The following is a 57,671-nucleotide window of genomic DNA, read 5'->3' on the forward strand; positions in this document are numbered from 1 at the left end:
AATTGGATTGTCATTGGTTGGTAAATTAGCACCAAAACGTTTTGCTTCTTTATTATATGGAGTGTTCTTTATCTCAAATGCTGCTGGTTATGCTTTAGCGGGTTCGTTAGGAGCAATTATTCCAGCAACAGGTGATAAATTTCAAAAGGCAGAAACAATTGGAGTAAATCTTCAAGATGTGTTGGACAAGAAAGTTACGTTAACAGCAGAGCAAGTAGCTTTATTTGAGAAAGAACAATTACCGATGGAGTATACATCATTTGCTGGTTTTGAAATCCATAATTTATATGAATTTTTCATGGTATTCGTTGTTTTGTGTGGAATTGCGGCAGTTATTTTAGCAGTTTTATCACCAAAATTGAAAAAAATGATGAATGGTATTAGCTAATTGTCAATAAAAATATTTTTTATATCTTTCAAACCTACAAGAAACCCTTGTAGGTTTGTTTTTTTAATACAATAAATTATGTGGAAAAGTCATCCTAAAGCATTGCCTTACTTGTTTTTATCTGAAATGTGGGAGCGTTTCGGTTACTATTTAATGATTGGTATTTTTACCTTATATCTTAAAGATGTCGAAGCTGGATTCGCTATGACTGAGAAAGAAGCATCCGATTTATACGGAACTTTTATCGCTTTGGTATTCTTAACGCCTTTCATTGGAGGTTTAGTTGCTGATAGATATTGGGGTTATAAAAAATCCATCGTTATTGGAGGAATCATGATGGGAGCCGGTTATTTCATGATGGGAATTCATGACATTACGATGCTTTACATTGCCATGACATTAGTTATCGTGGGTAACGGTTTTTTCAAACCAAATATCTCAACTCTTTTAGGTAATTTCTATACCGAAGATAAATTCAAAGACAAAAAAGACGAAGGTTACAACATTTTCTACATGGGAATTAACGTTGGAGCGTTTATTTGTAACTTCTTTGGAGCGGCTTTACAGATTTTATTAGGTTGGCAATATGCTTTCATGGCAGCTGGAGTTGGAATGTTTGTAGGTGTTATCGTTTTCTTACTAGGAACAAAACATTATGGCGATAAAACAGAAAAAAAAGGAGTACAAGCTGGCGACATGCCTTTCTGGAAAATTGTAATGTTTATTTTAGTTCCATCTGCTGTTTTTGGAGTAATTGGTTGGTTAATCAAAGGAGTAACTTCGGAAGCAAATCCAAACGGTTATATTTTTGGTTCGGATAGTACAGATGCTTTTATTTTCGCTTGTATTCCCGTAATTTTCTTCTACGGAAGTTTATATTTTAAAGCGAAAGTAGAAGACAAAAGACCAATCGGTGCTTTGTTAACTATTTTTGCTGTTGTAATTTTATTTTGGGCTGTTTTCAAATTGAATGGTTCAGCCCTAACAACTTGGGCAGATCGTTATACAGATAGAGAAATCACAGGAACCACTCAAACGGTTTTTAATGGATTAAAATTAGCTAAAGAAGTAGAATACAAAAAAGATACCGTTGAATTATACGATTCAAGTTTCCGAATTCAAAAAGTAGATGGCGAAGTTCAAAAAACAGTGGATTATCCGGTTTACTTTAGAAACGTAGCCAAAGATAAATTACCTGAAGAAGGTTCGAAAGTATTGCTTTGGGCAACCAATTTAAGTCAGTCAATCAATCCTGGTTGGGTAATTATTTTAACGCCATTAGTTGTTGCTTTCTTCACGTTTTTAAGAAGCAGAAAGAAAGAGCCTTCAACACCAACTAAAATCGCATTCGGTTTATTAATTTCAGCTTTATCTGTTTTAGTAATGATTGCCGCCGTAAATATGGGAGCAAACGGAACAGAAAAAGTAAGTGTTTGGTGGTTAGTTGCCAATTACGGGGTTATCACAATCGGAGAATTGTTCTTGAGTCCGATGGGATTGTCTGTAGTTTCCAAATTAAGTCCAACGAATATTACTTCTTTAATGATGGGTGGTTGGTTTTTATCTACTTCTATCGGAAATAAATTAAGTGGGGTTTTAGCAAGTCTTTGGGATACCTATGATAACAAACAAGACTTCTTTTGGGTTAACTTCGGATTATTAATGTTTGCAACTATGTTGATGTTTGTTTTATTGAAACAATTAAACAAAGTAATGCAAGAAAAAGGTATTCACTAAGATGCAAACAATAGAACAAATTCAGGATTTTAAAGGAAAATATCCAAAACAACTTTGGTATTTATTCTTCAGCGAAATGTGGGAGCGTTTCTGTTTTTACGGAATGCGAGGAATGCTTTACTTTTATATGGTGCATCATTTATTGATGGACAAAGAAACTGCAAATCTTCAATACGGAGCAACTCAAGCATGGGTGTATGCTTTTACTTTTATAGGAGGATTGTTTGCGGATAAAATTTTTGGATTTAGAAAATCCTTATTTTGGGGAGGAATATTAATGATTGTAGGGAGCTTAATTTTAGCAATAGACCCGAAATCAATGTTTTTTGTAGGAGTGAGTTTTACCATTGTAGGAACAGGTTTTTTTAAGCCTAATATTTCATCGATGGTTGGAAAGCTTTACAAAGAAGGTGATTCTAGAACTGATGCTGGATTTTCATTGTTTTATGCGGGTGTTAATCTAGGAGCTTTAATCGGAGGTTATGTTTGTATAGCAGTTGGAAAAAGAGAAATGTTATCTTCTATAATACCTGAAGGTTTGGAATGGAATGTTGCTTTTGGATTAGCAGCTGTAGTTATGGTTATTAGTTTATTAACCTTTACACAAACGCAAAAAAGTTTAGGAAATATTGGTTTATCACCATTACAGCATATTGAATCTGGTAAAAGAAAAATTTATGAGTGGTCTACTTATTTAGGTTCTATTTTGATTATTCCAATTATAATCGTTATGGTTTCTAATACAGAATATACAGATTATTTTATGTATACTATTGGTCCATTTTCATTGTTATATTTAGCCTATGAAATGCGAGGTTTCTCAATTGCTGAAAACAAAAAATTAATTGCAGCAGTAATTTTTATGTTGTTTTCAATTGTTTTTTGGGCATTTTTTGAACAAAGTGGTGGCTCTTTAAGTGATTTTGCTGCTGAGAATTTAAACAATACAGTTTTAGGAATTCCTTTAGATCCTAATGGAGTAAACAACTCCGCTAACTCCTTTTTTGTAATTGCTTTCGCAGCATTAGTAGGTATGGTTTGGCTTTGGATGGCAAAGAAAAAGATAGAGCCAAATACAATTATTAAATTTGGTTTAGCATTCTTGTTCCTAGCAGGAGGTTTTTGGGTATTTTATTACACTAAGTTTTTTGCAGGACCAGATGGGAAAACTTCTTTGGATTTATTTACTCTTGGATGGTTTGTAATTACTTTTGGTGAATTATGTTTATCACCAATTGGAATGAGTGCCATGACTAAATTATCACCACAAAAAACACAAGCGGTTATTATGGGAATGTGGTTTTTAGCAAGTGCCTATGGTCAATATTTTGCGGGATTATTAGGAGCAAATATTGCAAGTGCTTCTAAAAATATGACCAACTTAGAAAAGTTAAATACTTATGCTGATGGTTACCAACAATTAGCCATTTATGCTTTAGTAGCTGGAGTGGTTCTAATAGCTATTTCACCATTAGTTAAAAAATTAATGCAAGAAGTTAAGTAATAGCTTTTTTTGGCATCTAATTTGCTTAATTTTGTTTTATAAATTTACAATATGAAAAAGATTTTACTAATAGCGTTTTTAACTTTGACGAGTATGTCAATCCAAGCGCAAGAAGAGTTAACATGGCATACAGATATGTCAAAAGCAACTGATATTTCTATAAAAGAGAATAAACCAATGTTTTTGTTTTTTACGGGTTCTGATTGGTGTGGTTGGTGTATTCGTTTACAAAAAGAAGTTTTCAAAACCCCAGAATTTATCAAATGGGCAAAAGATAATGTGGTTTTAGTAGAATTAGATTTTCCTAGAAAAAACGAACAAACGGATGCTGTAAAAATGCAAAATGCGCAGCTACAGCAACAATTACAAGTTAGAGGTTATCCAACGGTTTGGTTTGTAAGTGCTGCTAAAACCGCTGAAGCTAAAGTGAATTTAACAGCTTTAGGAAGTACAGGTTATGTGGCCGGAGGTCCAAAAGTTTGGATTGACGGAGCAAATCAGATTATTCAGAAAAAATAAGAATTATTTCAATCTATAGAATCCCTTTTCGGCAATAGCATGGAAAGGGATTTTTTCTTTTCCACAAGTGGCTTCCCAACGTTTAATGGTGTTTTTGTAATTGCTTTTATCCGCAATAATTTCTCTAGGGTGCATTTCTTGTATCAATCGCGATAAATTGATTTTGGGATTTTGAGTTAAAACTATGATTTCAGGTCGAATTGAAGTTTTGTAAATTCCCAAGCTATCAATCACCAAAATTCTTTTATTTCGGAATGAAATTGCATTTTGCATAGGGAAAATTCGTAATGAATCGGAAAACGTTCCTCGAGTGTAATGATTTAAAGTAGTGTTGTGATTTTCCGGAATATCAGTAAATGCAATAACACTATTTTGATTTTTGATTCCGATTAAAGTCGATTTTTCATTAAAAACTATCAATTCACTTCCTTGATTTTCGTTCCATTTTACACTAATATAACTCAATTGGAAAAGTAAAACGGTTGCTAAAATATATTTTATGTTTTTAACTTTTGTGTGATACATCCAATAAATAAAGGCAATAATGACTAAATACATCGAAAATGTCAACCAACCCGAAAACGAAATATTCGTGATAATTCCGCTTTTAAATTGGGCAATCCAATGAATATAATCATTCATGAATTGAATACTGAATTCTAGAATTTTCCCCAAGAAAACCGCAACGGAAGGTAGTACATAATTTAGCGGTAAAATCACAATTCCAGTAATTAAAACCAAACTCGAAAGTGGAATTATGACTAAATTCGCTAATAAAAATAACAAAGGCAATTGATTAAAATAATACAAACTCAAAGGTAAAACGCCAATTTGCGCTGCCAAGGAAACCAAAACCGTATCAGTAAAATAAATTGCAATTTTATTTTCGGAAAAATAGAATTTTTTATAAAAAGGTTGAAACAAAACGATTGATAAAACGGCTGCATAACTCAATTGAAATCCAATATCGAAAATAGCATTTGGTTTTACTAATAAAATCAAAAAAGCAGTAATGGCCAATGCGTTATAAATCGCTTTCGGCTGATTGAAATAGTTGCCAATACTAATAAAACTAAACAATGTCACGGCTCTAGTTACCGAAGCCGGCAAACCCGTAAGTAAAGCAAATAACCATAAAATCGCTAAGACGATTAGTAATTGAATTTCCGCTCCAAAACGAACTCTTTTTAGTGGTTTTAACAAGAACACAATAAAAAAGTAAATGATGGAAATATGCAATCCGGAAATCGCTAAAATATGAATCACACCGGCATTAGAATAATCGGCAATCGTTTCTTTGTCCAATTCTAATCGTTGCCCTAAAATTAAGGCGTCAATTATGGCTTTGGTTTTGGGTTCAAAATGGTGAATATCGAAACTTTGGCTGAGATTGTTTCTTAAATTTTCAATGTAATAATCTGAAGTTTTATGTCTTTGAATGACTTTAATTTGATTTTCTTGTGTGTAAATTTGATGGAATACGTTTTGCTTTTCTAAATATTTCGAATAATCAAATTGGTACGGATTGAAAGCTTTTGGAATTGGATAAACGGTGTTGTTCAACCAAATTTCATCTCCAGAATGTAAGATCTCAATATTTGATTTTGGAACATAAAGCAATAGTTTTCCAGAAGCAATCGAATCATTAAAGTGCGAAAGTGAAATAAAATATTTATAGTATTTCTCATTTGGTTTTAAAGTTGTGCTAACGATGGCTCTAATGGAATTCGTTTCTTCAAATGATTTTTTAGAGTAATGATGTTTCGAATTTAAATCAGAATGAATATAAAAATTCATCATACCTAAAGTAAAAGCGAGTAGGTAAGTGGTGATGCCAAAAAGAGTATTTTGAAGCAAAGCTTTTTTGCTTTTCCAAAAGAGGAAGCTAAAAATTCCCAAGTAAGAAAATAGTAAAATTACAAGTGTTTGAAAACTCCACTGCAAGTGAAATTCTGCAATAATTCCTATCGCAAAACTAATGGTAATGGTGAGTAAAGGAAACTTAAATACTTTCAATCACTTTTGTTTTTGAAGTTAGTATTTAGTTTTAAGGAGTTGGGACTTCTTAATCCCAAAAATATAAAAAAATCGTTAAGTTTGTAATAAATCGATAAGAATATTCTTTATTTTTTGAAAGAATTTAGAATTAGTTCCGCAGTCTTTTTACTCGCGCCTTCGCCTCCTAATTTCTGTTTTAAATCGGCATAATTGTTCAATAAAATGTTGCGACTTTCTGAATTTAGAATTTTATTCAATTCTAATTTTAAATTCTTCGTGTTCAATTCATCTTGAATTAATTCTTTAACCACTTCTTTGTCCATGATTAAATTCACCAATGAAATGTACTTTAAAGTGATGATGCGCTTTGCAATTTGGTATGAAACCCAACTTCCTTTATAACAAACCACTTCAGGAACATTAAACAATGCAGTTTCTAAAGTAGCCGTTCCAGAAGTAACCAAAGCTGCGTGCGAATGACTTAATAAATCATAAGTTTTATTCGAAATAAATTTAACGTTTTCATTCGTTAAAAACGTTTTGTAAAACTCATATTCCTGACTTGGAGCGCCAGCAATTACAAATTGATAATCCGGAAAATCTTTTACAACTGAAAGCATAATCGAAAGCATTTTAGCAATTTCTTGCTTGCGACTTCCTGGTAATAATGCGATAATTGGTTTGTCTGATAAATGATTGTCTTTTCTAAAAATTTCATCTGTGACTTCCGTTCTACTTGCAATAGCATCAATTAATGGATGTCCAACAAAATGTACAGGGAAATTGTGTTTTTTCTCGTAAAAATCTTTCTCAAACGGAAGAATCACATACATATAATCTACATCACGTTTGATAGCTTTGATGCGATTTTCTTTCCAAGCCCAAATTTGAGGCGAAATATAGTAATGTGTTGGGATATTTCGCTCTTTTGCCCAAGTAGCAATACGCATATTAAATCCAGGGTAGTCAATGAAAATTATAGCATCTGGTTGAAACGCTTCAATGTCTTTTTTGCAGATTTTGATGTTGTTCAAAATCGTTTTTAAGTTCATAACGACTTCAATAAAACCCATAAAAGCCAATTCACGGTAGTGTTTTACTAAAGTTCCGCCTACGTTTTGCATTAAATCGCCACCCCAAAAACGAATTTCGGCAGTTGGGTCTTTTTCATACAAAGCTTTCATCAAATTTGAACCGTGTAAATCGCCCGAAGCTTCTCCGGCTATGATATAATATTTCATTTTTAGTCCTCTAAATTTATAATTCCCAAGAATTTAATTGTTGTATCGCATGATGTGCCGTTAAATCAAATTGCACCGGTACAATCGAAATATAACCATTTTCTAAAGCCCATTCATCGGTATCAGTTCCTTTATCTAAATTGACAAATTTTCCGGTTAACCAATAATATTCTTTTCCTTGTGGATTGGTTCTCTTGTCAAATTCCTCTTGCCACATGGCTTTCGCTTGACGACAAATTTTTACTCCTTTGATATCTTCTTTGCTTAATTTTGGGAAATTAACGTTTAAAATTACCCCTTCTGGTAAACCATTTTTTAAAACTTCTGATGCTATTTGTTTTATATGACTTTTGATGGGTTCAAAATCGGCATCCCAACTATAATCTAACAACGAAAATCCGATAGCGGGAATTCCTTCGATTCCAGCCTCAACTGCAGCACTCATCGTTCCCGAATATATCACGTTAATAGAAGAATTGGAACCATGATTAATTCCTGAAACGCATAAATCGGGTTTTCTTTTTAGAATTTCATTCACCGCAATTTTTACACAATCTACGGGAGTTCCGCTACAACTGTATTCTTGTTCAAGGTCTTTGTCTAAATGTACTTTTTCTAATTTTAAAGTGTTGTTTATGGTTATTGCGTGTCCCATTGCGCTTTGTGGACTATCGGGAGCAACAACAACAACTTCTCCCAATTCTTTCATCACTTCAATTAAAGCGCGAATTCCAGGAGCAACAATGCTATCATCGTTAGTTACTAGTATCAGTGGTTTTGACATTTTTTGTACATTTTTTGCTAAATTAAATAATTTATGTCGAAACCTTTTTTTTGAATGCTAAATTTTATGGGTTTAACAAAAAATTATAGTAATTTGCACACTTGTGGCATGATTTTTTGTGTAATTTAGTTGAAAATTTTTCAATGAAACGAATAGTGGAATTTATGAAAAGAAATTATAAGGTTATATTGTTGGTAACTGCTTTATCAGCAATACTGTGGAGTTTTATTCCTAGAGAGAAAACAGAAGATCCAGAAAAAGACAAGCTTTTATTAGAGCTATTGACGTTTGTTTTAGAAAAAGGTCACTATAGTCCAATTGAGATTAATGATGATTTCTCAAAAAAAGTCTATAAAAAATATTTAGATAATATTGATCCTACAAAACGATTTTTTATTCAAAGTGATATTGATGAGTTTAGTAAGTATGAGACTTCAATTGACGATATGATAAAAAATAAAGATTTGACTTTCTTTAATTTAACAAATGCTCGTTTGTTAAAAAGAATGAGCGAGTCTAGAGAAATATATGAAGATGTTTTAAGTAAACCTTTTGATTTTACTGTTAAGGAAAGTATTAATGTAGATTATGAAAAATTGCCTTTTTCAAAAAATAAGTCGGAGTTAATGGATAGATGGAGAAAACAATTGAAACTGTCAGCTCTTTCTTCTATAACGGATAAAGAACAACTTGAGGAAGATAAAAAGAAAAAGGATAATGCGTATGAGGTGAAATCATTTGATGTGATTGAGAAAGAAGTACGCGAAAGCTCATTAAAATCATTAAATGAGTATTTTGACTTTATAGAAAAAGAGTTAGAAAGAGACGATTGGTTTGCAATATTTTTAAATTCTATTGTGGAACGCTTTGATCCACATACTTTCTATTTTTCACCAGATGATAAAGAAAAATTTGATGTAAGCATGAGCGGAACATTTCAAGGAATTGGAGCTCGTTTACAAAAGAAAGAATCAGGAGTTGAAGTTTCAGAATTGATTTCTGGTGGTCCAGCTTGGAGAGGAAAAGAATTAGAGGCTGGAGATTTAATACTTAAGGTTGCGCAAGGAAAAGAAGAGCCTTTGGATATTGCAGGTATGCGTTTAGATGATGTAGTGAAAAAAATCAAGGGTCCAAAAGGAACTGAAGTTCGTTTAACAGTTAAAAAAGTTGACGGTACTATAAAAGTAATCTCAATTATTAGAGATGAAGTTGAAACAGAGGAAACATTTGCAAAATCAAGTATCGTAATAAAAGATGGTAAAAAATATGGAATTATTTATTTGCCTAAATTCTATATTAGTTTTGAAAACAAAGAAAATCGTGATGCATTTAAAGATGTAGCGGCTGAGATTGAAAAACTAAAAGCACAAAACATTGATGGTCTTGTTATGGATTTGCGCGATAATGGAGGAGGTTCTTTAGAAACGGTTGTTAAAATGGTAGGTTTGTTCATTCCAGATGGTCCAATTGTTCAAGTTAAGGCGCCAGGAAGAAATCCAGAAATTTTGCCAGATCCTGATAAGAAGGTTCAATATGACGGTCCACTTGTTGTAATGATTAATAATTTTTCTGCTTCTGCTTCTGAAATTTTTGCTGCGGCAATACAAGATTACAAACGCGGAATTATAGTAGGAAGTAAGCATTCTTACGGTAAAGGAACCGTTCAGAATGTAATTGATTTAAATCAGTTTATCAGAGGGAATTCCTATGGTGATTTAGGAGCGTTAAAAACTACTATTCAAAAATTTTATAGAATTAATGGTGGTTCAACGCAACGTGAAGGAGTTAAGAGTGATATTGTTTTCCCAGATCGTTTTTCTTACCTTGATATGGGAGAACGTGATGAAGAAAGCGCATTGCCTTGGGATAAGATTGAACCTGCTAAATACCAACCATTAAATGCTAATTATGATAATGTTATTGCAAATAGCAAAAAGAGAATAGCTGCTAATCCAACCTTCAATTTAATAGATGAAAATGCAAAATGGATTTTTGAGCGTAAAGATGAGAATGATTTTAGTTTGAACTTAAATGACTTTAAGAAAGAAATTGCGGTTGCAGATGTTAAGATTAAAAAGTTTAAAGCTATTTCAGACTACAATAATAAATATGTTTTTACGTCTTTACCTGATGAAGTTGCTTTGTTTGAAAAAGACACTTTATTAAAACAGAAAAGAGAACGTTGGCATGAAGAATTACAAAAAGATATTTATGTGGAAGAAACTTTAAATGTTATTTCCGATATGAAATTGTTGACTAAAGGAAAAGGATTACCACAAAAAATAAGCATGAATTAAAATAAAAAAAATCCCGATTCTTTGAATCGGGATTTTTTTTATTAATCTAGTTTATCAAGTTTGTTTTGTGCTTTTTCTAAGTCTAATTGAAGTTCTAAAGCTTTGTTTTCTTTTTTAAGAATTTTCTCTCTCCATTTTAACTCTTCTTCAGTGTTTAATTTTCCTTTTCTTCTAAGCTTTTCAAATTTCTCTTTATCTTTTTCTAAATCTTTTTTGTTGTCTTCCATTTTAGATTTAGCTTTTTCTATGTTCTTTTTGGCTTTTTCTCTTTGAGCAATCGCTTTTTGAGCTTGCTTTAATTCTTTTTCTGCCTTTTTCTGAGCTTTTTCTGCTTCTTTCAAAGCTTTTTGACGTTCTTTTTCTGTCTTTTGTTGTTCTTTAATTATTTTTTCTTCTGCTTTTATTCTTTCTTTTTCCGCTTTTTGTTGTTCAAGTAGTAGCTTTTCTTGTTTTACTTTTACACTATCTATTACAGTTTCTTGAGCTAATGTGGCTTGTAAACTAAATAAACCCACTAAAATTAAAAATTTTATTTTCATGATCTTCGATTTTAAAATTATCTTTACAAAGGTAACAAAAACTAAGCCAAATCATGATAAGAACCCTTTATATCCTATTAGTTATCTCACTATTCTCTTGTAAAGAATTTGATGTAAATAATGAGAATTCACTTGAAAACAAGGAAGTTTTAGTAAGTAAAAATGTGATTTCTAGTGATTTTGATTTTCTGCCAACATCAACCACAAGCGATGTTTACAAACGTAATACTTATGCTTTTTCATATTCAGAAGCTCATGAACAAAGCGAATGGGTGGCATATTGTTTAGATAGTGATGATGTAAAAACTACTAATTATGATCGGCCTTTTTTCGAACAAGATCCATTAGTAAAAACAGAATCAGCAGATTGGAGAAATTATAAAAAATCGGGTTACGATAAGGGTCACTTGTGTCCAGCTGGAGATAGAAAAGAAACATTAGATGAATATAATGAGACTTTCTTTACTTCTAATATTAGTCCACAAGAGCATGAATTCAATTCGGGTGTTTGGAATCGTTTAGAAGAAAAAGTGAGATATTGGGCTACAAAAAACGATGGATTATATATTGTTACAGGTGGTGTTTTAATTGATAATTTGAAAACAATAGGAAAAGAAAAGGTTTCAGTTCCTAATTATTTTTATAAAGTACTTTTATCTAAAGATGGAACCAAAATGATTGGTTTTTTAGTACCTCATAAAAATTCTAACAATCCTTTGTATGAATTTGTTGTTTCTGTTGATGAAATTGAAAAGATGACTGGAATTGATTTTTATCCAAATTTGCCAGACGAAATTGAAAATAAAATGGAGTCGAAATCTGATTATAAAGATTGGAGTTTCTAATTACCATTCATTTACTTTATTAGCGTCAAGCTTAATAAAGATAAATAGTAAAATGGTAAATGCCCATAAACTCGAACCACCGTATGAGAAAAAGGGAAGTGGTACTCCAATTGTTGGGAATAATTTAATCAACATGGCAATATTTACAAAGAAATGCGTAAATAAATAAGTTGCCACGCAATAGCCATAAACCCTACTAAATTTTGTTTTCTGATTTTCGGCTAAGTAAATTATTCTTAAAAATAAGGCAACAAATAAAAGAATTACCGTGATACTTCCTACAAATCCCCATTCTTCGCCTACAGTAGTAAAGATGTAATCGGTGTGTTGTTCAGGTACGAATCCTCCTTTTGTTTGTGTTCCTTCTAAATAGCCTTTTCCAAGTAAGCCTCCAGAACCAATAGCAATCATCGACTGATTAAGATTGTAACCTTCTCGTTTCATATCAACATCATCACCAATTAAAACATTAATACGGTCTTTTTGATGTGGTTCTAAAACACTGTCATAAACATAACTTACCGAGAAAGCAAATCCTGCCATTACTAAGTAAAGTAGTCCATAAACAATTGGGTTCCTAGAAATTTTTCTATTGAATATATAATGGATTACCATTATAATGAAAATAATACCAATCAAGTATGCGGGTTCAATTACTAACGATAAAAAGAATAATGCAATAGCTATAATACCTGAAAAAAAGTACCAACTAGGCAATCCTTCACGATTTAAAACAAAGATTAGTGAAATAAAAATCATAGCACTACCAGCATCGGGTTGCATTAATATTAGTAATACGGGGATGCCCACGATTGCTAAACCTATAATTTGATGTTTGGTATATTTTAAATTTATTTGCGAATAACTTAAGTATTTTGCCAACAACAAAGCGGTTGCAGTTTTCACGAATTCTGATGGTTGAAAACCAAATCCGCCAAATTGATACCAGTTGGTTTGTCCTTTTTTAGTAACACCAAAAACAAAAAGTCCAAGTAAAAGAAGAATTCCCACACCATAAAAAACAAAAGATAGGCGTTCAAATATCTTGGCATCACTGAATAAAATTACTAGTATCAAAGGAATCGTTAATCCTATAAAAAGCATTTGACGACCGTAGATTTGTGAAATATCAAAAATAGAAGTTTCTTCTAATGGTAAAGAGGCAGAATAAATAGTCATCCAGCCCATAATTACTAAAACTATGTAAAGTAATATGCTGATATAATCAATTCTATTTCCTACGCTTTGATTTTTCATTTAGTTTTCTTCCTCTTCTTTTTTGGCGTCGCTTATTTCTACTTTTATTTTATTTAAAGAATCTTGAACTTTTGTAGGGTCAACTTTTCTTTGAAAGATGATGTTTTCAATTCTTTTATATTCTTCTAATAAACTTCCATTAAGCATGGTGGTTTCTAAATCTTTTCTGGTGATTTTTCCAGTTACATATTTTTCGGCCATTAAGGTTGCAATAGGCCCTGCCCATCGGTTACCCCAATATCCATTTTCAACAACTACAGCAATAGCAATTGTTGGATTTTCTTTTGGCGCAAATGCAACAAATATAGAGTGGTCTTTTAATTGATAGGTTTTTCCAGCAACTCTAATTTTATTTTCAGCTGTTCCTGTTTTTCCACAAAGCTCTAAACCTTGCACTTTTAAATTTGAAGCAGTACCTACATTGTAAACATCCGCCAAGCCTTGAATCATGGGTGTAAAATATTGTTTGTCGATTGTAGAATAATGTTTTGTGGTAAACTTTTTATCTAAAACTTCTCCTTTAATCTTTTTTACAATGTGAGGGGTGTAGTAATATCCTTTATTTGCTACTACTGCCATCATATTAGCCAATTGTAAGGTTGAAGTAGAAACTTCTCCCTGACCAATAGAATTTGAAATAATATACGAACTTCTAATTTTGGCGCCATTGTACATTCTTTTGTACATTTTAGAATCTGGAACTAATCCTTTTGATCCAATTGGCATATCGGTTCCTAAAAATTGACCTAATCCAAAACTTTTTACGTGGTTAGCCCAATTGTCTACACTGTAATATGAATCTTTATATTTTTCAATGGTTCTTTTGTATGTGTTTCCAAAATAACTGTTACATGATTTATAAGTACCGTTGTTCAATTGTAAGGTATGTAAACCACAATGGCATTTCATAAATCGTCCGAAATTTGCTCCATGATTACAATAAAAAGTGGATTGTTCATCAATTACTTCTTCTTGTAATCCAATTAAACCGGTTATAATTTTAAATGGAGAACCTGGTGGATATGTAGCTTGAAGTCCTCTGTCATATAAAGGCTTAGCAATGGAATCATGATAAAGAGCTGTGTAGTTTTTAGAACGTTGTCTTCCTACTAACAATGCAGGGTCATAAGTAGGAGCTGTAACCAAAGCTAAAATCTCACCTGTTTTTGGTTCAAGCGCCACAATTCCTCCTCTTTTGTTAACCATTAATTCGGTTCCGTATTTCTGAAGCTCGTAATCGATAGTTAAAGTTAAGTCTTTTCCTTGTTGCGCAATGGTGTCAAATTGCCCATTTTTATAAGGACCAATAATTTTATTATGCTTGTCGCGAAGTAAATATTTTACTCCTTTAATTCCTCTTAATGTTTCTTCATATTGTTGCTCAACGCCTTGTTTTCCTATTAAATCACCACTATTGTAGTACTTGTTCTTTTTTAGGATGGCTTCATTAACTTGTGTTATAAAACCAAAAACGTTTGCCCCAACATTTACTTGATAATCACGAAGTGAACGCTTTTGTGTATAAAATCCTTCGAATTTTCTTTCTTTTTCTTGAAAAGCTGCATATTCTGCCTTGTTTAATTGTGACAAGAATACGGAAGGAAGTCTAGGACTATATACGTTTGCTTTTTCAATTTTTTTGATAAAATACTCTTTGGTAATGTGAAGTAAATTACAAAATTCAGTCGTGTCAATATTTTTTATTTCTCTCGGAACTACCATGATGTCATATGATGGCTGATTGGCAACCAAAAGCTTACCATTACGATCATAGATATAACCTCTCTCCGGGAAATCAAATACTTTTTTAATAGCATTATTCTCCGATTGTAATTTTAAATTTTCATCAATTACTTGAAGATAGAAAATTCGAACAATCAGAAGAAGGGAAGTAATAATGATTACGGCAGGTAAAACAGCTTTTCTCATCGTCTACTCGGCTTAATTATAAAAAGTGTTAGCAAACAAATAATAAACGTAAAAAGCGTACTGAATAGTGTACGAGTAAGTATCGTTAAAATCAAATCAAATCGGTAATATTCAAAAAAGAACATAACAAAATGATGAATAAATATAGCTAGTAGTAATAAAGTAATTCGTTCAGGTGAAATTTTATCCGCAATTTTTACAGTTTGATATTCGTAACTTAATCCAAATGCAAATTTAAAAAGCGATGGTCTTATGTAAGCCAAAACTAAAGATGCCATCGTGTGAATTCCGCCCGAATTACAAAACATATCTAAAAGAATTCCCATAGCAAAACTTCCAAGTAGCAAAACACTTTTATTACTGTTTACAGGATATAGTAGAATAAATAAAACATATGGATACGGGTTTAAGTAACCAAACAAGTTAATATTGTTAAATATTAAAACCTGAAGGGCTAAGAAAACGACAAATCGGATGCTATTTAAAATACTATTGTTCACTTATTGTTTTGGTGCTGTGGTTGCTACTTCTAATTGTTGTTTCTCTTTTTTTCTTTTATTTTCAATAACGTAAACATAGCCTAACGATGTCATGTCATTGAATAAACGAATATTGATGGTGTAATAATTTGTTTTCTTGTCGATGAAAATTTTGTCAATTTTTCCAATCGGGATATTTTCAGGGAAAATCTCAGAATTTGAACCAGTTACAATTGAATCTCCATGTTTTAATGAAGCTAATCTTGGAACATCGATTAGTTGTGCAAATCCAACATTTCTTCCATCCCAAATTAAAGTTCCAAAATGTTCTGAGTTTTTAATCTTAGCATGAATTTTTGATTTTGTATTTAAGACACTTAAAATAGTTGAATAATTTGCAGAAGTCTTTTCTATAATACCAACAATCCCTTTGTCATTTACCACTCCCATATCAATCTCAATTTTTGAATTCTTTCCTGAGTTAATGGTAATGTAGTTTTCTCTTGTATTGAAGCTGTTTTTTACCACTTTAGCTACCACGACATTGTAATTGTTGAGGTCGTTTCTAAATAACGTTTTAGAAGTTAAAATGGTGTCTTTTTTGTTGAAAAGCAATTCTTTCAATAAAGCATTTTCTGAAGCTAAATCTTTGTTTTTTTGCTTTAAACTGAAATATTCATTTACCTCATTCACTTTTTCATAGTATGCTCCAGTAACAGCGTTGGCTGAATTTACATACTCACTACGATGATAGGAATGCGATTTTACAACCAAAGAAAATGAGATGCCCAAAAGCAGCAAAAACAGCAATCGATGGCTGTTTTTTATGATAAAATTAATTATTTGCTGCATGGACTATTTTTTATTTAATCAGGATTCCTTTGTATTTGTTGATGTTCTTTAAGGTCATTCCCGTTCCTCTTACAACGGCTCTTAAAGGATCTTCTGCGATGTAAACAGGTAAATCTGTTTTCATTGAAATTCGTTTGTCTAAACCTCTTAACATCGAACCTCCACCTGCTAAGTAAATACCTGTGTTGTAAATATCGGCAGATAATTCAGGTGGCGTTTGTGATAAGGTTTCCATAACCGCATCTTCAATACGTTGAATCGATTTGTCTAATGCTTTTGCAATTTCTCGGTACGATACATCAACACGTTTTGGTTTTCCGGTTAATAAGTCTCTTCCGTCAACTGCCATATCTTCTGGTGGGCTGTCTAAATCTTCAGTAGCTGCACCAATTTGGATTTTTACTTTTTCAGCGGTAGTTTCTCCAACAAATAAATTGTGTTGCGTTCTCATGTAATAGATGATATCATTTGTGAAAACGTCTCCGGCAATTTTAACCGATTTATCACAAACAATTCCACCAAGAGCGATAACTGCAATTTCTGTAGTACCACCTCCGATATCTACAATCATGTTTCCTTTTGGTTGCATAATATCTAAACCGATACCAATTGCTGCCGCCATAGGTTCATGAATCAAATATACTTCTTTACCATTAACACGCTCAGCAGATTCTTTTACTGCACGCATTTCCACTTCGGTAATTCCCGAAGGAATACAAATTACCATACGAAGCGCTGGTGTAAACAATTTCTTTTTTAACGCAGGAATACTTTTGATAAACATTTTTATCATTTGTTCCGACGCATCAAAATCAGCAATAACCCCATCTTTCAGCGGACGAATGGTTTTGATGTTTTCATGTGTTTTACCTTGCATCATGTTAGCCTCTTTACCTACAGCAATAATTTTGCCAGTAATTCGGTCTCTTGCAACGATAGATGGACTGTCAATCACGACTTTATCGTTGTGAATGATTAGAGTATTTGCGGTACCAAGGTCGATTGCGATATCCTCGGTCATGAAATCAAAAAATCCCATAAGTTTGATAAGGGTTTAGCGTTTTTTGTATAATTGTATTCAACTCGCAAAATTATAAAAATAATCTGGAATAAATACAAATAAAAAGCGCATTAAACAAAATATTTTAATGCGCTTCCAAAATATATTTTGTAAGTGAAATTTTAATGTTTAAAATGACGAATTCCAGTGAATACCATTGCCATATTATTATCATTACAATAATTGATGCTCAATTCATCTTTAATTGAACCTCCTGGCTGAATTACCGCAGTAATTCCAGCTTTGTTTGCAATTTCTACACAGTCTGGGAAGGGGAAGAAGGCATCACTTGCCATAACCGCTCCAGTTAAATCAAATTCAAATGAAGTCGCTTTTTCAATCGCTTGTCTTAACGCATCAACTCTTGAAGTTTGTCCAGTTCCAGAAGCACACAATTGTTTGTTTTTTGCAAATACAATGGTGTTTGATTTGGTGTGTTTGCAAATTTTTGAAGCAAACAATAAATCTTCGATTTCTTCTGCTGTTGGAACTGCTGTTGTAACCGTTTTTAAATGGTCTTTTGAATCGGTAACGTTGTCTTTATCTTGAACTAAAACTCCGTTTAAACAAGTTCTTACGGTTGTTTGAGGTAATTCAACGTCGTTCAAAATTAAGATAATTCTGTTTTTCTTTTCTTCTAAAATATCAATCGCTTCTTGGTCATACGCTGGAGCAATTACTACTTCACAGAATAATTGGTTGATTTCGTTTGCTGTAGCTACATCAATTTTACCATTTGCAATTAAAACGCCTCCGAAAGCTGAAGTTGGATCACCTGCTAAAGCATCTAAATATGCTTCTTTCATCGTATTTCTTGTAGCTAAACCACAAGCATTATTGTGTTTTAAAATCGCAAAAGTTGGATTGTCGTTTTTGAATTCGTTCATTAAATTCACAGCCGCATCAACGTCTAGTAAATTGTTGTACGACAATTCTTTTCCGTGAACTTTGGTGAACATTTTATCAAAATCACCATAGAAAAATCCTTTTTGATGTGGATTTTCACCATAACGCAATACATTTCCGTTTTGCTTGCTGATTTTTAAAACCGGTTCTTCAAAAACTTGATTGAAGTAGTTGAAAATAGCCGAATCATAATGTGAAGAAACATTAAAAGCTCTTGAAGCTAATAATTTTCTGTTTTCTAAAGTGGTAGCGCCGTTGTTTTCAGTATAGAAATTCAAAAATGGTGCGTATTGTTCAACTGAAGGAACAATTACAGTGTCTTTGAAATTTTTTGCTGCCGCTCTAATTAACGAAATACCACCGATATCGATTTTTTCGATAATATCTTGTTCGCTCGCACCAGAAGCAACGGTTTTTTCAAACGGATACAAATCCACAATCACTAAATCGATTTGCGGAATGTTGAATTCTTTCATTTGTTCCACATCACCCGCATGATCTTGACGGTTTAAAATACCACCGAAGATTTTTGGATGCAAGGTTTTTACTCTTCCTCCTAAAATTTCAGGAAAAGCCGTAATATCTTCTACAGCAACTACTGGAATACCTAAATCTTTAATAAAAGTTTCAGTTCCGCCGGTAGAATAAATGGTTACATTGTTTTGGTGAAGGGCTTTAACAATAGGTTCTAAACCGTTTTTGTCAAATACAGAAATCAATGCCGAAGCAATTTTTTTTGTTGTGTTCATGGTGTTGTGTTGTTGAATCTGAATAGTCTCAGATAAATGTTGTTGTTTTCGTGGTGCAAAAGTAGTTATACTTCTTAAAAAAGTCAAACTTTATTGGAAGGGATTTTTAATATTTCAAATAAATCATTTCAAATAACATTCTTTTGAAATTCCGTTTTTCGTAATTAAAAATAACTTTTTTCTTTTTAATAAATATTTTTCTTGCTTATCGAATTCTGTAGATTTTGTGTTTTTTACTATTGAGTCTTTTTTTGTATCAAATGAAGTTGTTTCTATGAAATATTCCGAGTCAAGTATTAAGGTGTCTTTTGATAAAGTCCAGTTTCCGTTGATTGTATCACCCAAGTGCGATTTAAATTGAAATTTACCATTATCATTAATTTTTAAAACATACTCCGCTTCACCTAGAATAAAACATTTGGATTGATAAGTTGGTTTTAACGTTGGTTTACAACTTAATAGTGTTAATGAGATAATTAAGAATAATGTTTTTTTCATAGTTAATGTTTTTAAGCTTATATCTAGTCTCGGTCGCTAGCGCGAGCGTGGGTTTTCATAAATATTTTCAGGATTAGTTATTTTCATTTCTTCAAATTCCTTTTCATTTTCCAGTTCTCTATTCATTTTATCCCAAAAATAATCATTATCCCAAAATCTTTTGTCGTCAACATTATACTCATAACCTTTTTCATTAACTGCGGAAAACTCTTTGAAAAAAATATTTCTTTGTCTTTGTCTTACAGATTCAATGTTTTCGTATTCAGATGTGGTGATGCCATAAAATTGTGTCCTGAGAATTGTATCATTTTTTTTGTATGCCACATAAGCTTTACCTTGAAAATGAGATCCATCTAAAGCAAGGTTAGAATATTTACTGGCTTCACTCATTTCTTGTTCACTCATTTCTTTAGGATATAGTTTTTTATTTTGACTCTTTGTAATTACAAAAAAGAAGATTCGTTCATTATTTGGACTATACATAATAGTGTCTATAATAATTAAAGTTTCAGCATCAAAAGTTTTTGAATGATAACCTCCTTTGTGTTCAGAAATATCTTTTTGAATAGAACTAACAAGTGTTAAACTGTCTTTAGAGTATATTTGCTTTTCAATATTTATTTTTGAAATATATTTTACAGGAGTTAGTTTCTCAGTTTTTTTCTGGCAATAAATTAAAAAATAGCTAACAAATAATAGTAAAATTATTTTTTTCATCTGTTTTATTTTTATTCCCAAATATAAATAAATTCCTTCCAACTGTAACATTTTCCCTCGTTGCTCTACTTATTAGTAATAGCTCATTATTATGCTTTTATATTTACGATTACTTTCAGAAAGTTTCAGTTTTGCCATCAATGCGTTGCGCAACAATAAATTACGTACGCTTTTGTCGTTGTTAGGTGTTACTATTGGTATTTTTTCCATTATTGCGGTGTTGGCTGCGGTAGATTCTATGGATAAAAAAATCAAGGAAGACTTGAGTGATATGGATATGAACACCGTATATCTAATTCGTTTTTCATTTGGGCCTTCTGAAGTACCTCGTTGGAAACGTGAGCAATTTCCAGATGTAACATATGAAGAATATGAACATTTGAGAAGAAATGTAAACGGAATTGATAAGATGTCGTTCAATTTATTTACAAGAAATGAAAGCATAAAGTACGATTCAAAAACGGTGAATTCAATTCGTGTAAAACCGTCAACTTCTGAGTTTTTTGATATCGAACCAGTTAAAATCGACAAAGGACGTTTGTTCAACGAATCGGAATCCAATTCAGGAAGTCCAGTTATCGTAATAGGAAGCGAAGTAGCTACTGGGTTGTTTGAAAATAGCGATCCTATCGGAAAAAAAGTGCGTCTTTACGGTCAAAAGTTTACTGTTATTGGCGTATTGAAAAAACAAGGTCAAGGAATGTTTGGTGATAGTAGTGATATTGCGGTGTTTTTTCCGGTGAATTTCTTAAGAAAAATGTATGGTGATAATAGCGATATGTTAACACCAGCTATTTTGATAAAACCTGAAAAAGGAATTGATATTGAGGAATTTAAAGCCGAGTTGTCTCAAAAATTAAGATCTTTTAGAGGTTTAAAAACAGGTGAAATTGATAATTTCTTCCTAAATGTACTTTCTGGATTTACTGATTTTATTGATAATATCGTAGGACAAATGAATATGATTGGTTGGATTATCAGTGCCTTTTCACTTTTAGTAGGAGGTTTTGGTATAGCCAATATTATGTTCGTATCTGTAAAAGAACGTACCAACTTAATCGGAATTCAAAAAGCATTAGGTGCTAAAAATAAATTCATTTTGTTTCAATTCTTGTTTGAAGCTATTATTTTATCATTAATTGGAGGAATTGTGGGCATGTTTTTAGTTTGGATTATTGCTATAGGACTTTCAGCTGCTCTTGATTTTGAATTTGTATTAAGTGCATCTAATATGTTAATAGGTTCTGGTTTAGCAGCGTTAATTGGTTTAATTTCGGGAATTATTCCTGCGATTTCGGCCTCTAAATTAGATCCTGTAGAAGCTATTAGAAGTGGAATGTAATTTTTATTATATTTGGCGATTAATATCCCAAATTGAAAAAACAAATCATTAGTATTTTTTTGCTATTTATGTTGATAGCGCCTGCTGTTGTAACCTATTCGTGGCTACAGCAAAGAAAGCGTGCTGTTAAAAAAGAAGTGAAATGGAAAATGATTGCGGGTATTGATAAAAGTGAATTGGTTCTTTTAAAATTTGCCAAAGCTGAAACGACTACAAAGTTACAATGGAAACATTCAAAAGAGTTTGAATTCAACAATCAAATGTATGATATTGTAGATAAAGTAGTTTCAAAAGATTCTATCAAGTATTGGTGCTGGTGGGATTTTAAAGAAACGAAATTAAACAAACAATTAGACGAACTTTTGGTTGGAGTGTATCAACATGATTCGAAATCTAAAGAAAAACAAAATTTACTTTATAAGTTTTATAAATCGGTTTATTTTCAACCTGTTTTTTCATGGTTCCCTTTTATAGATAAAAACCGCCCAACTAAGGTTAATGTGTATGCAGGTTTTTATCAATCAAAATCTTTAATTGTAGATTCGCCTCCTCCAAATATTTATTCTTAATTTTTTAATTAATTTGGAATACTATTACAAAGTAATTCCTCATTAAACACATAGTTAAGTAAGAATAAATAATCCATAAAAATGAAAAAAATTATTTTTTATGCTGTTGTGTTGTTACCTTTTTTAGGGTTTTCGCAAACAGCAAAAGATACCGCTACAACCGAATTGAGCGAAGTGGTAATTTCAAATAAAGTTCCAAAAAAATATACACAATTACCTAATCAAGTTGAGGTAATCACAGCAAAACAAATCGATTTTCAAAACTTTCAAAGTACGGCTGAGATGCTTTCTAATTCAGGAGCCTTATTTGTGCAAAAATCACAACAAGGCGGTGGAAGTCCTGTGATTAGAGGATTTGAAGCAAGTAGAGTTTTAATCACTGTTGATGGTGTAAGAATGAATAACTTAATATTCAGAGCAGGTCACTTGCAAAATGTAATTACAGTTGACGAAAATATGTTAGAGAATGTAGGTGTTTTTTATGGTCCGTCTTCTACGTTATTTGGTAGTGATGCACTTGGTGGAGCAGTAGCAATGACAACTAAGAATGCTAAGTTTTTAGATCAAGCTCACAACAAATTCACGGGTGGAGTTAATACGCGTTATAGTAGTGTAAATGAGGAAAAATCTGTCGCTCTGAATTTAAATTATGCTACTTCAAAGTTTGCTTCCTTGACTTTCTTTTCATTTAATGATTTTGGGGATTTAAAAATGGGTAAAGAAAGAAATCATAATGGGGATTACTTTGGAGAAAGACCTAATTATGTTTCAACAGTTGGTGGCGTTGACCAATTAAATGTAAATGATGATAAGTACACACAAGTGGGGTCGGCTTACAAACAGTATAATTTCATGCAGAAATTTGCTTACAAAACAAATTCAGGATATGTACACGGTTTAAATTTACAGTATTCAACGACATCTAATATTAATCGTTATGATAGATTAACTGAAACTACTAGTTCTGGATTAAAATTTGCACAATGGTATTACGGTCCACAAGATAGATTGTTGGCGGTTTATTCATTACAAAAAGGAAAAGCGTTTTTAAATAGCGATTTAAAAGTTAATGTAGCGTATCAAAATGTAAAAGAAAGTCGTCATAACAGAAGATTTGGGAACTACAATTTACAACACAACGAAGAAAATGTAGACATGTTTTCGGTTTCGTTAGATTTAAATAAAAAATTTACTAAAGGAGAATTGTTTTATGGTTTTGAATCGTACTATGAAACTTTAAAATCAACGGCTTATGCTAATAATATCAATACGGGAGTTGTAACTGATATCAACACGCGTTATCCAAACGGAGATAACAATATGATGCGTAATGATTTGTATGTTTCTTACAACGAAAAAATTTCTGATAAAACATTCTGGAACGTAGGAGCTAGAGCGGGATATACAAGTTTAAAAAGTACAATTGCTGATAATTCTGTATTTTCCTTACCTTTTAACTCAATTTCTCAAGGAAACTTTACTTATAGTGGAACTTTAGGGATTACGCATAATACATCAAAAAACTTTGCTTTAAAAGGAAATATTGCTACTGGATTTAGAGCGCCAAATATTGATGACTTAGCAAAAGTATTTGAATCAAAAGCGGGTTCTTCTTCTTCATTAGGTATTTTAATTGTGCCAAACGAAGATTTAAAACCAGAAAAAACAATTACCGGAGATTTAGGTATCGTAATTCAATCTGATTCTAAAAGGATAAAATTAGAAAGTACGTATTTCTATACCAGAATGTATGATGCCATTGTAACAGATGATTTTACATACAACGGACAAAGCATCGTTAACTACAACGGATTTGATGCTCAAGTAAAAGCGAATCAAAATAAAGGAAAAGCTTTTGTAACTGGATTTTCAACTAACGTAAGTGCTTACATCATTTCTGATTTATTATTTAGTGCTAATTTCAATTATACGCTTGGTAGAGTAGTAGAGGATGGTTCTCAACGTCCATTAGATCATATTGCGCCTTATTTTGGTAAAGTTGGGTTAGCTTATACCTACAACAAACTTAATTTAGAAGGTTATATGTTATACAATGGTAAAAAGGATAGTAAAGATTATTCAACAAGTGGTGAAGATAATGCACAATATGCACCAGCTAATGGTATGCCAGCTTGGGAAACTTATAACTTTAAAGCAGGTTTCCAAGTGTTAAAAGGAGGAACTCTTTTTGCTGGAGTAGAAAATATTTTAGATACACAATACCGAGTATTTGCTTCAGGAATTAACGCTCCTGGTAGAAATATTTATGGTGGAATTAAATACACTTTCTAAGAATAGTAAGAACAAAAAAAATCCCGATAGGAAACTATCGGGATTTTTTGTTTTATCTGATTGGTTGATTTTGAATCAAATCCAAATACAAGTTAATTTTGTTTTTCAACTCTTTTCTGTGAGCGATAAAATCTAAGAATCCATGCTCTAATAAGAATTCTGAGGTTTGGAAACCTTCTGGTAAATCTTTACCTGTAGTGTCTCTTACAATACGTGGTCCAGCGAATCCAATTAAAGCTCCTGGTTCTCCAATATTGATATCACCAAGCATAGCATAAGAAGCTGTTGTTCCACCCGTTGTTGGATCTGTACATAATGAAATGTATGGAATTCTTTCTTCTGCTAACTGTGCTAATTTTGCTGATGTTTTAGCTAACTGCATCAAAGAGAAAGCAGCTTCCATCATACGTGCTCCACCTGATTTAGAAATCAATACAAATGGTACTTTGTTTTTGATAGAATAATCGATAGCTCTTGCGATTTTTTCTCCTACTACTGCTCCCATAGAACCACCAATAAAAGCAAAATCCATACAAGAAACAACTAATTCTTTCCCTTTTGATTTTCCAACACCTGTACGAATAGCATCTTTGAGTTTGGTTTTATCCATAACCTCTTTTAAACGATCGCTATATTTTTTAGTGTCTTCAAATTTTAATGGATCTTTAGATGTTAAGTTCGCATCTAATTCTTTGAATTCGTTATTGTCGAATAAAATTTCGAAATATTCTTTACTACCAATTCTAACATGAAAATCATCTTCTGGGCTAACCCATAAGTTTCTTGCTAATTCATCAGTATCAACAATTTTTCCTGTTGGTGATTTATACCATAAGCCTTTAGGAACATCTTTTTTGTCCTCAGTAGCTGTTGTAATTCCTTTTTCTTTTCTTTTAAACCAAGCCATATTTCTTGAAATTAGAAGTCAGAAATTAGAAATTAGAAGTTAGAAGTGATTTTTCTAAATTCTAAATTCTAAATTCTAAATTTATAATGTGTTTACGTTATTTAAATCAGCAAAAGCTTGTTCTAATCTTGTATTGAACGTAACTTCTCCTTCACGAACCCATTTTCTAGGATCGTAGTGTTTTTTATTTGGACTATCGGCTCCGTCTGGGCTACCGATTTGTGTTCTTAAGTAATCAATTTTATTTACCATGTAATCACGAATTCCTTCTGTGAAAGCAAATTGTAAATCGGTGTCAATGTTCATTTTAATTACTCCGTAAGAAATAGCTTCCCTAATTTCTTCTAACGTAGAACCAGAACCGCCATGGAAAACGAAATCAACTGGGTTATTTCCTGTGTTGAATTTATTTTGAACGTATTCTTGCGAGTTTTTAAGAATTTTTGGAGTTAATTTTACATTTCCTGGTTTGTAAACACCATGCACATTTCCAAAAGAAGCTGCGATAGTAAATCTTGGACTTACTTTCATTAATTCTTCGTAAGCATAAGCTACTTCACTAGGTTGTGTATATAATTTTGAGCTATCTACATCTGAATTATCCACACCATCTTCTTCACCACCTGTTATTCCTAATTCGATTTCTAATGTCATGCCCATTTTGCTCATTCTTTCTAAATATTTTTTAGAAATTTCGATGTTCTCTTCGATTGGTTCTTCAGATAAATCAATCATATGAGAACTATATAATGGTTTTCCAGTTTCAGCAAAATGTTTTTCAGAAGCATCTAATAAACCATCAATCCATGGTAAAAGATTTTTGGCACAGTGGTCAGTATGTAAAATTACCGTAGCACCATAAGCTTCTGCTAAAGTATGAATGTGTTTCGCACCAGCAACTGCTCCTAAAATAGCTGCTTTTTGATTTTCATTTGACAATCCTTTTCCAGCATTAAATTGTGCTCCTCCATTAGAAAATTGAATGATTACAGGTGCGTTTAGTTTTGCAGCTGTTTCCAAAACTCCATTAATTGTACTAGATCCTACAACATTAACAGCAGGTAATGCAAATCCTTTTTGTTTTGCATATTTAAAGATTTCTTGAACTTGATCTCCGGTAGCAACACCAGGTTTAATATTGTGACTCATAGTTGATTGTTTTAATATAGTTGTGCAAAAATAATAATTTAAAAAATTAGAACGGATAATTAATACCAAAATTTAGCACTGTTTTGCTAAAGTTGACTCCTTTCATCCATCGGTCGCCCACTTCTCTTCCTGGGTCGTAAGCTTTGTAGCCTAAATCGAAACGGAAAACAAAGAAATCAAAATCGTATCGTAGTCCAATTCCTGAACCAAATGCTAGGTCTTCAAAAGAACTAAATCCATTGAAAGTATAGTTTTTGTCTGTAACGTTATCGAATAAATTCCAAATGTTTCCTATGTCGGCAAAGAAAGCACTGTAGAAATTTCCTCCTACTCTAAAACGATATTCCAAACTATAGGCTAATTTAAAATTGGCCTCGTTAAAGTCATTAACACCGCCACTTCTTCCAGGTCCTAAACTATAGGCTTGCCAACCTCTGTTGTCGTTGGAACCTCCCGAAAAATAACTTCGTGAAAAAGGAATCGATTGTGCATTACCATACGGTACAGCTAAACCTGCAAATGCACGCATAGCTAAAGTGTTTTTCTTACCAAAATCCCAGTGTTTAATGAAATCTATTTCTCCTTTTATGTATTGAGAATATTCAATTCCAAACATGGTTTTATTACCATTTGCACTTAAAGATTCGTTTTTTGTGTCAGCTAGCAATGAAAGTACATTTCCTGCCGATTCAATTTTTGTTCGTATGGAATAAAAGTTATTGTCTAATAAATTAGCTTTAGTATTTCTAAAAAAGGTAAGTGCTGAAGAAACAATTAAGTTATTTTCAATTAAACGTTTTCTTCTTTCTCCAATACTTCGAATAATTTTGTATTCGTTATCACCTGGAGTTAAAGAAGTTGCTCCGTCCTGAACATCTTGAATGAAATTGATAGCGCCCTGTGTTGTTAAATTTCCGTTTTCTATATTTAGAGGATCAACATTATAAGTCTGAGCCAAATTATTTAAAGTGTTGTACGAAGAAGAATAAACATTAAAATAATTTTCTGGATTTAAGTTCTTGATAAATTGTATACTCAATAAGTCAAATCGAACAGTGTGTTTTTGTTTTGGAGTCCAATTATAGCCAAATACTCCAGTTAAATTTTCTTTATCCAATCCAATGTTTCGCTGACTGGTTAAACCGATGTTAGCATTGGTAGTTGGCAACATTTCTTTTTTAATAATATTTCGAGTGTTTACTGGAAAAACAATTCTTGGAAAACTAAGCTTTCCTTCTAAACCATATTCAGAGATATTAAAAAACACATTGTTTGGATTTGCTAAATCTTTTGATGAACCAATGTTTCCTTTTGCTGATAACTCAAATATTTCGGCTCTTTTAAATAAGTTTCGCCAAGTAAAAGACATTCTTCCGCTAATTCCAAATTCTTGAACATCAGATGTGGTTACATCAAGAGATGGCTGCCAAATGTATTTTGGTTTACTCATCAAATAAATGTTAGCAATAAGTGAAGTGTTTGTGCTATCATTTGGATCCTCAATGTACTCAATATTTGGGTAGTTAAATACTTTTAAATTGCTTAATGATTTAGAAGTTAACGTTCTGTCATTATCACTAAATAATTTCCCTTTTTCAATAAAAATGGCGTTTGTGATGGCTTTTGGTTTGTATTTTAATTTTCCAGCACTGTAAATATTGAAGTTTTTGTATGTAACACTATCGTTAAATTGATTGCGTTCTTTTTTAGAAGTATTGTTGGTAAAAATATTAACCTGACTAATTTTATATACCGAAAAAGGACGTTTTGTCAAAGTATCACCATCTTTTACATAACGATCTTCAATTTTTAAATTGATGTCCATTTTTTGAACAGAATCATCAATAATAGCGTCATATTTTATATTGCTTTCTTGAAAATGATATACACCATTGTTTCTTAAATATTGGGTAATTCTTTTTCTTTCGGTGTCAAAATTATTGAAACTGTATCGCTCGCCTTTTTTTATAAAAGATTTTTTTTCTTGAAGCGAATATAAGCTATCAATAACAGGTGTTTCTATATTTTTTGAGATTGAATCAATAAAGTAAGGTTTTCCTGTGGTTACTTTATAAACTACTTTTCCTTTTTTCTTTCCTACAGAATCTACTTCCATGGTTACTTTATTTCGAATGTAACCATCGTTGTAATAATAACCACTAAGACGATCTTTTGATCTGCCTGCTTTTTTCTCGTCGATAATTACTGGAGCTTCTCCAGTTTCTTTCATGAAGTTGTGTATTCCACTAACAAAAAAAGAGTTTCCTAAACGGGCTACTTGTTTTGCTGATAAAAATCGGTTTAATCGTTTAATTCTATTTGGTTTACGGTTTAACCAAGCTTGATAAGAAGAATCTGGATTTGGTTTTGCCGCATTGTACAACAACAAACCAAAAGGGTAATTTAAAAAACGAGTATTAGGTTGTTGAAGCACTAAATTATTAACGCGATCCTCTTTTACCAATTCGTCATTTACGAATACCTCGTTTTTGGTCAATAATTTTTTACTTTCGGGAACTCGCTTAACTTGCGAACACGAATAAATTATTGTTCCGATTACAAATAATAATGTTATTTTTGATAAATTATTTCTCAAAGCACTTTTTAAAAGTTAGTCAAAAATACAATTTTTATGGTTAGTAAAAACCAAATTAAACTAATAACGAGTTTACAACAAAAAAAATATAGAAAACAAGAACAACTTTTCTTTGCCGAAGGCGTAAAGGTAGTTCAAGAATTGTTACATTCTAACTTTGAATTGCAAGATTTGTTTACTACAAAGCAAGATTTTCTTACAGTTCCAAAAAACAAAGTTCATGCCATTTCTGAAGCCGAATTAAAAAAAATCAGTGCCTTAACAACACCAAATACTTGTTTAGCTGTTTTTAAAATTCCGAAAGTAAAAGAAATGGTTGAAAAAGGGCTAATCGTTGCCTTAGACGATGTGCGCGATCCTGGAAATTTAGGTACAATTATTCGTTTATGTGATTGGTTTGGAATTGAAACGTTGTTTTGTTCTGAAGAATCGGTAGATATTTATAATCCTAAAGTAGTACAAGCTACAATGGGTTCTATCAGTAGAGTAAATGTGGTGTATGGAAATTTAGAAACGTTTTTATCACAAACTAATTTACCGGTTTTTGGTACTTTTATGGATGGAAAAAACATTTACCAAGAAGAATTACCCAAAGAAGGAATCATTATCATGGGGAATGAAGCCAACGGAATTTCAACTTCGGTTGAAAAATTAGTTTCAGAGCGCATTGCTATTCCAAGATTTGGAAATCTTCAAGTTACAGAAAGTCTTAATGTGGCTACTGCAACCGCAATAATTTTAAGCGAATTTAAACGAAAATAATTTTTTAGTGGAATGCAAAATTGATGAAAAAGCCACGTGTTTTCATTTCTTGAACATTTCCAGTCCAAGGACTTCCTGGGGTGTTGTCACGAATTAATTCATCTTTCATACTGAAAACACCTCTTATAGAAGGTGAAAACACGAAATATTCAAAATATAAATCAATTCCAAATCCTACTTCGTAGAAATTCGACCATTTTGTCATTCGGAATCTATCGTTGTAATTGTCATCTGGAGATTTGGCGTTACTGCCTAAATTTAAGGCAGTAGATAAACCACCCACAAGATACGGACGTACATTTCCAGTACGTAAGGCAGAATATTTCAACAAAAATGGAAAGAAAATATAGGTTGATTTTACTTCTCGTAATCGATCAACTGGGTCGGTAATATTAGGGTAAATTAGATTTCTTTGTGTAATGTATAAACCCGGTTCAAAACGGAAATCTAAAAATTCCGTTAATCTTAAATTGCCAATTAATCCCACGTTGAAACCCGTTGAAGATTGAACTTCAATATCTTGAGTAACCGATAAATAATCAAATTTAAAATCCAAACTATTAAACCCAAGGTAATAACCCCAGTGAACGCGCTGTTTGTTCCAATTTTCTTTATTGATTATTGGATCTTTACTAAACATGCCTTCTTGGGCAAAGAGTAGGGGTGAAAAAAGTAATAAAAACAGTAACTTCTTCATGTTATTTTTTAGATGCTTGATAAATAGTCGCTACTCCAAAGGTTTGAGGTAAATGCTTCACCTCTATAAACCCAATTTTTCTCAAAATATTGTTTAAGGCTTCTCCAAAAGGGAAATTTTGTGCTGAGGTAGACAAATATTGATACGCTTTTTTGTCTTTTGAAAATAATTTACCAATAGTTGGCATGATGAAATTGGTATAAACATAATATCCTTGTTTAAAAGGAAATTGTGTAGGAACCGAAGTTTCTAAAATAATTAATTGGCCGCCTGGTTTTAATGTTCTTAAAATATCGGTTAACCCTTTTTGTAGATTTTCAAAATTACGAACACCATACGCCACAGTAATAGCATCAAAATAATTATCAGGATATGGAATATTTTCGCCATCGCCTAACACCATTTGAATTCTCGAATCTAATTTTTGAGCTGCAATTTTTTTCTTTCCAATGTCAAGCATACCTTGCGAAATATCCAAACCAATAATTTCAGTAGCTGAAGTATTGGCAAATAAAATCGCTAAATCACCAGTTCCTGTGGCAATATCTAAAATAGATTTTGGTTGTTTTGCTGCTACCATTTTTAAGATTTTCTTTTTCCACTTGGCATCAGTACCAAAAGAGATAACTCGGTTTAAACCATCATAATTTTCAGAAATGGTATCAAACATCTGAGCAACTTGTTCTTTTTTCCCTAATTCAGAATCTTGATATGGCGTAATATTTTTTGACATTTTGCAATTTTTTGGAACACAAAAGTACTGATAAAAAATCAAATACAAGGGCAAAATTCATTTTCAACTTCAAAATTGAAATTAAAGAAATGTTTTTAGGAACACAGATTTAAGAAATTTAAAAAATCTCTGAAAATTCCTTAAATCAGCGTCATCCGCGTTCTAAAAAACTATTTTCTAATGTATGTTAAAAAAGTAAAATCGTAATCGTGTTTTTCGTCTTTGGAGTGAAATTTTTCGAATACTAATTCCCATTTGGTCTCGTCAATTTCTGGAAAAAAAGTATCGGCTTCAATTGTAGTATGCACGCGAGTTAAATCGATTTTGTCTGCGATTTCGATGGATTGTTTGTAGATTTCACCACCGCCAATAATGAAAACTTCTTCCTCTTTTGGACACAAATCAATTGCGTTTTGTAAACTGCTCGCTATTATGCAACTTTCAGGAACTTCGTAATCTTTTTGTCGCGTAATAATAATATGTGTTCTATTGGGTAACGGTTTTGGAAAACTTTCAAACGTTTTTCTTCCCATCACAATGTAATGTCCTGAAGTCAAACTTTTAAAACGCTTAAAATCATCTGGCAAATGCCAAACCAATTGATTGTCTTTTCCTAAAGCATTGTTTTCTGATGCGGCTGCGATTATGGTGAGCATGTTATTGAAGTTTAAAAGTTAAAGGTTGTGAATATTTCACTTTTACTGCTTTCCCTTTTTGTTTCCCTGGTGTCATTTGGGGTAACTTACTCATAATTCTAATTGCTTCTTTTTCTAAAATTTCACAATTTCCACAATTTTCTGGACCTTTTGCTACGATATTTTCTATAATACCTTCTTTGTTAATTATAAACATAACTACAACTTTACCTTGGATGTTTCTTATTCTAGCTTCCCTAGGGTATTTGAAGTTATTTTGAATGTGTTCATTCATTTTTGCTTGAAAACAATTCAATCTTTTATTCCTCTCTACATCTTCACATCCAGGAAACAAAGGAACTTCCTCAATTATTGCAAATGACAACTCAGAAGCCTCTTTTCCATCTTCTTTTGCTAAAGGCATTTTAATTGGTTCTTTTGGTTCTGCTTGGCTAAAGGTTGAAAGTTGAAATAGTAAAAAAAAGAATAAGGTTATTTTCTTCATGTTATTTTAAATTAAAGATTATTGGTTGTAGGTATTTTGTACTCACAGCTTCTCCTCTAAATTTTCCGGGTTTCATTTTTGGTAAAAGACTTATAATTCGAATAGCTTCTGCTTCTAATAATTCGCAACCTTCGGGAGTCTTAGTTGATGTGATTTCAATATTTCCATCACTATTTATTATGAATAATACAGAAACTCGCCCTTGAATTTTTTTCTTTCTAGCTTCAGTTGGATAGTTAAAGTTTTTACTAATGTGTTCACTTAATTTTTCTTGAAAACATGCTAGTTTTTTGTTTCTAGCTTCTTCTTCACATCCAGGAAAAATGGGAACATCTTCAAGTACGGGAAAAGGAACAACTTCCTCTATATTAACTTTTTCTGTGTTTATGGTTATTTCTTGTGACCAACTAATGTTGACATATAAAATTAGCGCCAAAACAAATAGCATTTTTTTAATCATAAAGTGAGATTATTTATTAAATCCAATATTCAAATCGGAGTGGAAATAGATTTTTTTTAGTTCTTCATGTTTGGCTTCAAACTCTTCTTTGGTTATGGCTTTGATGGCTTTTAACCATTTGAAATTATTCAACTGACTTTCGTAGTCTAGATTTTCATCGATAGTTGCAAAGTTTTCTCTTAAATACACATTTCGCGCTTTAATGATTTCATCGATAAAATGATCTACGGTTTTAGTATCGGGAACGTCTTTTACGACTAAAATGCTGTTGCCATCCATGAGTTTTACTTGCCAAAAATCGCCAATACTTAACCAATAAATCACAAACAAAATCGAAGCGATAACAAAGCCAAGAAGCGAAATCCATTTACCAAAATCTAAAAACAAATTGATAATACTCAATAGATTTAGCCCCATTGAAACTAATAGCAAAACATTATTCGAGGATTTAAACGACACTTTCTCGCCATCAATATTTTCAAACGGCATATCAATTTCATTCGTGTTGCCAAACTTCGAAACTTTACAGAACAATTTTGCCTCGGAAATACGCAATTCTCGAGTGACAAAGTTTTTTTTCTGTATGAGTGTTTTCATGAAGAAAAGTTTAGGAAACGAATGAAAACGCTAAGGTAGTATTTTGTAGGGAATTATTTTTATTGCGAATATTTAAAATATGCCAAAAAGTATGAAATAAAATTACTGCATTAACTTTCCTAATATTTCTTGGTCGTATAAATAATCAGGTTCATTTGGGAATTTGTTATTCGTGTCAGGATAAATTAGTTGCACACATTTGTAATTTCCATTTCCATAAAAACGCTGACTTGCGTAATCGTAATCTTTTAAATTTTCTTTTTCAACTTCAATGAAATAAACAGGAAAATCAAAATCCTCAGAGAATGAATTTATTTTTTTGTTAGTTTCTAAAACTGTTTCCTTGAATTTGTTAGCATAATCGGTAACCAATGTAAACGAAAGACTTTGTGGTAAGCCCGACAGAAAAACCTCTGGAATATTATAACTTTTGTACAAGCCAGTTGAATAACAAAACGACGGACCATTCTCATCTTCCATTACATACGTAATGTGAAAACCAAACTTGGCAACATTTTCATCAACTTTTGAATGGTATTGTTCTGACATTGGTTTGATATTAGCGTTTAGTGGCTTTATGAAGTGGCTGAAATTACACTCACGGACGGAAACAAATATATCGGAAAAATCCCAAACTTATCCAATTACACGCCAAACCCAGTCATTTCATAAAGTCGCTATTATATATAGTTTTTTATAAAATGTACTTTCCCAACAATATTGATTCCGAGAAATTTTCGAGATTGCTTAAAATTATATCATTAATGATTAATTGCTTATTATTTTTTTTGCGATTATTTATTTTAGTGTAAATTTCTACTAAATCATTTAGTTCTTCAGTACTATAGAAAGACAAAGTGTTTAAAATTGTGCTTTTGAAATATTTTAATTGTACAGATTCTTTTAATTTTTTTACATACTCCGCGCTCCAATTATTTTGTTGGGCATTTTTATCTATCTTTTTGTAACAATATGTTTTTAGAAAAGCTTCATAGTCGCAAACTTCGATTAGTTTTTCTATTAAAACTTCTTTATCACCAGAAGGCATAGCCATCGAAGGAGGATTTTGTGAAAAAGTTTTTGATGTAATTACAAAGAAGAAAAAAATTAAAAGTTTGATTTTCATAATATGTTTTTAAATTTATAGACAACTCGTTTATAAGCATGATGGAATCATGTTTATCTTGCCTAATTTTGGGTATATATGTCTGACAAAAGTTAGTTTTAAACCGCCACAACTCCCTTAATATGCGGATGTGGGTCATAGCCTTCTAACGTGAAATCTTCAAATTTGAAATCGAAAATATTTTTAATTTCTGGGTTTAATTTCATTGTTGGTAAAGGTCGGCACTCGCGAGATAGTTGCAATTGTAATTGCTCGATATGGTTGTTATAAATATGCGCATCACCAAAGGTGTGGATGAATTCGCCTACTTGTAAATCGCAAACTTGCGCAATCATCATCGTAAACAAGGCATAAGACGCAATGTTAAACGGAACGCCTAAGAAAATATCGGCACTGCGTTGGTACAACTGGCAACTTAATTTTCCATCCGCTACATAAAACTGAAAAAACGCATGACATGGAGGCAAAGCGGCTTTTCCATTGGCAACATTTTCTGCAAACGAAACCGAAGTATCCGGCAAAACACTAGGATTCCAAGCAGAAACCAACATTCTTCTACTGTTTGGATTGGTTTTTAGCGTTTCGATTAATTCGGTAATTTGGTCAATTTCTTCGCTGTTCCAGTTGCGCCATTGGTGGCCATAAACCGGACCTAAATCACCATTTTCATCCGCCCATTCGTCCCAAATTTTTACACCGTTTTCTTGTAGATATTTGATATTGGTATCGCCTTTCAAAAACCACAACAATTCGTAAATAATCGATTTTAAGTGTAATTTCTTTGTGGTTACCATTGGGAAACCTTCGCTTAAATCAAAACGCATTTGGTAACCAAAAACACTTAAGGTTCCAGTTCCTGTTCTGTCGCCTTTTTGGTTGCCGTTTGCTAATACGTGTTTTACTAAATCGTGATATTGTTGCATTTTTATTGGGTGTTGGGTGTTGGGTGAAGGGTTAAAGGTTTTGGATTAATGGTTTTTTCTTAGGAACGTCATGAAAGATGAAATTCTTTTTTCGAGTAATTGAATGGATTCTATTTGCTTTAATACTAAATCTTCATTTAAATATTCTACATCAGAACATAGTAATAATTGTGTTTCTAATTCAAAACAAGAACCTAAACTGATTTCTAAAAACCTACATAAGTCTTTTTCTGAACTTTTTGCACAACCTTCGGCAATGTTTGAAGGGATTGAAATAACAGAACGCTTAATCTGAGATGTTAAACCAAATTTTTCCGCATCTGGCATTTCTCTCATTAGTAAATAAGTAGATTTAACGATAATTCTACCTTCTTTCCAAATATCTAATTCTCTAAAATTTCTCATGCCGAAATTAAAAATATTTTTCTTTTACACAATGTTTTTGCCTTTTACCCTTCACCCAAAACCCTTCACCTTTTTAATGTGAAATGTTTGAAACGTCTTTTGGATTATGTTTGTGTTTGAATAAAACTGCAAATGCGATTGCGATAATAGCAGCATATATTGCAAAAGTTAGCCAAACTGGTTCCCATTGAATTATTCCAATTGGTTTGTTAAGTACATTATCAGTAACAACTTTATCTTTCAATAGAGATTTAACCCATTCGTTATCTGTTGTTAAGTTGAATTTTGTTAAAAATTCATTTAAGTTATAATACTTGTCAGTGAAATATTTATCAATGATAAATCCGCTTGTGACACTTCCTAAAACCGCACCGAAACCGTTGGTCATCATCATGAATAAACCTTGTGCCGAAGAACGAATCTTAGAATCGGTTGAGGTTTCTACGAATAATGAGCCTGAAATATTGAAGAAATCAAATGCCATTCCGTAAACGATACATGATAAAATAATCATCCATAATCCATCACCAGGATTTCCGTAAGCGAATAATCCGAAACGTAAAACCCAAGCAATCATACTAAATAACATTACTTGTTTAATACCAAAACGTTTTAAGAAAAACGGAATTGCTAAGATGAATAAGGTTTCCGAAATTTGAGAAATCGACATAATTAAAGTCGAGTATTTTACTACTAATGAATTAGCATAAGTTGGATCGTGTTTGAAATCGTCTAAGAAAACATCGCCATAAGCATTTGTTAATTGTAAAGCCGCTCCAAGGAACATACTGAATACAAAGAATAAGGCTAATTTATAATCGGCAAATAATTTAAACGAACTTAATCCCATAAGTTCCATGAACGATTTGTTTTCAGCGGTTTTACCTTGAGGTTCGCATTTTGGTAAAGTAAACGAATAGATTCCTAACAAAATAGCCGCAATTGCTGCAATGTAAAATTGATTTTCAGAAGCTTTGTTTCCGGTTAAGTTGGTAATCCACATCGCTACAATGAAACCAATAGTTCCCCAAACGCGAATAGGTGGAAAATCTTTCACCACATCTAAACCTCCTTTTTTCAAAGCGTTGTAAGCAACAGAATTTGAAAGAGCAATGGTTGGCATGTAAAAAATCATCGCCACTAAAATCACCCAAAAGAAATCAGATGGATTGCTAACTTGTGGTACATACATCAAAGTTAATCCTCCTAAAATGTGAAGTGCTCCGTATAATTTTTCTGCGTTTATCCAACGGTCGGCAACAATTCCACAAAGTGTTGGCATAAAAATCGAAGCAATTCCCATAGTAGAGAAAATAGCTCCAAATTGTGCTCCATCCCAATTTTTAGTTCCAAACCAATAGTTTGCTACTGTTATAAGCCAAGCTCCCCAAACGAAGAACTGGAAAAAGTTCATTATCGTTAATCTGAATTTTACATTCATGTTAGTTTCATTAAAGTTTTAAGATTCTTTTTTTGAGATTTCGTCTCTAATTTTTGCTGCTTTTTCGTAGTCTTCGTTTTGCACAGCTTCGTCTAATTTTTGGTATAATTCTTTTAGCGAATAACCCGAATAACTATCCGAAGGAGCCACTACATCCTCTTGTTCAAAAGTTTCTGGTGTAGAAAGGATGTCGTCGTTTTCCTGGTTTTCTGCATTTTCAGAAGGATTAATGCTTAGGTAAATTCCAGCTTTGTCCAAGATGTTTTTGTAAGTAAAAATAGGAGCATTAAAGCGTAGAGCTAATGCAATAGCATCAGAAGTTCTGGCATCGATAATTTCCTCGATTTTGTCTCTTTCACAAATAATACTCGAATAGAAAACACCATCAACTAACTTATGAATAATGACTTGTTTTACCACGATGTCAAATCGGTCGGCAAAACTTTTAAATAAGTCGTGTGTAAGTGGGCGCGGCGGTTTAATTTCTTTTTCTAAAGCAATAGCAATCGATTGGGCTTCAAAAGCACCAATAACAATTGGAAGTTTTCGCTCACCATCCACTTCATTTAAGATTAAGGCATAAGCTCCGTTTTGCGTTTGGCTATAGGAAATACCTTTTATAGTTAATTTTACTAAACTCATTTCAAATTGTTAATTATCATTTTTTTGATACTCTGATTCAGATTTTAAATACAATCACAAAGTCAGAAAATGGCTAACAGAAAAACGGTTAGCCATTCGCTCCAAAAATAAAAAAAAGAGCTATCTAAACAAAGATAACTCTAATTTTAATTTAATATATTTTTTAAACAACTATTTTATTACGAGTTGCTTGCTTTAAAAGCTTTTAATTTTTCAATTAATTGAGGAACTACGGTGAAAGCATCACCTACAACTCCGTAATCAGCAACTTTAAAGAAAGGCGCTTCTGGATCTGTGTTGATAACTACTTTTACTTTTGATGAGTTGATACCTGCAATATGTTGGATTGCTCCAGAGATTCCAACAGCAATATATAAGTTAGAAGCTACTGGTTTTCCTGTTTGTCCCACGTGCTCGCTGTGAGGTCTCCATCCAATATCAGAAACCGGTTTAGAACATGCGGTTGCAGCGCCTAAAACAGAAGCTAATTCTTCAATCATTCCCCAGTTTTCTGGACCTTTCATTCCACGACCTGCAGAAACCACGATTTCAGCATCAGCGATAGTTACTTTTCCAGTTACTTTTTCTACATTTTCAACTTTGATTCCGAAATCCGCATCGTTTAATGAAGGAGCAAAACTTTCTTCAGTCATAGCAGCAGCATTTTCTACTAATCCGAAAGAGTTTTTAGCAATTCCTAAAACTTTTACTGGGGTTGAAATCTCAGTAATATTGAAAGCTTTGTTTGAGAAAGCAGTTCTTTTTACTTGGAAAGGCGAAGTGCTTTCTGGTAAAGCCACTACATTTGATGCATAACCAGCTTCTAAAGCTACCGCTACAAGTGGTGCTAAATATAAACTATCTGTTGATGAAGAGACTAAAACGATTTGAGTTCCTTCTTTTTTAGCTGCTTGAGCAATTACATCTGCGTAAGCTTTAGCACTAAAGTTGTTTAATTTATCGTTAGAAACGTTTAAAACTTTGTCTACTCCGTAAGCAGCTAAGGCACTGTTGTCAGAGTTGTTAATAGTTACCGCTGTAACTGTTGTTCCCATTGAAGCAGCTACTTTTTTTGCGTAAGAAGCTAATTCGAATGCTACTTTTTTAATTTTTCCTTCTGCTGATTCAGCATATATTAATATCGACATGATTCTTTAATTTAATGGTTTAAAATTAGATAACTTTCGCTTCGTTGTGTAACAAACTGATTAATTCATCTAAATTATCAGCACTTACTAATTTAACTGCTGATTTTGCAGCTGGTTTTTCAAATTTTACGGCTTTAGTTGCAGAAGCGTCTCCTGTTGGTTCTACTAAAGTTAAAGCTTTAGTTCTTGCCATCATGATACCTCTCATGTTAGGAATGCGTAAATCTTTTTCTTCTACTAAACCTTTTTGACCACCAATAATTAATGGTAAACTTGCAGAAACGATTTCTTTTCCACCATCAATTTCTCTAGTTACTTTTGCGTCGTTTCCGTTTACATCGATACCCACACAAGCGTTTACGAAATTGAAACCTAACATAGCAGCCATCATTCCTGGAACCATTCCACCATTGTAGTCTAATGATTCTTTTCCAGCGATTACTAAGTCAAAACCTCCGTTTTTAACTACATCTGCTAATTGTTTTGCAACAAACATTCCGTCAGTTGGGTTGGCGTTAATACGAATTGCTTCGTCAGCTCCAATAGCTAATGCTTTTCTTAAAGTTGCTTCAGCGTCAGCTCCACCAACGTTTACAACTGTAACATTTGCTCCTTGTTGCTCTTTAAACCAAATGGCTCTTGTTAAACCAAATTCATCATTAGGATTAATCACAAATTGAACACCGTTAGTGTCAAACTCACTGTCACCATTGACAAAATTAATCTTTGAAGTAGTATCAGGTACGTGACTGATGCAAACTAATATTTTCATTTTTATGTATTTTGTTAGTGAATATTTCAGTCCCAAAAATACAAAATAATTTCTAAATAAAAACTATGCACGCATAATAAATATGTTTTTCTTAGATAAATTAGCTTTTTTTTACGAATTGTTTAAAATGATGTTTACTCAACAGCCTTAAAATGCATTTTTTTAATACTACAAGGTTGTAGTAGAAAGTAAATTCATTTTTTTTAATAACGATTTGGAATAATTTTATTTTTCTTACTTTTGCCAATCATAATTCAAAGAAATTACTTTCATGAGAACGATACAGTTTAGAGAAGCTATTTGTGAAGCGATGAGCGAAGAAATGCGTCGCGACGAATCAATATATTTAATGGGTGAAGAAGTAGCAGAATATAATGGAGCTTACAAAGCTTCAAAAGGAATGCTAGATGAATTTGGACCAAAACGTGTAATTGATACTCCAATTGCAGAGTTAGGATTTGCAGGAATTGCTGTAGGTTCGGCTATGAACGGGAATCGTCCTATTGTAGAATTCATGACGTTCAACTTCTCATTAGTAGGAATTGACCAAATTATCAACAACGCTGCAAAAATGCGTCAAATGTCTGCTGGACAATTTCCAATGCCGATGGTATTTAGAGGTCCAACAGCTTCTGCAGGTCAGTTAGGTGCTACGCACTCGCAAGCTTTTGAAAACTGGTTTGCTAATACTCCAGGTTTAAAAGTAGTAGTTCCATCAACTGTTTATGATGCTAAAGGGTTGTTGAAATCAGCTATTCGTGATAATGATCCAGTTATTTTCATGGAATCAGAGCAAATGTATGGTGATAAAGGTGAAGTGCCAGAAGGAGAATACACTATTCCATTAGGAGTTGCTGATATCAAAAGAGAAGGTTCTGATGTAACGATTGTTTCTTTTGGAAAAATTATTAAAGAAGCACATTTAGCAGCTGAAGAATTAGCTAAAGAAGGTATTTCTTGTGAAATCATCGATTTAAGAACGGTTCGTCCTATGGATTATGATGCGATTATTAATTCGGTTAAGAAAACAAATAGATTAGTAGTTTTAGAAGAAGCTTGGCCATTTGCTTCCGTTGCTTCTGAAATCACTTATATGGTGCAAGAAAGAGCATTTGATTACTTAGATGCTCCGGTTCAGAGAATTACAACAGCAGATGCTCCTGCGCCTTATTCGCCTACTTTATTAAAAGAATGGTTGCCAAATTCGCAAGATGTAATTAAGGCAGTAAAAAAAGTTATGTATAAATAACAATTAACTTATTATATTTGAAACTTCATCAGTAACTTTCTGATGAAGTTTTTTTTTACTATGAAGACAAAAATTGTATTATTCTTTTTATTTCTGAGCTCAATAGTTATTGGGCAAACCAAGGTTGGTGGAAAAGTAACAGACGAGTTTGGCGATCCTGTAGCTTTTGCAAATGTTATTTTTAAAAACTCAAAAGAAGGAGTAATTACAGATGAAAATGGGAATTTTTATTTCGAATCTAAAGAAAATTATTCAACTCTAGTAGTTTCCTATGTAGGATTTGAAAAAAAGGAAATTTCTTTAAAACCAGGTTTAAATACGGGATTAAAAATACAATTAAAGTCGGGAACGGAACTTAAAGAAGTGGTCATTTATACAGGAAAAACTTCTAAAAAGAACAATCCAGCGATTGATATATTGCGAAAAATTTGGGAACGTCGACGTAAAAACGGTCTTAAAATGTTTAAGCAATACCAATATGATAAATACGAAAAAGTGGAGTTTGACTTAAATACCATCGATTCCGCTTTCATGAATAGTAAAGTGTTTAAAGGAATGGAGTTCGTTTTCGATCAAATTGACACTTCAAGTATTTCAGGAAAAACCTATTTGCCAATTTTCATCAATGAAACCTTAAGTGAGGTTTACGGTGATAATAAAGAAAAAAAATATAAAGAGATTACAAAAGCCAACAAAAATTCTGGATTTGGTTCAGGTGATGGTGTAAATACATTCATCAAAGATTTATATGCCGATTTTGATATCTATGATAATTACTTAAAATTCTTCGATAAAGATTTCGTGAGTCCATTATCAAGAACGGGAATAAATGTGTATAACTACGTTTTAAATGATAGTATGTTCATTGATAATAAATGGTGTTATAATATTGTATACTATCCAAGACGTAAAAATGAATTGACGTTTAAAGGTGATTTTTGGGTAAACGACACCACTTTCGCTATCAAAAAAATCAATTTAGAAGCTAGTAAAAGCGCTAATATCAACTGGGTAAAAGAAATTTATATTGAACAAGAGTATGAAGTAATGAACGATTCTGTTTTCTTGTTGAAACGAGATTATATGATGTCTGATTTTAGTTTTTCGAAGAAAGAAGAATCAAAAGGAGTTTACGGAAAAAGAACTACATTGGCTAGAAATCATAAATTCGATATTAAAAAAGAAGATAAATTTTATAAAGAAGAAGTTAATTTCTACGACAACTCTGTATTTAACAAGCCCGATGAGTATTGGGAAGAAAATAGATTTGAAGCTTTAAATAAAAACGAAGCCGGCATCTATAAAATGCTTGATACGCTAAAAGAAGTGCCACGTTTTAAAAGAATTTATAATTTGGCATCAATTCTTGGAAGTGGCTATATTGAAATTCCAAAATTAAAAATGGATTACGGTCCAATATTCTCAACTTTTGGATATAACGATGTTGAAGGACAACGTTTACGAGCTGGCGGAAGAACGTATTTTGGTTCAAACGACACTTGGCGAATTCAAGGCTACACCGCATACGGATTTAAAGATAATAAATTCAAATACGGTATTTCTGGAAAATGGATGGTAGATAAGAAAAATCGAATTATTCTTTCTGCAGGAAATCGTAGAGATGTAGAGCAAATAGGGGTAAGTTTAACTACTTCTAATGATGTTTTGGGAAGAAGTTTTGCATCTTCGTCTTTCTTTTCAAGCGGAACTAATAATAAATTAACATCGGTTAACTTATCAACGCTTGGTTTTGAAATTGAACCCGTAAAGAATTTGACTTTTCAAACTAATTTATCATATCGAACTTTAAAATCAGCTTCTAATCAATTTAGTTTGGATTATTATACAGATAATACTCAAACAACTACTAAGAGCGAAATCAAACAATCAGAAATTAATTTGGTAGCAGAATACACTCCAGGTAGAAGAACCGTTGGTTATGGTGTGGAGCGTTTAGAAGTAGACAATAATTACGCTAGAATTTTCTTAAGTTATAGTCAAGGGTTAAAAGGGGTTTTAAATAGCGATTTTGATTATCAAAAACTACAATTTTACTACCGTCAACCAGTTCTAGTTGGTGGTTTTGGAAGATTGTTTACTACTTTAGAATTGGGTAAAACATTTGGTCAAGTTCCTTTAGGTTTAATGGGAGTTATTCCAGGAAATCAATCGTATTTTATTATCGATAATACGTATAACTTACTTGATTACTATGATTTTGTGGCAGATCAATATGCTTCGCTTCATTTTGAACATCATTTTAATGGAAGATTATTTTCAAGAGTTCCGTTGTTAAGAAAATTAAATTGGAGAGAGATTGTTGGAATTAAAGGAGTTTACGGAACCGTTTCAGATGAAAACAGATTCATCAACGCTTCAGGTTTAGTGTATCGAGCTCCAGAAGATATTTATTGGGAATACCATGCTGGAATTGGCAATATTTTCAAAGTATTACGAATCGATTTTGCTTGGCGTGGAAGTTACTTAGACATTCCAGATGCTAATAAATTTACGGTAAAAGCGTCTTTCGGATTCTATTTCTAAAAATGGAAAAGGGTATATCGTATTTACTTGAACAAGATGTTATTTTTGAAAGAATCAGTAAACAATACGGATTTCCAATTCAACCTAAAAGACCTCAAGGATTTCAAACTTTAGTTTTATTGATTTTAGAACAACAAGTTTCCGTTTATTCCGCCAAAGCTACTTTTAATAAATTAAAAACAGCTATTCCTGATTTTATACCTGAAAAAGTTGTTGTTTTTTCAGAAGAAGATTTACGTGCTTGTGGCGTGAGTCGTCAAAAAACGAAATATATAAAATGTCTTTCTGAAGCCGTTTTGTCAAAAGAATTGGATTTAGAGAGTTTGGCTTTTAAAGATGCTGAAGTTGTTCGAGAAGAACTTATCAAAATAAAAGGCATTGGTAATTGGACAATTGATATTTACCTGATGTTTTGCCTGAATTCGTTGGATATAATTCCACTTGGTGATATTGCGGTGGTAAATACGATGAAAGAACTTTTAGATATTCATACGAAAGAAGAAATGGAAATCTATGCCCAGAAATGGAAACCGTATCGTTCAGTAGCCACTTATTTTCTCTGGCATTATTACCTTGAAAAAAGAGGAAGGAAAATCACATATTAAATCTTTGTAAAATCTATACTTTTTTTGCAAAACTCTTTTGCTTCTAATGTTTTATAGTGGTACCTTTGCACCCGCTTTAAAAAATAAAAGATAAAATGACAGCAGATAAAATTACTACATTTGATGTATTGATTGAGATTCCAAGAGGAAGTAGAAACAAATACGAATACGATTTTGAATTAAAAAGAATGCGTTTTGACAGAATGTTATTTTCGTCAATGATGTATCCAGCAGATTACGGATTTATTCCAGAAACGTTAGCATTAGATGGAGATCCATTAGATGTTTTAGTTTTAGTAAACGAGCCAACATTCCCAGGTTGTGTGATGGAAGTAAAACCAATTGGTGTTTTCCACATGGCAGATGATAAAGGTCCGGATGAAAAAGTGATTTGTGTACCTGTTTCAGATCCAATTTGGAACAAATTAAACGATTTAAGCGATGTAAATCCACACTTAATTAAAGAAATCGAACACTTCTTCCAAGTATACAAAGATTTAGAAAATAAAAAAGTAGATGTTGAAGGTTGGGGAGATGTAAACGAAGCAAAAGAAATTTTGATGAAGTGTACCAATCGTTTCAATGAACTTGAAAACAAACCAGAAGGACTATTTAGTATTAAATAATTTTTTTTTGAAATAAATAAAAGGCAGTATTTTTAATAAAATATTGCCTTTTTTGTTTTATTTTCTTAATATTACCATAAAATTAACAAACAAAAAAACTAAATTATATTTTATGGAATCAATGATGATTTATGTTCCTATAGTCATGGCACTATTAGGATTGGCATTTATGGCTGCCAAACGCGCTTGGGTTCTTAAACAAGACGCAGGAGATGGAAAAATGAAAGAAATTTCAGATTACATTTACGAAGGAGCCTTGGCATTTTTAAAAGCAGAATACAAATTATTAACGTTTTTCGTTCTTGGAGCGAGTGTGGTTCTTGCAGGAATTTCATTTATTGTTCCAACAACTCATTGGCTAATCTTAATTGCTTTTATTTTCGGAGCAATATTTTCTGCTTATGCGGGAAATATTGGAATGAAAATCGCAACAAAAACAAATGTTAGAACAACACAAGCTGCTCGTACAAGTTTACCACAAGCTTTAAAAGTTTCTTTTGGTGGTGGAACAGTTATGGGATTAGGTGTTGCTGGTTTAGCGGTTTTAGGATTAACAGGATTCTTTATCATGTTCTTTAGATTTTTCATGAACGGAGAATGGACATCAACAGATGACATGACTATCGTTCTTGAAACTTTAGCAGGATTTTCTCTTGGAGCAGAATCTATCGCATTGTTCGCTCGTGTTGGTGGAGGAATTTATACAAAAGCTGCCGATGTAGGTGCCGATTTAGTAGGAAAAGTAGAAGCAGGAATTCCAGAAGATGATCCACGCAATCCTGCTACAATTGCAGATAACGTTGGAGATAACGTTGGTGACGTAGCGGGTATGGGTGCCGATTTATTTGGTTCGTATGTAGCAACCGTTTTAGCGGCAATGGTTTTAGGAAATTATGTAATTAAAGATATGGGTGGTAAAATCGATGACGCTTTTGGCGGAATTGGACCAATTTTATTACCAATGGCAATCGCAGGTTTCGGAATTTTATTCTCTATCATTGGAACAATGTTAGTAAAAATTTCAAGTGATGATGCTAAAGAAGCTCAAGTACAAAAAGCATTAAACATCGGAAACTGGGTGTCTATTGCTTTAACAGCTGTTTCTTGTTTCTTCTTGGTGAAATTCATGCTTCCAGAAGTAATGACAATGGAATTCTTCGGAGAAGGAGCACAAGAAATTTCAGCAATGCGTGTTTTCTACGCTACTTTAATTGGATTATTTGTTGGTGGAGCTATTTCATCAGTAACGGAATATTACACAGGATTAGGTACAAAACCAGTATTGGCAATCGTACAAAAATCATCAACTGGAGCTGGAACTAACGTAATCGCTGGTTTAGCAACGGGTATGATTTCAACTTTCCCAACGGTATTATTATTTGGAGCAGCTATTTGGTCAACTTATGCTTTAGCAGGATTTTACGGAGTAGCTTTAGCAGCTTCTGCAATGATGGCTACAACAGCAATGCAATTAGCAATCGACGCTTTCGGACCAATTTCTGATAACGCAGGTGGAATCGCTGAAATGAGTGAATTGCCAAAAGAAGTACGTACAAGAACAGATATTTTAGATTCAGTTGGTAACACAACAGCTGCAACAGGAAAAGGTTTCGCAATCGCTTCTGCTGCATTAACTTCGTTAGCTTTATTTGCTGCTTATGTAACGTTTACAGGAATTGATGGTATCAACATCTTCAAAGCACCAGTATTGGCGATGTTATTCGTAGGAGGAATGATTCCAGTAGTGTTCTCTGCATTAGCAATGAATTCTGTTGGAAAAGCAGCAATGGACATGGTGTACGAAGTACGTCGTCAGTTCAAAGAAATTCCAGGTATTATGGAGGGAACTGGTAAACCAGAATACGGAAAATGTGTTGAAATTTCTACAAAAGCCGCTTTACGCGAAATGATGTTACCAGGAATTTTAACGATTGGTTTCCCAATTGCAATTGTATTATTAGGTAAATTAGTTTACGGAGATAACAACCAATTAATAGCTGAAATGTTAGGGGGTTATATGGCAGGAGTTACCGTTTCAGGTGTACTTTGGGCAGTGTTCCAAAACAACGCTGGTGGAGCTTGGGATAACGCTAAAAAATCATTCGAAGCTGGAGTTGAAATCAACGGAGAAATGACATACAAAGGTTCTGATGCTCACAAAGCAGCGGTAACTGGAGATACAGTAGGAGATCCATTTAAAGATACTTCTGGACCATCAATGAATATCTTAATCAAATTAACGTGTTTAATTGGTTTAGTAATCGCTCCTATCTTAGGAGGTCATGGTGCTACAACTGAAAATGGTGCTTGTTGTTCAAAAGATAAAAAAGAAGTTTGCCACGAAGGAAAATGCGATTTATCAAAATGTGCTACCATGACAAAAGACGAATGTGCAAAAATGTGCGAAGAGAACGGTTGTTCTCAAGAATGTAAAGACAAATGCATGTCACAATACGATGAAAACGGAAAATATATCGGAGATGCAGCGCACGTTCACGGACCAAACTGCAACCACGATGACCACCAAGAAATCATCAACATGGAAGTTAAAAAAGTAAAAGACGCTAACGGAAAAGTAAAAGCAACCGTTACTTTAACTAAAATGGTAGATGGTAAAGAAGTGAAAGAGGAAAAAGTTTTTGAAGGAGACGATTTAGAAGTAGAAGCAAAAATTGCTGAACTAGGAAAATAATCTTTTTCAATACAAATAATGAAAACCGCGCAGCAATGTGCGGTTTTTTTATTTAATTTTATCCAAACAAACACAACTCCAATGAAATACAAAATACTGACTTTGTTGTTGCTTATTTCCACAATTAGCATTGCACAGCAAACTCTTAATTTAATTCCGAAACCAAATTCAGTCGAAATAAAAAAAGGACATTTCGTTTTAAATAAAGAAACTGTAATCTTAGCTGATGAAAATTCTTTTGAAGCAAAATTTCTTCAAAAAGAGATTAAAAATAAAACTGGGTTACAGTTAAAAATTTCTTTAAACTCAAATTCAATAAGCAAAATTGGATTTTATGATTTACTATTACCAGGAGTCATTACTAAAACGGATTCATTAGGTAATCGTTCAACTAATAGAAATAAAGGACAATATTTTCTTAGAGTAGAAAAAAATGATATAACAATTGCTCAAGCTGATAATGTTGGTAATTTTTATGGAATTCAAACTTTATTACAATTAATTCCATTTGAAAAAAAGAGTGAAATTAAAATTCCATATTTATCTATTTCCGACCAACCTAAATTCCAATGGCGAGGCATGCATCTCGACGTTTGTCGTCATTTTTTTCCAAAAGACTTCATCAAAAAATACATTGATTATTTAGCGATGTATAAAATGAATACCTTTCATTGGCATTTAACTGATGACCAAGGTTGGCGCATCGAAATAAAAAAATATCCAAAATTAACTGAAGTCGGCGCTTGGCGAAACGGCTCCATGATTGGACATTACACCGACCAAACATTCGACAGCATTCGCTATGGTGGATTTTATACGCAAGAAGATATCAAAGAAATTGTAACTTATGCCAAAGAACGCCACATCACCATTGTGCCCGAAATCGAAATGCCAGGTCACGCTTTAGCAGCTTTAGCATCATATCCTGAATTTTCTTGTACAGGCGGACCTTTTGAAGTGGGAAAAACCTGGGGTGTTTTAGAAGATGTTTTTTGTCCAAAAGACGAAACATTTACGTTTTTAGAAAATATTTTGGTAGAAGTTATGGAATTATTTCCTTCTGAATATATTCATATCGGTGGTGATGAATGTCCAAAAGTACGCTGGAAAAGTTGTCCGCATTGTCAAAAGAGAATCAAAGATGAAAACTTAAAAGACGAACACGAATTGCAAAGTTATTTCATCCAAAGAATTGAAAAATTTGTCAACAGCAAAGGTCGAAAAATCATCGGTTGGGACGAAATTTTAGAAGGCGGATTAGCGCCAAACGCAGCCGTTATGAGTTGGCGCGGTACCGAAGGTGGAATTGCAGCAGCCAAACAAAAACATTTTGTAGTCATGTCGCCAGGTTCACATTGTTATTTCGATCATTATCAAGGCGAACCGAAAAACGAACCGATTGCATTTGGTGGTTATACAAATGTCGAAAAAGTGTATTCTTTTAATCCTGTTCCAAAGGAACTTTTCGCAGAAGAATCTAAATATATTTTAGGAGCACAAGCCAATCTTTGGACAGAATATATCAACACACCAGAGCACGTTGAATATATGCTTTTCCCAAGAATAGCAGCACTTTCTGAGGTTGTTTGGGGAACATCCAATCCGAATGAATACAAAGAATTCGAAAAAAGATTGATTTCACATTTCGAAATCTATGATAAAAAAGGAATCAATTACAGCAAAGCCATTTTTGAAGTAACTTCCAAAGTGCAACCTGCTGAAAACGGAGTAGCTTTCGAATTAAAATCAGCAAATCCAAACGGAATCAAATACACAATCAATGGTTCAGAACCGAATACGAATTCTATTTCTTATGAAAAACCAATTCTAGTTACTAAAAATCAAACCATTAAAGCAGCTTATTTCGAAAACGGAAAAGCAAAAAGTGCTACTATCGAACAACCGTTTTTCATCACTAAATCAACAGGGAAAAAAATAGAATTGGTTCATCAACCGCATGAAAATTATGGAATCGGTGGAAGTTTCACATTGGTAGACGGAATGAAAGGAAACCCTTCTAAATTCGGAAGAGACTGGTTAGGGTTCTGGGGAAAAGATATGAATGCCACTATCGATTTAGGAAAAACAGAAACGATTTCAAAAATCAGCATCAACACCCTTTCATCCGAAGGTAGTTGGATTTATTATCCAAAAAGTATAGGGATTTTAGTTTCAAAAGATGGAGATAATTATATTCCAATTACAATTGTTTCTTCGAAAGAAATCAAAGAAACGAAAGGGAAAATTGTGGTTGAATTCGACAAACAAAACGTTCAATTTATAAAAGTCATTGCAGAAAACAACGGAATCATTTCAGATGGAAATCCAGGAGCAGGTTCCAACAGTTGGTTATTTGTAGACGAAATAAGTGTAGAATAATGACAAACAGAAGGAATTTTTTAAAGACAACCGCATTAGCAACCGCTGGCGTTGCGTTTCAGGCTTTCAAAGGAAAATCTGAGGAAACTGAAATCAATATCAATTCAGGAAAAGTAAATAAACCTATCGTACTTTCTACATGGAATTTCGGTTTGCAAGCCAATGAAGCTGCTTGGGAAGTACTAAAAAATAAAGGTCGCGCTTTAGATGCGGTAGAGGCTGGAGTTAAAATTCCAGAAGGCGATCCAAACGAGAGAAGTGTAGGTTACGGCGGTCGCCCAGATAGAGATGGTCGCGTAACATTAGACGCTTGTATCATGGATGAATTTTCGAACATAGGTTCGGTAGCTTGTTTGGAACACATCAAGCATCCTATTTCCGTTGCAAGAATGGTGATGGAGAAAACGCCTCATGTAATGTTGGTTGGTGATGGCGCTTTACAATTTGCCTTATCTCAAGGATTTCAAAAGGAAAATTTATTGTTAGAAGCTTCCGAAAAAGAATGGAAAGAATGGCTAAAAACAAGTGAATATTTACCAAAAGCAAACATTGAAAACCACGACACTATTGGAATGATTGCCCTTGATGCACAAGGAAATTTATCAGGTGCGTGTACTACAAGTGGCATGGCTTTCAAAATGCACGGAAGAGTGGGCGATTCTCCAATTATTGGTGCTGGTTTGTATGTGGATAATGAAATTGGAGCCGCAACCGCGACAGGTCATGGCGAAGAAGTAATCCGAATTACAGGCTGTCATTTAGTAGTAGAGTTGATGCGTCAAGGAAAATCACCACAAAAAGCGTGCGAAGAAGCCGTAATGCGAATTGTAAAACTGACGCAAAATCGAGGAAAAAATTTAAAAAATATCCAAGTTGGTTTTATCGCCTTGAATAAAAAAGGAGAATACGGTTCGTATTGTGTGCAAGGTGGTTTCAATTATGCCGTTCACGACGCAACTGGAAATAAATTAATCGATGCGAATTACTTTTTGAAATAATGAAAAAAATAGAAATCGCTTGTTTTAATCTTGAATCTGCTTTAATCGCTCAAAAAACTGGAGCTGATAGAGTAGAATTGTGTGCAGACATGTCGGTTGGTGGTACAACTCCAACAAAAGAAATAATACAACAAGCTCGCGAACATTTGACCATCGATTTATATGTGATGATTCGCCCAAGAGGAGGAAATTTTGTCTACTCGGATTCAGAATTTGAACAAATGAAATCAGAAATCGAAGCCATCAAAAAACTTGGAGTTAACGGATTTGTTTTCGGAATTTTGAAGGAGGATGATACGATTAATATCGAACAAAATAAAGCTTTGGTTGATTTAGCAAAACCATTTCCATGTACGTTTCACAGAGCTTTTGATGCGGTTTCGAATTACGAAAAAGCATTGGAAGATGTCATCTCTTGCGGATTTTCAACGATTCTAACTTCTGGAACTTTCCCAAATGTGATGGAAGGAAAAGAAGTTTTGAAACAATTAGTCATTCAAGCGAATAATCGCATCAAAATTATGCCTGGTGGAGGATTGCGTTCGACCAATATTTCAGAAATAGACGAAATGGTTAATGCAAACTGGTACCATTCATCCGCTATTACCGATGGAAGTGAAATTGCTAATCCAGAGGAGATACAAAATATTTTAAAGAAATTAATCAAATGATAGTTAATTACAATACGGCTCTTAATTCTAATTTGAATGGTGATTTAAAGTTAACTTATGTTTTTATTTTAGAAGAGAAAAACGATTTGTTTGATTTATATATTGAGCAAATTCTAGAATTTTTACCTAAGTATGTTTGCTTTGTTGGAAATGAAGCAGATTATTATCATGAAATATTTGAAGAGATAGAATCATTTGAAAATACTAAATATGAGGAATTGGATAGAAAAAATATTAATTCATTAAGTTTTGAAAATATTGAGGATTGTTTGAATATGATTTTACATTTAGAAAACGTTTTCCCTATTTACCTTTTAGATGATTCAGGACGTTATAAAGAAGACATTGTCAAAATTATAAATAAAATAAATTTGAAATTAGATTTAAATATTAAATTTAATTAAGTTAATCCTTCTATGCACTTCTATAATTTGACGCTTTCATTTTCAATACTTATGTGACTTATATGTTTAAAAAAATAACATTATTTCTAATTTTCATTTGTTATTCCGTTTTTGGACAAACTTCCTATCGCAATTTGTCAATCGAAAACTGGACATTCAACAAGCAAAACGAATCTAAAAAACATAAAGCAACTATTCCCGGAACCGTTCACACAGATTTATTCCAAAACCAATTAATTCCAGATCCGTTTTTTGGAAACAATGAAAAGCAATTGCAATGGATTGAAAATGAAAATTGGGAATACGAAACGCATTTTGCTCTTTCGAAATCCGAACTAAAAAATCAAAATATTGACTTAGAATTTGAGGGTTTGGACACCTATGCAACTGTTTTTTTGAATGGAAAAGTAGTTTTAGAAGCGGATAATATGTTCCGAAAATGGATTATTTCTGCCAAATCACATTTAAAAATTGGAACCAATCATTTAAAAGTTGTTTTTCATTCCGCAGTTCAAAAAGGGAAAGAAGAAGCGAAAAAATTGTCTTATACCTTACCCGAAAAAGAACGTGTTTTTGTTAGAAAAGCGCAATATCAATTTGGTTGGGATTGGGGACCACGATTCGTTACGGCAGGAATTTGGAAAAAAGTCCAACTGAAATTTTGGAATTCGGCTAAAATCGAAAACATAAAATACAGTCAAATCGAATTGAATGACAAAAAAGCTGTTTTAGAATTCACAACCGAAATTTACGTTTCCAAAGTCAAAACGATTCAGCTAAAAATCAATGAAAAAACAGAGGTTTTCAATCTTAAAAAAGGAAAGAACAAAATCAAAATGCAATATGAAATTGCCAATCCAAAGTTGTGGTGGTGTAATGGTTTAGGTGATGCGAATTTATATCCTTTTACTGTTGAAATCAATCAGAAAAAGCAGTTTTTAGATTCAAAAAAGCTAAATATTGGCTTGAGAACTATCGAATTAATTCAGGAAAAAGACCAAGCTGGAAAAAGTTTTTATTTCAAATTAAACGGAAAATCGGTTTTCATGAAAGGCGCCAATGTAGTTCCGCCCGATAGTTTTTTACCACGAGTTTCCGATACTACTTATTTTTCTTTAGTCGAAAATGCTAAAAAAGCGAATATGAATATGCTTCGTGTTTGGGGTGGCGGCGTGTATTTTGATGATGCGTTTTATGAAGCTTGTGATGCCAAAGGAATTTTAGTTTGGCAAGATTTTATGTTTGCTTGTTCGATGTATCCGGGCGATGAAGAATTTGTTGAAAATGTAAAGCAAGAAGTAATTGATAATGTGAATCGTTTGCAAAATCATCCGAGTATAGCCATTTGGTGTGGCAATAATGAAAACGATGAAGGTTGGCACAATTGGGGTTGGCAAAAGCAATTTAATTATTCAAAAGCGGATTCCACTCAAATTTGGAACGATTACAAAAAAGTATTTCATGAAATGATTCCGAATACTTTAGACAGTTTGCTTCCGAAAGAAAAAAATATTTATTGGTCTTCATCGCCATCGATTGGTTGGGGAAGAAAGGAAAGTTTAACACAAGGCGATTCACATTATTGGGGCGTTTGGTGGGGAAAAGAACCGTTTGAGATTTATGAAAAGAAAGTAGGACGTTTTATGAGCGAATACGGTTTTCAAGGCATGCCTAATTTGGAAACTTTACAAAAAATCATGCACAATGAAGACTTAAATTTTACTTCCGAAGCCTTTAAAAATCATCAAAAACATCCAACAGGTTATGAAACCATCAACGAATATATGGAACGTGATTATGTGGTGCCAAAAGATTTTGAAGATTATTTATATGTTTCCCAACTGTTGCAAGCTCGAGGAATGAAAATCGCCATTGAAGCCCATCGAAGAGCAAAACCCTATTGCATGGGAACGTTATTTTGGCAATTGAATGATTGTTGGCCAGTTACATCTTGGAGTTCGTTGGATTATTACGGAAATTGGAAAGCGTTTCATTATCAGGTGAAGCGAAGTTTTGAGAATTTATTGATTTCGGTTGCAGATGAAAATGAAAAATTTAAGGTTTATTTGATTAATGATAATTTCGAAAGCTCTTCTGGAAAATTGGAATTAGAATTGCTTTCTTTTGATGGAAAATTACTTTGGAAAACCTTGAAAGAGTTTACTGTTCAAGAAAATGCGAGTACAGCTTTTTATGAAATTCTTAAAGAAGATTTTAAGTCATTTAATTTGCAGCAAACCTTTTTAAAAGTAAAATTCAATGAATTTCAATCACAATATTTCTTTGTAAAACCAAAAGATTTAAAATTATCAAAACCAAACATTCAAGTCAAAACTATTGACGAGTTAACTATTGAAATTTCTTCTGATGTTTTAGCTAAGGATGTTTTTCTGTCTTCGGAAAATCAAGTGTTTTTTGAAGATAATTATTTTGATTTATTACCAAATGAAAAGCGAATCATCAAATTGTCCAAAGCTGCAAAAGAGATAAAAGTAAAATCGTTGTTTGATACTATGAAATAAAAAAAACGCCTCAATTGAGGCGTTTTGTATATCTAAAATAATCCGTTTAATTCGGCATCAATTCTATTGATAATCATTCCTAAATCTTCTGGATTGTTTACAAAATCAATGTTGTCAACATCAATGATTACTAATTTTCCTTTGTTGTAGGTTTGAATCCAAGCTTCGTATCTTTCGTTCAAACGGCTTAAATAATCAATCGAAATAGAGTTTTCATAATCTCTTCCTCTTTTATGAATTTGACTCACTAAATTTGGAATCGAACTTCTTAAATAAATCAATAAATCTGGCGAACCCACTAAACTTTCCATCAATTCGAAAAGTGAAGTGTAATTGTTGTAATCTCTGTTCGACATTAATCCCATTGCATGAAGATTGGGTGCAAAAATATGCGCATCTTCATAAATGGTTCTGTCTTGAATAATGTTTTTACCACTTTCGCGAATTTGCAATACTTGACGAAAACGACTGTTTAAGAAATAAATTTGAAGATTAAAACTCCAACGTTCCATTTGGTGGTAAAAATCATCTAAATATGGATTGTCTACCACATCTTCAAAATGCGGTTCCCATTTAAAATGTTTGGCTAATAACTTAGTAAGTGTCGTTTTTCCTGCTCCAATATTTCCTGCTACTGCTATGTGCATTATGGTAAAATTATTTTGTAATTAGTAATTTCATTTTGGGTAAAAATAGACAAAATTCCATCTCTAAAGAAAAATTTTGAAATGATTTTTTCATCAATTGCTATTTTGCTGCTACTCTTAGAAGTTAAGTCGTAGTAATATAATTTATCATCTGTTTTATAAATGGAATTGCCGTTTTTTGTTAACTGAATCGAATCAAATTTTGGCAGATTTCCTAATTTTTCGATAGTTCCATAGATTGAAATGCGATACAAATTCAAATTAATATCGGTCCAATAAAAATGTGTGTAATCTGATTCGTAATATAGAATTGGATTTTCAAGCATAGTAGAAATCCACTTAAATGTATCGGTGTTTACATTGTATAAGCCAATTTTTGATGAAATACTATCGTAAATCCAAATTTGGTTTTGTGAAGATAATGCCACCGCTTCCAAATTAATAGGAGTTGATTGTAAATTGAAGTCCATCTTTTTGATTTCGTTCAACTGATTATCTAATAATACTACCGTGTTGAAGTTTTTATAAAAAATCACAATTTGAAGTGGATTTTGAAAATCAACATTGGTGATTTTTCCTAAACTTAGATTGTTATATTGATAGGTTTTAGTTTGACTGTTTTTTGTAAGAATATTATTCTTTATGCTGTAGTTGTTCTGTTGATTATCATAGCCTAAAAAAACATCACATTCTATTTTTAGGCTATTTTGTTTTGTGGTAGAAATTAATTCTTGACCTTTCATTGAAAAGCAGAACAAGTTAAAAATTAATATAAATAGTGTTTTTTTTACCAGCATTGTTAAACTATTTCTGAAAATCAGGGTCTAATATACTACTTTAACACAAAAATAGCAGTTAAATTGTGTAACAAAATACACGTTTGATAGTCTATATGTATAGCTAAAAACATCTAATAAGAATGAAAAAAATTATTATTGCTTCGATTTTTATGATTTCTGGGTTACTAAATGCTCAGAATTTTCAAGGAATGGCCGTTTATGAATCTAAAACGAGTACGGCTGATTTCATGAAAGGAATGAGTACAAACAGGGAAATGACGCCAGAAATGCAAAAACAAATAGAAGAGCGTATGAAAAAAATGTTTGAAAGAACATTTATTTTAAACTTCGATAAGACAGCTTCAATTTACAAAGAAGAAGAAAAATTAGATGCGCCTGGTCAACAAGGTGGAGGTAGAATGATGATGTCGATGATGGGAGGCGGCGGAACTCACTATAAAAATGCTAAGGATAAGCAATATGTGGTGGATAAAGAGTTTTTTGGAAAAGAGTTTTTAATTAGAGATTCATTGCCAAAATATGAATGGAAACTAGAAGGAGAATCTAAAAAAATTGGTAATTATACTTGTTTTAAAGCAACTGCTGTAGTAAAAGTGAGTGAGTCTGATTTTAGAAATTTCAGATTCAGAAATAACAATCCTAAAGAAGGTGAGAAAAAAGCGGAAACGGTAAAAGATACTGCAAAAGCTAAAAAAACTAATTTCACAGATGATTGGGAAATGCCTAAAGAAAATGTCATTACAGCATGGTATTGCCCAGAAATTCCTGTAAATCAAGGGCCAGAAAATTATTGGGGTTTACCAGGTTTAATATTAGAGGTTAACGATGGTAAAACGGTAATTTTATGTTCTAAGTTGGTTTTAAATTCTAAAGAAAAAGTTGAGATTAAACCTGCTTCAAAAGGAAAAGAGGTAACGCAAAAAGAATATGATGAAATTGTGAAAAAGAAAATGGAAGAAATGCGTGAAATGAATTCAGGTCGCGGAGGACAAGGCGGCGGATTTAGAATGGGTGGTGCACGTTAATTTTCTATAAAAGAATTATGAAAAAAATATTTTTTATCCTTATAATGGCACTTACTTCAAGTGCCTTTTCTCAAAATATACGTTTCGAGGGTACTGTTAAAGATACAACCGGTGTTGGTTTAGAAATGGCCAATATTATGGCTGTAAATCAGCAAACTAAAGCAATGGATGCTTATGCAATTACTAATGAAGCCGGAAAATTTATCTTGACTTTAAAATCTAATACAACTTACACTCTTAAAGTGAGTTATATAGGTTTTCAAACTTTTGAAAAATCAGTTACTACAGGAACAACTACAATGAATTACCCAGTAGTTTTAAAAGAAGGAACACAGCTAAATGAAGTTGAAATTGTTCAAGAAATGCCAGTAAGTGTTTCGGGTGATACGATTATTTATAATTCCGATTCTTTTACAAATGGTACAGAACGAAAGTTGGAAGATGTATTGAAAAAACTCCCAGGTGTTGAGGTTAATAAAGATGGAGAAATTGAAGTAGAAGGGAAAAAA

53 protein-coding genes (2 of these 53 running past the window's edge) are annotated in these 57,671 nt (G+C 32.6%); 22 read left to right on the top strand and 31 right to left on the bottom strand.

Annotation, left to right across the window (positions count from 1 at the left end):
* From IM755_RS05005 to IM755_RS05020, 4 genes are all read left to right on the top strand, one after another.
* Positions 1 to 388 carry the final stretch of a peptide MFS transporter gene (locus IM755_RS05005; RefSeq protein ID WP_194094216.1) on the top strand. Its footprint begins 1,316 nt before the window's first position, so 388 of the gene's 1,704 nt are visible here — the last part of the coding sequence; the start codon falls outside the window, past its left edge; it ends in the stop codon at positions 386 to 388.
* A 78-nt stretch (positions 389 to 466) separates the two neighbouring features.
* Complete coding sequence (locus IM755_RS05010; RefSeq protein WP_194094218.1) at positions 467 to 2,125, top strand: peptide MFS transporter; 1,659 nt, start codon at positions 467 to 469, stop codon at positions 2,123 to 2,125.
* Position 2,126: 1 nt separating this feature from the next.
* Positions 2,127 to 3,629 (top strand): peptide MFS transporter, encoded by a 1,503-nt coding sequence (locus tag IM755_RS05015; protein ID WP_194094220.1) that lies wholly within the window; start codon positions 2,127 to 2,129, stop codon positions 3,627 to 3,629.
* A gap of 51 nt (positions 3,630 to 3,680) precedes the next feature.
* Positions 3,681 to 4,148 (top strand): thioredoxin family protein, encoded by a 468-nt coding sequence (locus IM755_RS05020; RefSeq protein WP_194094222.1) that lies wholly within the window; start codon positions 3,681 to 3,683, stop codon positions 4,146 to 4,148.
* A 3-nt stretch (positions 4,149 to 4,151) separates the two neighbouring features.
* Here IM755_RS05020 and IM755_RS05025 read toward each other — a convergent pair whose 3' ends face one another.
* From IM755_RS05025 to surE, 3 genes are all read right to left on the bottom strand, one after another.
* Positions 4,152 to 6,164 (bottom strand): ComEC/Rec2 family competence protein, encoded by a 2,013-nt coding sequence (locus tag IM755_RS05025; protein ID WP_194094224.1) that lies wholly within the window; start codon positions 6,162 to 6,164, stop codon positions 4,152 to 4,154.
* 107 nt (positions 6,165 to 6,271) lie between these two features.
* Entirely contained in the window at positions 6,272 to 7,387 is a 1,116-nt protein-coding gene (gene lpxB / locus IM755_RS05030; protein ID WP_194094226.1) for a lipid-A-disaccharide synthase, read from the bottom strand.
* Positions 7,388 to 7,403: 16 nt separating this feature from the next.
* Complete coding sequence (gene surE / locus IM755_RS05035; protein ID WP_194094228.1) at positions 7,404 to 8,171, bottom strand: 5'/3'-nucleotidase SurE; 768 nt, start codon at positions 8,169 to 8,171, stop codon at positions 7,404 to 7,406.
* Positions 8,172 to 8,314: 143 nt separating this feature from the next.
* On the opposite strand from surE, the gene IM755_RS05040 reads away from it, so the two are divergent.
* Complete coding sequence (locus tag IM755_RS05040; RefSeq protein WP_194094230.1) at positions 8,315 to 10,468, top strand: carboxy terminal-processing peptidase; 2,154 nt, start codon at positions 8,315 to 8,317, stop codon at positions 10,466 to 10,468.
* A gap of 41 nt (positions 10,469 to 10,509) precedes the next feature.
* On the opposite strand, the gene IM755_RS05045 is transcribed toward IM755_RS05040, so the two are convergent.
* A complete protein-coding gene (locus IM755_RS05045; RefSeq protein ID WP_194094232.1) occupies positions 10,510 to 11,007 on the bottom strand; it encodes a hypothetical protein in 498 nt (165 codons plus the stop codon).
* Positions 11,008 to 11,060: 53 nt separating this feature from the next.
* On the opposite strand from IM755_RS05045, the gene IM755_RS05050 reads away from it, so the two are divergent.
* Positions 11,061 to 11,852: a DNA/RNA non-specific endonuclease gene (locus IM755_RS05050; protein WP_194094234.1), complete on the top strand. Its 792-nt coding sequence runs from the start codon at positions 11,061 to 11,063 to the stop codon at positions 11,850 to 11,852.
* Here IM755_RS05050 and rodA read toward each other — a convergent pair whose 3' ends face one another.
* From rodA to IM755_RS05090, 8 genes are all read right to left on the bottom strand, one after another.
* Entirely contained in the window at positions 11,853 to 13,109 is a 1,257-nt protein-coding gene (rodA, locus tag IM755_RS05055; RefSeq protein WP_194094236.1) for a rod shape-determining protein RodA, read from the bottom strand.
* Positions 13,110 to 15,038, bottom strand: a complete 1,929-nt coding sequence (locus tag IM755_RS05060; protein ID WP_194094239.1) for a peptidoglycan D,D-transpeptidase FtsI family protein — start codon at positions 15,036 to 15,038, stop codon at positions 13,110 to 13,112.
* The gene (locus IM755_RS05065) at positions 15,035 to 15,538 is read right to left on the bottom strand and encodes a rod shape-determining protein MreD (protein ID WP_194094241.1); all 504 of its coding nucleotides are present in this window, start codon (positions 15,536 to 15,538) and stop codon (positions 15,035 to 15,037) included. The genes IM755_RS05060 and IM755_RS05065 overlap by 4 nt, the downstream gene beginning before the upstream one ends.
* Positions 15,539 to 16,369 (bottom strand): rod shape-determining protein MreC, encoded by an 831-nt coding sequence (gene mreC / locus IM755_RS05070; protein ID WP_194094243.1) that lies wholly within the window; start codon positions 16,367 to 16,369, stop codon positions 15,539 to 15,541.
* A gap of 10 nt (positions 16,370 to 16,379) precedes the next feature.
* Positions 16,380 to 17,408, bottom strand: a complete 1,029-nt coding sequence (locus IM755_RS05075; RefSeq protein WP_026725280.1) for a rod shape-determining protein — start codon at positions 17,406 to 17,408, stop codon at positions 16,380 to 16,382.
* Positions 17,409 to 17,551: 143 nt separating this feature from the next.
* A complete protein-coding gene (gene purH, locus IM755_RS05080) occupies positions 17,552 to 19,084 on the bottom strand; it encodes a bifunctional phosphoribosylaminoimidazolecarboxamide formyltransferase/IMP cyclohydrolase (RefSeq protein WP_194094245.1) in 1,533 nt (510 codons plus the stop codon).
* Positions 19,085 to 19,207: 123 nt separating this feature from the next.
* Positions 19,208 to 19,582, bottom strand: a complete 375-nt coding sequence (locus IM755_RS05085) for a hypothetical protein (protein ID WP_194094247.1) — start codon at positions 19,580 to 19,582, stop codon at positions 19,208 to 19,210.
* Between the two features lie 36 nt (positions 19,583 to 19,618).
* Entirely contained in the window at positions 19,619 to 20,299 is a 681-nt protein-coding gene (locus IM755_RS05090; protein WP_194094249.1) for a hypothetical protein, read from the bottom strand.
* 91 nt (positions 20,300 to 20,390) lie between these two features.
* Between IM755_RS05090 and IM755_RS05095 the strand changes: the two genes are divergently transcribed.
* The 3 genes from IM755_RS05095 to IM755_RS05105 all read left to right on the top strand — a co-directional run bounded on the left by IM755_RS05095 (position 20,391) and on the right by IM755_RS05105 (position 24,502).
* Positions 20,391 to 21,641, top strand: a complete 1,251-nt coding sequence (locus IM755_RS05095) for an ABC transporter permease (protein WP_194094251.1) — start codon at positions 20,391 to 20,393, stop codon at positions 21,639 to 21,641.
* A gap of 32 nt (positions 21,642 to 21,673) precedes the next feature.
* Positions 21,674 to 22,210 (top strand): hypothetical protein, encoded by a 537-nt coding sequence (locus tag IM755_RS05100; protein ID WP_194094254.1) that lies wholly within the window; start codon positions 21,674 to 21,676, stop codon positions 22,208 to 22,210.
* Positions 22,211 to 22,291: 81 nt separating this feature from the next.
* On the top strand, positions 22,292 to 24,502 hold the full coding sequence (locus IM755_RS05105; protein WP_194094256.1) for a TonB-dependent receptor plug domain-containing protein: 2,211 nt from the start codon (positions 22,292 to 22,294) through the stop codon (positions 24,500 to 24,502).
* Positions 24,503 to 24,554: 52 nt separating this feature from the next.
* Here IM755_RS05105 and accD read toward each other — a convergent pair whose 3' ends face one another.
* The 3 genes from accD to tamL form a co-directional block, all read right to left on the bottom strand.
* Positions 24,555 to 25,409, bottom strand: a complete 855-nt coding sequence (gene accD / locus IM755_RS05110; protein WP_194094258.1) for an acetyl-CoA carboxylase, carboxyltransferase subunit beta — start codon at positions 25,407 to 25,409, stop codon at positions 24,555 to 24,557.
* Positions 25,410 to 25,490: 81 nt separating this feature from the next.
* A complete protein-coding gene (gene fbaA / locus IM755_RS05115) occupies positions 25,491 to 26,558 on the bottom strand; it encodes a class II fructose-bisphosphate aldolase (RefSeq protein WP_194094261.1) in 1,068 nt (355 codons plus the stop codon).
* A gap of 46 nt (positions 26,559 to 26,604) precedes the next feature.
* Entirely contained in the window at positions 26,605 to 29,154 is a 2,550-nt protein-coding gene (gene tamL, locus IM755_RS05120; RefSeq protein WP_194094263.1) for a translocation and assembly module lipoprotein TamL, read from the bottom strand.
* 36 nt (positions 29,155 to 29,190) lie between these two features.
* Between tamL and IM755_RS05125 the strand changes: the two genes are divergently transcribed.
* Positions 29,191 to 29,916 carry a TrmH family RNA methyltransferase gene (locus tag IM755_RS05125; protein WP_194094266.1) on the top strand — a complete coding sequence of 242 codons (726 nt, stop codon included), beginning with the start codon at positions 29,191 to 29,193 and terminating at the stop codon, positions 29,914 to 29,916.
* 4 nt (positions 29,917 to 29,920) lie between these two features.
* On the opposite strand, the gene porT is transcribed toward IM755_RS05125, so the two are convergent.
* From porT to IM755_RS05195, 14 genes are all read right to left on the bottom strand, one after another.
* Positions 29,921 to 30,613 (bottom strand): type IX secretion/gliding motility protein PorT/SprT, encoded by a 693-nt coding sequence (gene porT / locus IM755_RS05130; RefSeq protein ID WP_194094268.1) that lies wholly within the window; start codon positions 30,611 to 30,613, stop codon positions 29,921 to 29,923.
* A 1-nt stretch (position 30,614) separates the two neighbouring features.
* On the bottom strand, positions 30,615 to 31,346 hold the full coding sequence (ubiE, locus tag IM755_RS05135) for a bifunctional demethylmenaquinone methyltransferase/2-methoxy-6-polyprenyl-1,4-benzoquinol methylase UbiE (protein WP_194094271.1): 732 nt from the start codon (positions 31,344 to 31,346) through the stop codon (positions 30,615 to 30,617).
* A gap of 170 nt (positions 31,347 to 31,516) precedes the next feature.
* Positions 31,517 to 32,002, bottom strand: coding sequence for a dihydrofolate reductase (locus IM755_RS05140; protein ID WP_194094273.1), 486 nt, complete (start codon positions 32,000 to 32,002; stop codon positions 31,517 to 31,519).
* 1 nt (position 32,003) lies between these two features.
* The gene (locus IM755_RS05145) at positions 32,004 to 32,486 is read right to left on the bottom strand and encodes an energy transducer TonB (protein WP_194094275.1); all 483 of its coding nucleotides are present in this window, start codon (positions 32,484 to 32,486) and stop codon (positions 32,004 to 32,006) included.
* 1 nt (position 32,487) lies between these two features.
* Entirely contained in the window at positions 32,488 to 32,946 is a 459-nt protein-coding gene (locus tag IM755_RS05150; protein ID WP_194094277.1) for an energy transducer TonB, read from the bottom strand.
* 9 nt (positions 32,947 to 32,955) lie between these two features.
* A complete protein-coding gene (locus IM755_RS05155) occupies positions 32,956 to 33,543 on the bottom strand; it encodes a hypothetical protein (RefSeq protein WP_194094279.1) in 588 nt (195 codons plus the stop codon).
* A gap of 102 nt (positions 33,544 to 33,645) precedes the next feature.
* Positions 33,646 to 34,092, bottom strand: coding sequence for a DUF4262 domain-containing protein (locus IM755_RS05160; protein ID WP_194094281.1), 447 nt, complete (start codon positions 34,090 to 34,092; stop codon positions 33,646 to 33,648).
* A 145-nt stretch (positions 34,093 to 34,237) separates the two neighbouring features.
* Complete coding sequence (locus IM755_RS05165; RefSeq protein WP_194094283.1) at positions 34,238 to 34,669, bottom strand: hypothetical protein; 432 nt, start codon at positions 34,667 to 34,669, stop codon at positions 34,238 to 34,240.
* Positions 34,670 to 34,767: 98 nt separating this feature from the next.
* Complete coding sequence (locus IM755_RS05170; RefSeq protein WP_194094285.1) at positions 34,768 to 35,592, bottom strand: thymidylate synthase; 825 nt, start codon at positions 35,590 to 35,592, stop codon at positions 34,768 to 34,770.
* Between the two features lie 45 nt (positions 35,593 to 35,637).
* Positions 35,638 to 35,997 carry a four helix bundle protein gene (locus IM755_RS05175; RefSeq protein WP_194094287.1) on the bottom strand — a complete coding sequence of 120 codons (360 nt, stop codon included), beginning with the start codon at positions 35,995 to 35,997 and terminating at the stop codon, positions 35,638 to 35,640.
* 73 nt (positions 35,998 to 36,070) lie between these two features.
* The gene (locus IM755_RS05180; protein WP_194094289.1) at positions 36,071 to 37,438 is read right to left on the bottom strand and encodes a nucleoside permease; all 1,368 of its coding nucleotides are present in this window, start codon (positions 37,436 to 37,438) and stop codon (positions 36,071 to 36,073) included.
* 18 nt (positions 37,439 to 37,456) lie between these two features.
* A complete protein-coding gene (locus tag IM755_RS05185; RefSeq protein WP_194094292.1) occupies positions 37,457 to 38,080 on the bottom strand; it encodes a bifunctional nuclease family protein in 624 nt (207 codons plus the stop codon).
* A gap of 179 nt (positions 38,081 to 38,259) precedes the next feature.
* Positions 38,260 to 39,228 carry an electron transfer flavoprotein subunit alpha/FixB family protein gene (locus IM755_RS05190; protein WP_194094294.1) on the bottom strand — a complete coding sequence of 323 codons (969 nt, stop codon included), beginning with the start codon at positions 39,226 to 39,228 and terminating at the stop codon, positions 38,260 to 38,262.
* Positions 39,229 to 39,253: 25 nt separating this feature from the next.
* A complete protein-coding gene (locus tag IM755_RS05195; RefSeq protein WP_194094296.1) occupies positions 39,254 to 40,000 on the bottom strand; it encodes an electron transfer flavoprotein subunit beta/FixA family protein in 747 nt (248 codons plus the stop codon).
* 262 nt (positions 40,001 to 40,262) lie between these two features.
* On the opposite strand from IM755_RS05195, the gene IM755_RS05200 reads away from it, so the two are divergent.
* The 10 genes from IM755_RS05200 (at position 40,263) to IM755_RS05245 (ending at position 54,690) form a co-directional block, all read left to right on the top strand.
* Positions 40,263 to 41,249: a pyruvate dehydrogenase complex E1 component subunit beta gene (locus IM755_RS05200; RefSeq protein WP_317172431.1), complete on the top strand. Its 987-nt coding sequence runs from the start codon at positions 40,263 to 40,265 to the stop codon at positions 41,247 to 41,249.
* A 60-nt stretch (positions 41,250 to 41,309) separates the two neighbouring features.
* Positions 41,310 to 43,793, top strand: a complete 2,484-nt coding sequence (locus IM755_RS05205) for a DUF5686 and carboxypeptidase-like regulatory domain-containing protein (protein ID WP_194094300.1) — start codon at positions 41,310 to 41,312, stop codon at positions 43,791 to 43,793.
* Positions 43,794 to 43,795: 2 nt separating this feature from the next.
* Positions 43,796 to 44,398, top strand: a complete 603-nt coding sequence (locus IM755_RS05210; protein WP_194094302.1) for a DNA-3-methyladenine glycosylase family protein — start codon at positions 43,796 to 43,798, stop codon at positions 44,396 to 44,398.
* A gap of 95 nt (positions 44,399 to 44,493) precedes the next feature.
* Positions 44,494 to 45,024: an inorganic diphosphatase gene (locus IM755_RS05215; RefSeq protein WP_194094304.1), complete on the top strand. Its 531-nt coding sequence runs from the start codon at positions 44,494 to 44,496 to the stop codon at positions 45,022 to 45,024.
* A 112-nt stretch (positions 45,025 to 45,136) separates the two neighbouring features.
* On the top strand, positions 45,137 to 47,716 hold the full coding sequence (locus tag IM755_RS05220; RefSeq protein ID WP_194094306.1) for a sodium-translocating pyrophosphatase: 2,580 nt from the start codon (positions 45,137 to 45,139) through the stop codon (positions 47,714 to 47,716).
* An 81-nt stretch (positions 47,717 to 47,797) separates the two neighbouring features.
* Entirely contained in the window at positions 47,798 to 50,095 is a 2,298-nt protein-coding gene (locus tag IM755_RS05225) for a glycoside hydrolase family 20 protein (RefSeq protein ID WP_194094308.1), read from the top strand.
* Positions 50,095 to 51,093: an isoaspartyl peptidase/L-asparaginase gene (locus IM755_RS05230; protein ID WP_194094310.1), complete on the top strand. Its 999-nt coding sequence runs from the start codon at positions 50,095 to 50,097 to the stop codon at positions 51,091 to 51,093. Before IM755_RS05225 ends, IM755_RS05230 begins: the two co-directional genes overlap by 1 nt.
* Positions 51,093 to 51,764: a copper homeostasis protein CutC gene (locus IM755_RS05235; protein ID WP_194094312.1), complete on the top strand. Its 672-nt coding sequence runs from the start codon at positions 51,093 to 51,095 to the stop codon at positions 51,762 to 51,764. The genes IM755_RS05230 and IM755_RS05235 overlap by 1 nt, the downstream gene beginning before the upstream one ends.
* Positions 51,761 to 52,168: a hypothetical protein gene (locus IM755_RS05240; protein ID WP_194094314.1), complete on the top strand. Its 408-nt coding sequence runs from the start codon at positions 51,761 to 51,763 to the stop codon at positions 52,166 to 52,168. The genes IM755_RS05235 and IM755_RS05240 overlap by 4 nt, the downstream gene beginning before the upstream one ends.
* A gap of 62 nt (positions 52,169 to 52,230) precedes the next feature.
* Positions 52,231 to 54,690 carry a beta-mannosidase gene (locus tag IM755_RS05245; RefSeq protein ID WP_228063894.1) on the top strand — a complete coding sequence of 820 codons (2,460 nt, stop codon included), beginning with the start codon at positions 52,231 to 52,233 and terminating at the stop codon, positions 54,688 to 54,690.
* 32 nt (positions 54,691 to 54,722) lie between these two features.
* Here IM755_RS05245 and IM755_RS05250 read toward each other — a convergent pair whose 3' ends face one another.
* Positions 54,723 to 55,337, bottom strand: coding sequence for a deoxynucleoside kinase (locus tag IM755_RS05250; protein ID WP_026725924.1), 615 nt, complete (start codon positions 55,335 to 55,337; stop codon positions 54,723 to 54,725).
* Positions 55,337 to 56,080 (bottom strand): hypothetical protein, encoded by a 744-nt coding sequence (locus IM755_RS05255; RefSeq protein ID WP_194094316.1) that lies wholly within the window; start codon positions 56,078 to 56,080, stop codon positions 55,337 to 55,339. Before IM755_RS05255 ends, IM755_RS05250 begins: the two co-directional genes overlap by 1 nt.
* Before the next feature lie 176 nt (positions 56,081 to 56,256).
* Between IM755_RS05255 and IM755_RS05260 the strand changes: the two genes are divergently transcribed.
* A complete protein-coding gene (locus tag IM755_RS05260) occupies positions 56,257 to 57,162 on the top strand; it encodes a GLPGLI family protein (protein ID WP_194094318.1) in 906 nt (301 codons plus the stop codon).
* Positions 57,163 to 57,179: 17 nt separating this feature from the next.
* Positions 57,180 to 57,671, top strand: the start of a protein-coding gene (locus tag IM755_RS05265) for a carboxypeptidase-like regulatory domain-containing protein (RefSeq protein WP_194094320.1). It continues 2,253 nt past the right edge of the window; 492 of the gene's 2,745 nt are visible here — the first part of the coding sequence; the start codon lies at positions 57,180 to 57,182; the stop codon falls past the right edge of the window.

The sequence above is a fragment of the Flavobacterium proteolyticum genome (assembly GCF_015223105.1).
GTDB lineage: Bacteria > Bacteroidota > Bacteroidia > Flavobacteriales > Flavobacteriaceae > Flavobacterium > Flavobacterium proteolyticum.

Bases quoted from the DNA above. Each gene is read 5' to 3' on its own strand.
- IM755_RS05010 (WP_194094218.1), top strand. From the start codon at position 467: ATGTGGAAAAGTCATCCTAAAGCATTGCCTTACTTGTTTTTATCTGAA.
- IM755_RS05015 (WP_194094220.1), top strand. From the start codon at position 2,127: ATGCAAACAATAGAACAAATTCAGGATTTTAAAGGAAAATATCCAAAA.
- IM755_RS05020 (WP_194094222.1), top strand. From the start codon at position 3,681: ATGAAAAAGATTTTACTAATAGCGTTTTTAACTTTGACGAGTATGTCA.
- lpxB (WP_194094226.1), bottom strand. From the start codon at position 7,387: ATGAAATATTATATCATAGCCGGAGAAGCTTCGGGCGATTTACACGGT.
- surE (WP_194094228.1), bottom strand. From the start codon at position 8,171: ATGTCAAAACCACTGATACTAGTAACTAACGATGATAGCATTGTTGCT.
- IM755_RS05040 (WP_194094230.1), top strand. From the start codon at position 8,315: ATGAAACGAATAGTGGAATTTATGAAAAGAAATTATAAGGTTATATTG.
- IM755_RS05045 (WP_194094232.1), bottom strand. From the start codon at position 11,007: ATGAAAATAAAATTTTTAATTTTAGTGGGTTTATTTAGTTTACAAGCC.
- IM755_RS05050 (WP_194094234.1), top strand. From the start codon at position 11,061: ATGATAAGAACCCTTTATATCCTATTAGTTATCTCACTATTCTCTTGT.
- rodA (WP_194094236.1), bottom strand. From the start codon at position 13,109: ATGAAAAATCAAAGCGTAGGAAATAGAATTGATTATATCAGCATATTA.
- IM755_RS05060 (WP_194094239.1), bottom strand. From the start codon at position 15,038: ATGAGAAAAGCTGTTTTACCTGCCGTAATCATTATTACTTCCCTTCTT.
- mreC (WP_194094243.1), bottom strand. From the start codon at position 16,369: ATGCAGCAAATAATTAATTTTATCATAAAAAACAGCCATCGATTGCTG.
- IM755_RS05075 (WP_026725280.1), bottom strand. From the start codon at position 17,408: ATGGGATTTTTTGATTTCATGACCGAGGATATCGCAATCGACCTTGGT.
- purH (WP_194094245.1), bottom strand. From the start codon at position 19,084: ATGAACACAACAAAAAAAATTGCTTCGGCATTGATTTCTGTATTTGAC.
- IM755_RS05085 (WP_194094247.1), bottom strand. From the start codon at position 19,582: ATGAAAAAAACATTATTCTTAATTATCTCATTAACACTATTAAGTTGT.
- IM755_RS05090 (WP_194094249.1), bottom strand. From the start codon at position 20,299: ATGAAAAAAATAATTTTACTATTATTTGTTAGCTATTTTTTAATTTAT.
- IM755_RS05095 (WP_194094251.1), top strand. From the start codon at position 20,391: ATGCTTTTATATTTACGATTACTTTCAGAAAGTTTCAGTTTTGCCATC.
- IM755_RS05105 (WP_194094256.1), top strand. From the start codon at position 22,292: ATGAAAAAAATTATTTTTTATGCTGTTGTGTTGTTACCTTTTTTAGGG.
- accD (WP_194094258.1), bottom strand. From the start codon at position 25,409: ATGGCTTGGTTTAAAAGAAAAGAAAAAGGAATTACAACAGCTACTGAG.
- fbaA (WP_194094261.1), bottom strand. From the start codon at position 26,558: ATGAGTCACAATATTAAACCTGGTGTTGCTACCGGAGATCAAGTTCAA.
- IM755_RS05125 (WP_194094266.1), top strand. From the start codon at position 29,191: ATGGTTAGTAAAAACCAAATTAAACTAATAACGAGTTTACAACAAAAA.
- porT (WP_194094268.1), bottom strand. From the start codon at position 30,613: ATGAAGAAGTTACTGTTTTTATTACTTTTTTCACCCCTACTCTTTGCC.
- ubiE (WP_194094271.1), bottom strand. From the start codon at position 31,346: ATGTCAAAAAATATTACGCCATATCAAGATTCTGAATTAGGGAAAAAA.
- IM755_RS05140 (WP_194094273.1), bottom strand. From the start codon at position 32,002: ATGCTCACCATAATCGCAGCCGCATCAGAAAACAATGCTTTAGGAAAA.
- IM755_RS05145 (WP_194094275.1), bottom strand. From the start codon at position 32,486: ATGAAGAAAATAACCTTATTCTTTTTTTTACTATTTCAACTTTCAACC.
- IM755_RS05150 (WP_194094277.1), bottom strand. From the start codon at position 32,946: ATGATTAAAAAAATGCTATTTGTTTTGGCGCTAATTTTATATGTCAAC.
- IM755_RS05155 (WP_194094279.1), bottom strand. From the start codon at position 33,543: ATGAAAACACTCATACAGAAAAAAAACTTTGTCACTCGAGAATTGCGT.
- IM755_RS05160 (WP_194094281.1), bottom strand. From the start codon at position 34,092: ATGTCAGAACAATACCATTCAAAAGTTGATGAAAATGTTGCCAAGTTT.
- IM755_RS05165 (WP_194094283.1), bottom strand. From the start codon at position 34,669: ATGAAAATCAAACTTTTAATTTTTTTCTTCTTTGTAATTACATCAAAA.
- IM755_RS05170 (WP_194094285.1), bottom strand. From the start codon at position 35,592: ATGCAACAATATCACGATTTAGTAAAACACGTATTAGCAAACGGCAAC.
- IM755_RS05175 (WP_194094287.1), bottom strand. From the start codon at position 35,997: ATGAGAAATTTTAGAGAATTAGATATTTGGAAAGAAGGTAGAATTATC.
- IM755_RS05180 (WP_194094289.1), bottom strand. From the start codon at position 37,438: ATGAATGTAAAATTCAGATTAACGATAATGAACTTTTTCCAGTTCTTC.
- IM755_RS05185 (WP_194094292.1), bottom strand. From the start codon at position 38,080: ATGAGTTTAGTAAAATTAACTATAAAAGGTATTTCCTATAGCCAAACG.
- IM755_RS05190 (WP_194094294.1), bottom strand. From the start codon at position 39,228: ATGTCGATATTAATATATGCTGAATCAGCAGAAGGAAAAATTAAAAAA.
- IM755_RS05195 (WP_194094296.1), bottom strand. From the start codon at position 40,000: ATGAAAATATTAGTTTGCATCAGTCACGTACCTGATACTACTTCAAAG.
- IM755_RS05205 (WP_194094300.1), top strand. From the start codon at position 41,310: ATGAAGACAAAAATTGTATTATTCTTTTTATTTCTGAGCTCAATAGTT.
- IM755_RS05210 (WP_194094302.1), top strand. From the start codon at position 43,796: ATGGAAAAGGGTATATCGTATTTACTTGAACAAGATGTTATTTTTGAA.
- IM755_RS05215 (WP_194094304.1), top strand. From the start codon at position 44,494: ATGACAGCAGATAAAATTACTACATTTGATGTATTGATTGAGATTCCA.
- IM755_RS05220 (WP_194094306.1), top strand. From the start codon at position 45,137: ATGGAATCAATGATGATTTATGTTCCTATAGTCATGGCACTATTAGGA.
- IM755_RS05225 (WP_194094308.1), top strand. From the start codon at position 47,798: ATGAAATACAAAATACTGACTTTGTTGTTGCTTATTTCCACAATTAGC.
- IM755_RS05230 (WP_194094310.1), top strand. From the start codon at position 50,095: ATGACAAACAGAAGGAATTTTTTAAAGACAACCGCATTAGCAACCGCT.
- IM755_RS05235 (WP_194094312.1), top strand. From the start codon at position 51,093: ATGAAAAAAATAGAAATCGCTTGTTTTAATCTTGAATCTGCTTTAATC.
- IM755_RS05240 (WP_194094314.1), top strand. From the start codon at position 51,761: ATGATAGTTAATTACAATACGGCTCTTAATTCTAATTTGAATGGTGAT.
- IM755_RS05245 (WP_228063894.1), top strand. From the start codon at position 52,231: ATGTTTAAAAAAATAACATTATTTCTAATTTTCATTTGTTATTCCGTT.
- IM755_RS05250 (WP_026725924.1), bottom strand. From the start codon at position 55,337: ATGCACATAGCAGTAGCAGGAAATATTGGAGCAGGAAAAACGACACTT.
- IM755_RS05255 (WP_194094316.1), bottom strand. From the start codon at position 56,080: ATGAAAGGTCAAGAATTAATTTCTACCACAAAACAAAATAGCCTAAAA.
- IM755_RS05260 (WP_194094318.1), top strand. From the start codon at position 56,257: ATGAAAAAAATTATTATTGCTTCGATTTTTATGATTTCTGGGTTACTA.